The sequence below is a fragment of the Acinetobacter soli genome, assembly GCF_000760595.1.
GTDB classification, from domain to species: domain Bacteria; phylum Pseudomonadota; class Gammaproteobacteria; order Pseudomonadales; family Moraxellaceae; genus Acinetobacter; species Acinetobacter soli.
Window position 1 is genome coordinate 1 of record NZ_BBNM01000018.1, and the last position, 44,795, is coordinate 44,795.

The 44,795-nt window shown below is 42.2% G+C and carries 44 protein-coding genes and 1 rRNA gene; 17 read left to right on the forward strand and 28 right to left on the reverse strand.

Features of this window, described 5'->3' with window-relative positions; genetic code table 11:
* Positions 1-357: 357 nt before the first annotated feature.
* On the forward strand, positions 358-1,182 hold the full coding sequence (pcaU, locus tag Aso01_RS15255; RefSeq protein WP_004937819.1) for an IclR family transcriptional regulator PcaU: 825 nt from the start codon (positions 358-360) through the stop codon (positions 1,180-1,182).
* A gap of 152 nt (positions 1,183-1,334) precedes the next feature.
* Here pcaU and Aso01_RS15260 read toward each other — a convergent pair whose 3' ends face one another.
* Positions 1,335-3,137 (reverse strand): acyl-CoA dehydrogenase C-terminal domain-containing protein, encoded by a 1,803-nt coding sequence (locus Aso01_RS15260; protein WP_004937820.1) that lies wholly within the window; start codon positions 3,135-3,137, stop codon positions 1,335-1,337.
* Between the two features lie 341 nt (positions 3,138-3,478).
* Between Aso01_RS15260 and Aso01_RS15265 the strand changes: the two genes are divergently transcribed.
* On the forward strand, positions 3,479-3,901 hold the full coding sequence (locus Aso01_RS15265; protein WP_004937821.1) for a PaaI family thioesterase: 423 nt from the start codon (positions 3,479-3,481) through the stop codon (positions 3,899-3,901).
* A 23-nt stretch (positions 3,902-3,924) separates the two neighbouring features.
* Here the strand turns inward: Aso01_RS15265 and Aso01_RS15270 are convergent, their stop codons facing one another.
* The 7 genes from Aso01_RS15270 to Aso01_RS15300 all read right to left on the reverse strand — a co-directional run bounded on the left by Aso01_RS15270 (position 3,925) and on the right by Aso01_RS15300 (position 11,747).
* Positions 3,925-5,136 (reverse strand): MFS transporter, encoded by a 1,212-nt coding sequence (locus Aso01_RS15270; protein WP_004937822.1) that lies wholly within the window; start codon positions 5,134-5,136, stop codon positions 3,925-3,927.
* Positions 5,137-5,156: 20 nt separating this feature from the next.
* Positions 5,157-6,464 (reverse strand): outer membrane trimeric porin-like protein DcaP, encoded by a 1,308-nt coding sequence (gene dcaP / locus Aso01_RS15275; protein WP_004937823.1) that lies wholly within the window; start codon positions 6,462-6,464, stop codon positions 5,157-5,159.
* 67 nt (positions 6,465-6,531) lie between these two features.
* Positions 6,532-7,188, reverse strand: coding sequence for a 3-oxoacid CoA-transferase subunit B (locus tag Aso01_RS15280; RefSeq protein WP_004937824.1), 657 nt, complete (start codon positions 7,186-7,188; stop codon positions 6,532-6,534).
* A complete protein-coding gene (locus Aso01_RS15285) occupies positions 7,188-7,856 on the reverse strand; it encodes a 3-oxoacid CoA-transferase subunit A (RefSeq protein WP_004937825.1) in 669 nt (222 codons plus the stop codon). The genes Aso01_RS15280 and Aso01_RS15285 overlap by 1 nt, the downstream gene beginning before the upstream one ends.
* A gap of 41 nt (positions 7,857-7,897) precedes the next feature.
* Entirely contained in the window at positions 7,898-9,169 is a 1,272-nt protein-coding gene (locus Aso01_RS15290; protein ID WP_004937826.1) for an MFS transporter, read from the reverse strand.
* An 89-nt stretch (positions 9,170-9,258) separates the two neighbouring features.
* Positions 9,259-10,536: an MFS transporter gene (locus Aso01_RS15295; protein ID WP_004937829.1), complete on the reverse strand. Its 1,278-nt coding sequence runs from the start codon at positions 10,534-10,536 to the stop codon at positions 9,259-9,261.
* A gap of 56 nt (positions 10,537-10,592) precedes the next feature.
* Entirely contained in the window at positions 10,593-11,747 is a 1,155-nt protein-coding gene (locus Aso01_RS15300; protein WP_004937831.1) for an acyl-CoA dehydrogenase family protein, read from the reverse strand.
* Positions 11,748-12,013: 266 nt separating this feature from the next.
* Between Aso01_RS15300 and Aso01_RS15305 the strand changes: the two genes are divergently transcribed.
* The 4 genes from Aso01_RS15305 to Aso01_RS15320 all read left to right on the forward strand — a co-directional run bounded on the left by Aso01_RS15305 (position 12,014) and on the right by Aso01_RS15320 (position 16,568).
* Complete coding sequence (locus Aso01_RS15305) at positions 12,014-12,802, forward strand: enoyl-CoA hydratase (protein WP_004937834.1); 789 nt, start codon at positions 12,014-12,016, stop codon at positions 12,800-12,802.
* A gap of 55 nt (positions 12,803-12,857) precedes the next feature.
* The gene (locus Aso01_RS15310; protein ID WP_004937835.1) at positions 12,858-14,378 is read left to right on the forward strand and encodes a 3-hydroxyacyl-CoA dehydrogenase; all 1,521 of its coding nucleotides are present in this window, start codon (positions 12,858-12,860) and stop codon (positions 14,376-14,378) included.
* Positions 14,379-14,393: 15 nt separating this feature from the next.
* Positions 14,394-15,602: a 3-oxoadipyl-CoA thiolase gene (locus Aso01_RS15315; protein ID WP_004937837.1), complete on the forward strand. Its 1,209-nt coding sequence runs from the start codon at positions 14,394-14,396 to the stop codon at positions 15,600-15,602.
* Positions 15,603-15,722: 120 nt separating this feature from the next.
* Complete coding sequence (locus tag Aso01_RS15320) at positions 15,723-16,568, forward strand: IclR family transcriptional regulator (protein ID WP_004937840.1); 846 nt, start codon at positions 15,723-15,725, stop codon at positions 16,566-16,568.
* 47 nt (positions 16,569-16,615) lie between these two features.
* Here the strand turns inward: Aso01_RS15320 and Aso01_RS15325 are convergent, their stop codons facing one another.
* A complete protein-coding gene (locus Aso01_RS15325; RefSeq protein WP_004937843.1) occupies positions 16,616-17,839 on the reverse strand; it encodes a CaiB/BaiF CoA transferase family protein in 1,224 nt (407 codons plus the stop codon).
* Between the two features lie 157 nt (positions 17,840-17,996).
* Here Aso01_RS15325 and Aso01_RS15330 point away from each other — a divergent pair, with 157 nt between their 5' ends.
* On the forward strand, positions 17,997-19,181 hold the full coding sequence (locus tag Aso01_RS15330; protein ID WP_039909941.1) for an MFS transporter: 1,185 nt from the start codon (positions 17,997-17,999) through the stop codon (positions 19,179-19,181).
* A gap of 32 nt (positions 19,182-19,213) precedes the next feature.
* Here Aso01_RS15330 and Aso01_RS15335 read toward each other — a convergent pair whose 3' ends face one another.
* Together Aso01_RS15335 and Aso01_RS15340 are read right to left on the reverse strand one after the other, a co-directional pair.
* Positions 19,214-20,059, reverse strand: a complete 846-nt coding sequence (locus tag Aso01_RS15335; protein ID WP_004937849.1) for an IclR family transcriptional regulator — start codon at positions 20,057-20,059, stop codon at positions 19,214-19,216.
* A 121-nt stretch (positions 20,060-20,180) separates the two neighbouring features.
* Positions 20,181-21,398, reverse strand: coding sequence for a CaiB/BaiF CoA transferase family protein (locus Aso01_RS15340; RefSeq protein WP_004937852.1), 1,218 nt, complete (start codon positions 21,396-21,398; stop codon positions 20,181-20,183).
* Between the two features lie 338 nt (positions 21,399-21,736).
* Between Aso01_RS15340 and Aso01_RS15345 the strand changes: the two genes are divergently transcribed.
* Positions 21,737-22,969 carry an MFS transporter gene (locus Aso01_RS15345; RefSeq protein ID WP_039909943.1) on the forward strand — a complete coding sequence of 411 codons (1,233 nt, stop codon included), beginning with the start codon at positions 21,737-21,739 and terminating at the stop codon, positions 22,967-22,969.
* A 130-nt stretch (positions 22,970-23,099) separates the two neighbouring features.
* Here the strand turns inward: Aso01_RS15345 and Aso01_RS15350 are convergent, their stop codons facing one another.
* From Aso01_RS15350 to Aso01_RS15370, 5 genes are all read right to left on the reverse strand, one after another.
* Entirely contained in the window at positions 23,100-23,459 is a 360-nt protein-coding gene (locus Aso01_RS15350; protein ID WP_004937858.1) for a YidH family protein, read from the reverse strand.
* A gap of 3 nt (positions 23,460-23,462) precedes the next feature.
* Positions 23,463-24,341, reverse strand: coding sequence for an MBL fold metallo-hydrolase (locus Aso01_RS15355; protein ID WP_004937859.1), 879 nt, complete (start codon positions 24,339-24,341; stop codon positions 23,463-23,465).
* A gap of 4 nt (positions 24,342-24,345) precedes the next feature.
* Positions 24,346-24,756, reverse strand: a complete 411-nt coding sequence (locus Aso01_RS15360; protein WP_004937861.1) for a DUF6691 family protein — start codon at positions 24,754-24,756, stop codon at positions 24,346-24,348.
* Positions 24,756-25,172 (reverse strand): YeeE/YedE family protein, encoded by a 417-nt coding sequence (locus Aso01_RS15365; RefSeq protein ID WP_004937862.1) that lies wholly within the window; start codon positions 25,170-25,172, stop codon positions 24,756-24,758. The genes Aso01_RS15360 and Aso01_RS15365 overlap by 1 nt, the downstream gene beginning before the upstream one ends.
* Positions 25,173-25,233: 61 nt before the next feature.
* Positions 25,234-26,139, reverse strand: a complete 906-nt coding sequence (locus Aso01_RS15370) for a LysR family transcriptional regulator (protein ID WP_004937867.1) — start codon at positions 26,137-26,139, stop codon at positions 25,234-25,236.
* Between the two features lie 116 nt (positions 26,140-26,255).
* On the opposite strand from Aso01_RS15370, the gene Aso01_RS15375 reads away from it, so the two are divergent.
* Both Aso01_RS15375 and Aso01_RS15380 read left to right on the forward strand, forming a co-directional pair.
* Entirely contained in the window at positions 26,256-26,684 is a 429-nt protein-coding gene (locus Aso01_RS15375) for a CidA/LrgA family protein (RefSeq protein WP_004937870.1), read from the forward strand.
* Positions 26,681-27,373, forward strand: a complete 693-nt coding sequence (locus tag Aso01_RS15380) for an LrgB family protein (protein ID WP_004937873.1) — start codon at positions 26,681-26,683, stop codon at positions 27,371-27,373. The genes Aso01_RS15375 and Aso01_RS15380 overlap by 4 nt, the downstream gene beginning before the upstream one ends.
* A gap of 26 nt (positions 27,374-27,399) precedes the next feature.
* Here the strand turns inward: Aso01_RS15380 and Aso01_RS15385 are convergent, their stop codons facing one another.
* From Aso01_RS15385 to ybaK, 8 genes are all read right to left on the reverse strand, one after another.
* Positions 27,400-28,143, reverse strand: a complete 744-nt coding sequence (locus Aso01_RS15385) for an adenosylcobinamide-GDP ribazoletransferase (protein WP_004937877.1) — start codon at positions 28,141-28,143, stop codon at positions 27,400-27,402.
* Positions 28,140-28,751 (reverse strand): histidine phosphatase family protein, encoded by a 612-nt coding sequence (locus tag Aso01_RS15390; RefSeq protein ID WP_004937882.1) that lies wholly within the window; start codon positions 28,749-28,751, stop codon positions 28,140-28,142. Before Aso01_RS15390 ends, Aso01_RS15385 begins: the two co-directional genes overlap by 4 nt.
* 5 nt (positions 28,752-28,756) lie before the next feature.
* Entirely contained in the window at positions 28,757-29,806 is a 1,050-nt protein-coding gene (gene cobT / locus Aso01_RS15395) for a nicotinate-nucleotide--dimethylbenzimidazole phosphoribosyltransferase (protein ID WP_004937884.1), read from the reverse strand.
* A complete protein-coding gene (cobU, locus tag Aso01_RS15400) occupies positions 29,803-30,324 on the reverse strand; it encodes a bifunctional adenosylcobinamide kinase/adenosylcobinamide-phosphate guanylyltransferase (RefSeq protein WP_004937886.1) in 522 nt (173 codons plus the stop codon). Before cobU ends, cobT begins: the two co-directional genes overlap by 4 nt.
* Positions 30,325-30,327: 3 nt before the next feature.
* The gene (locus Aso01_RS15405; RefSeq protein WP_004937889.1) at positions 30,328-30,966 is read right to left on the reverse strand and encodes a 2'-5' RNA ligase family protein; all 639 of its coding nucleotides are present in this window, start codon (positions 30,964-30,966) and stop codon (positions 30,328-30,330) included.
* 87 nt (positions 30,967-31,053) lie between these two features.
* Positions 31,054-33,195 (reverse strand): bifunctional mannitol-1-phosphate dehydrogenase/phosphatase, encoded by a 2,142-nt coding sequence (mtlD, locus tag Aso01_RS15410; RefSeq protein WP_004937892.1) that lies wholly within the window; start codon positions 33,193-33,195, stop codon positions 31,054-31,056.
* 230 nt (positions 33,196-33,425) lie between these two features.
* Positions 33,426-35,015: a histidine-type phosphatase gene (locus tag Aso01_RS15415; RefSeq protein WP_503089857.1), complete on the reverse strand. Its 1,590-nt coding sequence runs from the start codon at positions 35,013-35,015 to the stop codon at positions 33,426-33,428.
* Between the two features lie 108 nt (positions 35,016-35,123).
* The gene (ybaK, locus tag Aso01_RS15420) at positions 35,124-35,594 is read right to left on the reverse strand and encodes a Cys-tRNA(Pro) deacylase (protein ID WP_004937900.1); all 471 of its coding nucleotides are present in this window, start codon (positions 35,592-35,594) and stop codon (positions 35,124-35,126) included.
* A 157-nt stretch (positions 35,595-35,751) separates the two neighbouring features.
* Here ybaK and Aso01_RS15425 point away from each other — a divergent pair, with 157 nt between their 5' ends.
* Genes Aso01_RS15425 through Aso01_RS15450 form a run of 6 tightly spaced genes read left to right on the forward strand, consistent with a single transcriptional unit; the run spans position 35,752 to position 41,599 of the window.
* On the forward strand, positions 35,752-36,387 hold the full coding sequence (locus tag Aso01_RS15425; protein ID WP_004937903.1) for a CDP-alcohol phosphatidyltransferase family protein: 636 nt from the start codon (positions 35,752-35,754) through the stop codon (positions 36,385-36,387).
* Between the two features lie 18 nt (positions 36,388-36,405).
* Complete coding sequence (locus tag Aso01_RS15430; protein ID WP_004937907.1) at positions 36,406-38,154, forward strand: bifunctional alpha/beta hydrolase/class I SAM-dependent methyltransferase; 1,749 nt, start codon at positions 36,406-36,408, stop codon at positions 38,152-38,154.
* A 19-nt stretch (positions 38,155-38,173) separates the two neighbouring features.
* On the forward strand, positions 38,174-39,526 hold the full coding sequence (locus Aso01_RS15435; RefSeq protein ID WP_004937910.1) for a phosphatase PAP2/dual specificity phosphatase family protein: 1,353 nt from the start codon (positions 38,174-38,176) through the stop codon (positions 39,524-39,526).
* Positions 39,527-39,528: 2 nt separating this feature from the next.
* Complete coding sequence (locus Aso01_RS15440) at positions 39,529-39,966, forward strand: hypothetical protein (protein ID WP_004937913.1); 438 nt, start codon at positions 39,529-39,531, stop codon at positions 39,964-39,966.
* Positions 39,967-39,974: 8 nt separating this feature from the next.
* Positions 39,975-40,658, forward strand: a complete 684-nt coding sequence (locus tag Aso01_RS15445; RefSeq protein ID WP_004937917.1) for a lysophospholipid acyltransferase family protein — start codon at positions 39,975-39,977, stop codon at positions 40,656-40,658.
* Entirely contained in the window at positions 40,655-41,599 is a 945-nt protein-coding gene (locus tag Aso01_RS15450; RefSeq protein WP_004937921.1) for a phosphatidate cytidylyltransferase, read from the forward strand. The genes Aso01_RS15445 and Aso01_RS15450 overlap by 4 nt, the downstream gene beginning before the upstream one ends.
* A 22-nt stretch (positions 41,600-41,621) precedes the next feature.
* On the opposite strand, the gene Aso01_RS15455 is transcribed toward Aso01_RS15450, so the two are convergent.
* Entirely contained in the window at positions 41,622-42,017 is a 396-nt protein-coding gene (locus Aso01_RS15455; protein ID WP_004937923.1) for a putative signal transducing protein, read from the reverse strand.
* A 271-nt stretch (positions 42,018-42,288) separates the two neighbouring features.
* On the opposite strand from Aso01_RS15455, the gene Aso01_RS15460 reads away from it, so the two are divergent.
* Positions 42,289-42,795 (forward strand): lytic transglycosylase domain-containing protein, encoded by a 507-nt coding sequence (locus Aso01_RS15460; protein WP_227265891.1) that lies wholly within the window; start codon positions 42,289-42,291, stop codon positions 42,793-42,795.
* Positions 42,796-42,858: 63 nt separating this feature from the next.
* Here Aso01_RS15460 and cysK read toward each other — a convergent pair whose 3' ends face one another.
* From cysK to rrf, 3 genes are all read right to left on the reverse strand, one after another.
* Positions 42,859-43,857, reverse strand: coding sequence for a cysteine synthase A (gene cysK, locus Aso01_RS15465; RefSeq protein ID WP_004937931.1), 999 nt, complete (start codon positions 43,855-43,857; stop codon positions 42,859-42,861).
* Positions 43,858-43,945: 88 nt separating this feature from the next.
* Positions 43,946-44,482 carry a GNAT family N-acetyltransferase gene (locus Aso01_RS15470; protein WP_004937932.1) on the reverse strand — a complete coding sequence of 179 codons (537 nt, stop codon included), beginning with the start codon at positions 44,480-44,482 and terminating at the stop codon, positions 43,946-43,948.
* 166 nt (positions 44,483-44,648) lie between these two features.
* A 5S ribosomal RNA gene (gene rrf / locus Aso01_RS15475) occupies positions 44,649-44,763 on the reverse strand.
* Positions 44,764-44,795 lie beyond the last annotated feature (32 nt).

A 44,795-nucleotide genomic window follows, 5' to 3' on the forward strand; every position in this document is an offset into this window, starting at 1 on the left:
GGATGGTGGCACCGTCGTGGATCTGGGAGAGCGCTTCCGTTAGGGTCGCTGCACTTTTATCTATCATTAGATAACTCCAATGTGCATCTAGCAAATTTGAAAGGAAGGAAAACAGACATGAAGAAGGAGATGAATGAGAGATATAAATCACTATTCCTTAGTCATTTAGTAGGATTCCCTTGTTTGATCATTTTTTATAATTTTATGGTTGAGCGCTAGAGCAACTCACAAGGTTTTGTTCGATTTGTAAAAATTATGTTCGATGTTCGAACAAAACATCATTTAATTGATCCGTTTTCAGAGTATAGTAAGCATGCAATATGACCTGTATTGTAACGAACATATTTTGAGTGCGTCATGGATAGAAATTCAGTCAGAGAAGAAAATATTCTTCAAAATCCTGCCAATAAAAAAACGATTCGTCATGAAGACTTTGTTGCAGGTATTAGCAAAGGTCTGGCAATACTTGATAGCTTTGGCACAGATCGTCATCGCCTTAATATTACCATGGCAGCCGAACGCACCGGCATGACGCGCGCAGCAGCACGTCGGCATCTACTCACGCTGGAGTATCTTGGTTATCTAGATTCAGATGGTCATTACTTTTATTTAACACCAAAAATTTTAAAATTTTCAGGCTCTTATTTGGGCGGTGCCCAGCTTCCAAAAATTTCGCAACCCCTGCTCAACTTACTGACCACACAAACTTCCTTAATCTACTCCGTGATGGTATTAGATGGATATGAAGCCATTACCATTGCACGTAGCGCAGCGCATCAACAGACAGATCGTGTAAATCCTTACGGATTACATTTGGGCAATCGACTTCCTGCACATGCCACCTCAGCTGGAAAAATTCTGTTGGCCTATCTAGATGATTTCGCACAACAAGAATGGCTAAATCAGTACCCTTTACAGCGTTTAACCAAGTATACCCATACCGATAATGTGATTTTTCTAGATCTGTTATCTGAAATTAAAGAACAGGGTTGGTGTTATTCAAGTGAAGAACATGAACTCGGTGTACATGCACTGGCTGTTCCTATTTATGGGCAGCAATCACGTGTGGTAGCCGCCCTCAATATTGTGTCGCCCACGATGCGAACCACAAAAGAATATCTGATTCAGCATATCTTGCCCCTATTGCAAGAAACAGCACGTGAGTTACGCAATATTTTATAATTCATTTTCCATACATCTTGTTCGATGATCGTATCTGATCATTTTATAAAGAAATACTCAGCCTCATCATGGGCTGAGTATAATAACAGTGAAAATGTCGCGCTTAAAATGTATATCAATAGAATCTGATATCTTCAAGCATCATCTGTTTTTTAAAAAGCAAAGTCCTCTTCACTCAATGCCATTACAGAGGAAGCGCCTGATTTAATTGAAGCGGCATGGCTTTGTGTTCTGGTCAGCAGCTTATCGAAGAAGAAATTCGCAGTCTTAATTTTAGCCGCATAAAAACGAGTATCCTGTGCTGTGTTTTGTTGTTTTTCATGGGCAACTTGTGCCATTTTTGCCCACAGATAAGCAAATACTACATAACCAGAATAATATAAGTAATCAACACTGGCAGCGCCAATTTCTTCAGGATTTTGCTTTGCAACCGTTGTAATCTCTTGAGTAAGATTCAACCACTCTCCTTTTAATGCAATGAGCTTTTCAATATATAGACTCAAGGCTGGATCTGCATGATGCGCTGCAATAAATGTATCGATCAAATTAAGCATATTGTTCAGAAGTTTACCCTTAGACTTTAATACCTTACGCGCAAGTAAGTCGATCGACTGGATTTCAGTGGTTCCCTCATAAAGCGTAGAAATTCTGGCATCGCGTGCAATTTGCTCCATACCATGTTCTACAATAAATCCATGACCACCAAATATTTGAATACCATGTTTGGCCGACTCATTGCCTGTTTCGGTCAAAAATGCCTTGGCAATTGGAGTTAAAAAGGCCAGCAGCTCATCGGAGCGTTGAATTTGGGCAGGATCGTTTGATTTTTCGATAATATCTGCATGCTGTGCTAAAAAATACACAAGTGCACGGCCGCCTTCTGCAAAAGCTTTTTGCGTCATTAGCATATTACGAACAGCGGGATGGACAATAATCGGATCGGCATTTTTTTCGGGAAAATGTGCACCCGTAAGTCCACGCATAGCCATACGATCTTTGGCATAAGCCAAAGCCCCTTGAAAGGCTATTTGTGATGCTGCCAATCCTTGTACAGCCGTTCCAATACGTGCAGTATTCATAAAGGTAAACATACAATTGAGCCCACGATGTGGCGGACCAATTAAGTGGCCTGTTGCTCGATCAAAATGGAGTGCGCAGGTCGCGTTCCCATGAATCCCCATCTTATGCTCGATTGATGTACACAGCACTGCATTTCGATCTGCAATATTTCCCGCCTCATCAAGATTAAATTTTGGCACAATAAAAAGCGAAATGCCTTTGGTCCCAGCAGGTGCATCAGGCAAACGTGCCAGCACAATATGTACAATATTTTCGGTTAAATCGTGCTCTCCAGCAGAAATAAAGATTTTCTCACCAGAAATTGCATAGCTCCCGTCTGCATTGGGTTCTGCTTTTGTACGTATCAAGCCTAAATCTGATCCGGCATGTGACTCGGTGAGGCACATGGTGCCCGTCCATTCGCCTGTAATCAGTTTACTCAGAAATTTTTGTTTTTGTTCAGGTGTACCATGATGCTCAAGCGTACGCATTGCACCATGTGAAAGCCCTTGATACATGGCCCAAGACCAATTCGAGCCACACAACATTTCAGAAATTGCGATTCGAAGCAAGGTTGGCATCCCTTGCCCGCCATATTCGGGATCTGCTGTCAAGGATGGAAAACCCAGCTCGGCATATTTTTGATGCGCCGCTTTAAAGCCTTGTGGCGTGGTCACAACACCTTCATGTAATCGACACCCGTGCTGATCACCAGATTGATTGAGCAGTGCAATTTCATTTTCACAAAAATCTGCGGCTGCCTCTAAATACTGATTGATCACCTCTGTGCTGAGCATATCCTTATAATCATGAAATTGCTGATATGTAGTTTCAACCTCTAGAAGCTCATGTAAAACAAATTGCATATCACGAAGTGGCGCTTGATAAACCGGCATCTCTGTAATCCCTTGCAGTGTTGTAAGTGATGGATAGACACATCCAATCTTGTAACTCTATGAATCAAAAATAACCAATTTAATTTCATAATGCAAAATTAATTTCTGCAAAACAACATGAATTCAATGCTAACTATGCAAATATATAGATTAGAGGAACTTTTATTTTAAAAATAAATGAACAATTACAATATCTTAATAACTTATCAACGTATTAATAAAAATATTAAATAAAAACTGAAAATAAATTTAATTTTTGTTATGCAAAATTATATTTTGAATAATTTGTTTTTATAGTATGTTTAATTCTGTTTTATTCTACCATTTAACAAGGATGTCATATGCAAACGGGTCTTGAGTTTTTAACCGCTTTAAAACAAGGAGAAGTAGATGCCTCCCCAATGGCACACACCTTGCCAATGGAATTGATTGAAGCATCTGAAGGAAAAGTGGTGTATAGAGTGATTCCCAATAAGAGCCACTTAAATGTACAAGGTGGCGTACACGGCGGTTTTTGTGCCACTGCTTTAGATACATCTACGGGTGGCGCAGCACATTCGGTACTCGGCCCAAATACGGGCTACGGCACCATTGATTTAAATGTAAAGATGATCCGTCCTATGCAAATAGATACCGCCTATTATGCGCATGGGGAGCTGATTAATGCGGGACGGAATATCATTACCACCGAGGGTAAAATTGTTGATGATCAAGGTAAGATTTATGCCTTTGCCTCAGCAACCTTTATGATTATCCGACGTTAAGTCAGCGCGATGAAACGCTTTGTTTAGTCGCAATGAGCCGAGCGTTTCATGATATAAAAGTCATAACGATCAATCATAAAACTGAGTATCGCCATACCTAAACCTATACTTGCACAGGCGGTCCAGCCCCAATGTTTCCAAGCATAGACCGCCATGAGTGAGCCCAGTGCAGCACCTGCAAAATACAATGTCATGTAAATCGAGTTAATTCTTGATCTTGCCTGAAGTGAGATCCGATAGACCAGATTTTGATTCAATACGTGTAATGCAGATAATCCAAAATAGGCCAAAATTACACCTGAAGCATAAAGAATCAATGATTTTTGGGCAAAAAATAATGGAAACCATGCTGCTATAAGTAAGATCAAACTGAGCAATGCGGTTAAATTTTCTTGTTTTTTAGCAATTTTTTTACCCGCCCAATGTGTCGCAAATACACCAGCCAGCCCTACCACACCAAATACGCCAATTTGAAAATCATTAAAATAGTAAGGTGCATTGGCCAGTAAAAAAGTCATGGTAGTAAAGATGAGCGCTAAAATTCCAAACCCGATACCGCCTACAATACCACGCCGAATCAAATGTGGCTCATGGGTGGCAAGCGTAAAGAGTGATACATAGATTTGCCAAAGTTTGATCTGCCCGCTTCGATGTGCTTCAGGTAAACGGAACCAAACCACAATTGCAAAAATCAGGATTAATCCACCACTGAGTAAATAGACCGCGTGCCACGACCACAATGTAGAGATCAAGCCTGCAACAGATCGGGCCAATAAAATCCCCATAAACAGGCCACTCATGAGCGTACCCACAATGCGGGGGCTTTGCTGTGTAGAGACCAGCCCAGCAGCAAAAGGAACCAGCACTTGTGTCGATACCGAAAAAAATGTCGACATGAATGTTAAAACATACAATGCACTCAGGTTTGGACTAAATGAAATGCCGATTTGTGAAAATCCAGTGCATAACATTAACAGAACGATATAGCGTCTTTTTTCAAAAAAGTCGCCCAGCGGCACCAGTAAAAACAGCCCCACCGCATATGAGAGCTGCCCAATCACAATCACTAGTGCCGCTTGATCTGGACTGACTCCTAATGCGTGCGCGATAGAATAGATCAACGGCTGATTATAATAGTTTGAGCCTGCACAAATGCCGCATGTCATGGCCAAGATAAATACCAAACCTCGTGACATGTTCAAGGGTTGAGCAGCGGACTGCATGACATTTTGCATTGTATTTAGATCATCCCAAACTAGAATTTGTACATAGAGACAACATTGATTCGTGACACATCGGCGGTACGACCATCAAACACTTTTCGCTGCCCCTGATGATATTCAATACCGAAATCGAGTTGAGTATTCGGACTATAGAATAAGTTTGCTACGTAATCGACAAGCTGCTTATTGGCATCGGGATTTAGTTTTGCATAGGTGGTACGATCGTCATACTTAAATAACGATGCCGACCAGTTGGTGCGCCAATACGGACTAAACTTATAGGTATATCCTAAATTAAAGGCATGCAACTTATTCATGACCAATGCCGTTTTATCCTGATTTAAAGAAAAGTCTCCAGCAGCATTGAGCGTAGATGCATTGGCCAGCCCACTTTGCGCGGTATAAGGCATAAATTTTTGATCGCCCACGATATATTGATAATTGGCTTGAATCGATTGCATAGGTGTAAAGGCATATTTTAAGCCACCACCAGCGCCCCAACTGATTTTTTTAATATTCTCTGTCCCAACATCGACCGATTTTTCATTGATAAAACCTTGTGCCAAAACCAAGAGAGGGCCCTGTTTATAACTATAACGTGTGGTGAAAGACGGCAACGCCGATACACGTGAACCGGTGTATTCCAGTGCCAATTTCAAGTCCTGCTGAGCATCTATTTTCCAGTCATATCGTACTTGTGGCAGGCGGGTGTATGAGGTACCTAAGAACTGCGTATAATCGACAGACTCCGTTCGAGTTTCCATATTCGACATCAAGGACCATGTTTGACCAAAAGTCCAATCTTTATAAGTGAAAAATGCATGTCGGATACGGAATTTACCATCGCCTGTACCCATGGTCGAGCTGTCAAAAAAGTCTGCTTCGACATTACCTAAAATTGTTTTATCGGGATTATTAAAATACACGCCGATTCGACTGGCATTAATACTGGCATCCGAACGTGCGTGATTGGCTCTGGTGCTACTTTCAAAAGGTGTACGATATAGACTACTCGTAGTACGTCCGCCACTGTCTGGTGAAGACTGAAAATCTACAGCGGCATCAAGACGTGCAATTCCATACACCTTCACTTGATCCGTCCAATTGACCCAAGACGGTGGAATTACTTTATCTTTTGGGGCTGTATTTTGAGGTGTACTCACTTGCTGTGCCTGAACACTTTCAACCGATTGATTTTGTTGTTTTTGCTGAGCCAAATCGGCCTTTAAGCGCGCTAACTCCATCTCTAATGTCTGAATTCGTTGTTCTGTAGTACCCGAATTTGCAAAAAGCGCTCCTGAGGCCGTGGTACAAGCCACAGCCAGTAATAGTTTTTTCATCTTTTATCCTTAAAGATTTTATTTTGATTTCAACCTGCGAGATCACCTTGCTGTACTAAGCACATCATCATGCAGCGGCTCTTGCATCAGTTAATTTACATCCGGTCACAGCCTGCAATGCTTCAAATGTTAGTCCGTCGACCATTTCAATGACATGCGCCTGACCTGCTTTTAATTCAATCACACATAGATCGGTGTAAATTCGATCCACACATTGCTGCCCAGTAATCGGATAATGTAGTGTTTCCACAATTTTGGGTTCACCTTTTTTGGTGATGTGTTCCATATATACAAAAATGCTTTTTGCACCAACTGCCAGATCCATTGCGCCGCCCACCGCAGGTAAGTCATCGGCTCGCCCTGTATGCCAATTGGCCAGATCTCCATTGACTGCCACCTGAAACGCTCCAATCACACAAATATCCAGATGGCCGCCCCGCATAATGTCAAACGAATCACCGTGATGCATAAAACATCCACCATCAAGGAGCGTCACCAACTCTTTTCCTGCATTGACCAGATCGGGATCTTCTGCACCTGCCATAGGTGGTGGACCAAATGCCAAGACACCATTTTCCGAGTGCAAGAAAATCTCTTTGTCCTTTGGCAAATATTTCGCCACATGCGTGGGAAGGCCAATTCCTAAATTTACGTAGGCACCATCAGGAATATCCTGTGCAATGAGCGCAGCAATTTCTTCGCGATTTCTTTTTTGAACATGCATTAGATGTCTCCTACTGCAACGACATGTTGAACAAAAATCCCAGGGGTAATGATACATTCAGGATCGAGTGTTCCCAGTTCAACGGTTTGGTTCACTTGTACAATGGTCTGTTTTGCAGCTTTGGCCATAATAGGACCAAAGTTTCGGGCAGCTTTTCGGTAAGTCAGATTTCCCCATCGATCCGCTTTATCTGCATAAATCAGGGCATAGTCCGCTTCTAATGGATATTCAAGTACATAGTTTTTACCATTGATATGACGTGTCTCTTTTCCTTCGGCAATTTTGGTTCCATAGCCGGTTGGGGTAAAAATTGCACCCAAACCAGCGCCAGCAGCTTGAATTCGACAGGCCAAATTACCTTGAGGCACCAGTTCAAGTTCAATTTTCCCTGCACGATATAAATCTGCAAATACTGTCGAGCTGATGGATTTAGGATACGAACTGATTAACTTTTTCACTCGACCGGCCAAAAATAGCTTGGTGAGCCCTCCCGGCCCAGAAGATGCATTATTGTTAATAATGGTCAGATCTTTGGTGCCAATATCAATGAGCGCTTCAATCAAGGCTTCGGGCTGCCCTGTGGTACCAAAGCCACTGGTCATAATGGTTGCACCATCTGGAATCGATTTTAAGACCGACTCTATATTTGTCGTGATTTTATTCACCATAATCATCTATTCCTTGAATGGTTTCGATAAACAAACCGGATTCAATCCGCACGTTGCGGATCGTATAAACGATCCTTAATCAGTAATGTCGGGATGAGGCCACACATAAAATAAGCCACGCCCATGAGTAACAATCCGGCACCGATGGAGTTGTGCATGGCAAGATATCCAATCGCGATCGGTGCAAAAATAGCCCCAATACGTCCGATGTTGAAGGCACCACCCACTGCTGTACCACGAATCGAGGTTGGAAAACTTTCAGTTAAATAGGTCGCATTGATGGCATACGGAATCCCGTAGAGAAAACCAAAGATCAGCATCAGCCAGCCAATGTTCTGAGCAGTATGAAAGTAGACCACAACCGGTATAAACAGGGCTGTTCCAAAGGTGCCAAAAGCAAACACAATGCGTCGACCAATACGATCCGCTACAAAACCGGCCACTACTTTTGCAAACATCATGGTAATAAAGGTACCAATCATGTATACCGCCATCTCTTTAAACTTGATGCCGAGTTCGGCCTCAAGATAAGCAGGCAGCCAGTTACTGACTCCAAAGTAACCAAACAGTAAAAATCCAGAACTAAACGACCAGAGCATCAGCATTCTGCCGTGCTGTTTATCTTTAAAAAGAGCGATATACGGGTTTTTCGATTGAGCATGATTTGTGGGTGCAGCATGCAACTTTAACTCACGTGCACGTTGCCAAGAGGCAGGTTCTGGTACCAGCATCCACATCAAAATAGCCAGTACAATGGGAATGATGGTGATGAAATACAGCATTCGCCAGCCAAACTCTGGAATAATCCAACCCGATAAACCGGTAATAACTAACGAGCCTAGGGTATATCCCGTCATGAGTGTGGCCAGAACTGTGGTGCGATATTTGGTTGGCACCAATTCCGACATTAGGGTATTACAGGCGATATACAGGCACCCCAGCCCCATGCAGGTAATCGTTCTTAAAATTGCGATTTGGGTATAAGACTGCGCAAAACCCGTACATGCAGATAAAATTGCAAATGCGGCAGTGGCAATCACAATAATCCGGACGCGACCAAAACGATCACTGGCCCAACCACCCGCCAATCCACCAATGGCCATGCCTAAAATTGACCAGCTTCCCAGCGCTCCTGCTTGAACACTGGTCAAGCCAAACTCCGCCTTTAAGCTGGTCAATGTAAATGCCAAAATTCCGATGTCGGCACCGTCGCACAATAAAACAAAAAAACAAAAAATAAATGCAGTCATCCAGATGCGCTTAGGCGTTTGAACCACGTCATTTTGTATCGAATCTAAAACTTCCATTTTCATTGATACACCTTTTTTAATTGATCCATTGTTCTCATTATTGTTGCTAAAATCATTTGTAATCTTTTCTACGCATTTAAAATTACGTAGAGTTAATCTGCTTTTTGTGGATTAAACAAACGATCCTTAATAAATAACAAAGGAATGACACCACAAATAAAATACGCAGCAGCCATCACGAGTAGCCCTAAACCAATAGAACCTTGCTGTGATAAATAACCAATGGTAAGTGGAGAAAAAATAGAGAGCACTTTGCCTACGTTATAGGCACCCCCGACGGCAGAGCCACGCATTGAGGTTGGAAAGCTTTCGGTCATGTATGTGGCATTAATTGCATACGGAATGCCATATAAAAACCCAAACATCAACATGAGCCATAAGATATTCATAGGCGTGTTTAAATAAACAATCACCGGAATAAATAGTGCGGTACCAATCGTACCAAAGGCAAAAACAGCGCGTCTGCCCAAACGGTCGGCAATCATACCAGCAATAATTTTGGCAAAGATCATGATCATAAAGGTACCGACCATATACATGGCCATCTCTTTAAATTTAATACCAAGATCAGATTCTAAATAGGCAGGTAACCAGTTACTCACACCATAATAACCAAACTGTAAGGCGCCTGTACTCACCACCCAAAGTAAGAACATGACGCCATGACGACGCTCTTTAAAGATTTCCCGATATGGATTTGTAGATTTTACAGCTGGTTGCTGGGCATGCACACGAGCACGTCGTTCGAATGAGATTTTCCATGATGCTGGCTCAGGCACCATAAAATGCATAAAAAATGATAATACAATAGGTGTAATCGATAACCAGTACAAATAGCGCCAGCCATGATCGGGAATAATATGTCCCGCGAGTAAGGTTGCAAGCAATGAGCCTAAAGTATAGCCGGTCATGAGTGTTGCCAAAACGGTGGTGCGGTGTTTGGTAGGCACCATTTCAGACATCAACACATTACACGCGATATACAGCGCACCAAGCCCCATTGCTCCAAGCACACGTATACATGCAAATTGCATATAAGATTGAGTAAAGCCGAGCGCACAGGTGAGAATCGACGAGTAAGCAACAAAAAAAACAATAATTCTGACTCGTCCAAAACGGTCACATGCCCAACCACCAAACAAGCCGCCTATGGCCGATCCGAGTAAAGTCAAACTGCCTAAAGTGCCGGCCTGTACTCCCGTGAGGTGAAACTCTGCCTTTAAGCTAGTTAAGCTTAGTGCCAGAAATCCAAGATCTGCGCCATCGCACAATAGCGCTAAAAAAGCAAAAACAAACGCGGTAATCCAAATCTTTTTGGGTGTTTCAATCACTGCAACAGGACGATCTTGTGTAATTGTATCCGTTGTCATGTCTATTTCCTCAGACAATTAAATGATGAGGCATCCTCTGCCTCATATACTTTTGTTTAGTGTGTAATATCCTTAATCATGTTTTTGGCAATAATGAGCTGTTGAACCTGAGTTGTGCCTTCGTATAAACGGAATAAACGAACATCTCGATAAAAACGTTCGATTGAATATTCGCTGATATATCCAGCGCCGCCGTGTATCTGTACGCAGCGATCTGCCACACGGCCACACATTTCAGTAGCAAACATCTTGGCACATGAGGCTTCTGTACTGATATTCTGACCATCATCACGACGTCGGGCCGCATCAAGCACCATGCATTTTGCTGCATAAATCTCAGCTTTTGAATCGGCCAGCATGGCTTGAATTAATTGAAAACTGGCAATCGGTTGACCAAATTGTTTGCGTTCTACCGCATAACGCAGTGCATCATCGAGCATGCGCTCGGCAATTCCGACACTATACGCACCAATATGTAAGCGCCCTTTATCGAGTACTTTCATCGCGGTTTTAAAACCAACGCCCTCTACGCCTCCAATTAGTGCTGAAGCCGGAACACGACAATTTTCAAAAATAACATCACAGGTATGTGAGCCTTTCTGGCCCATTTTCTTGTCAATTTTTCCTAACGATATTCCTGGTGTATTGGCCTCAACCAAAAATGCTGAAATTCCTCCTGCCCCCTTGATCTCTGGATTGGTTCGCGCCATCACGGTAAAGGTTGCAGCATGTGGTGCATTTGTGATGTAACGTTTGGTTCCATTGATCACATAAAAGTCACCGTCTTTCACTGCTGTCGTTTTTAAGGATGCTGCATCAGATCCTGCTTCTGGTTCAGTGAGGCAAAACGAACCAATAATCTCACCGCTGGCATATTTGGGCAGGTATTTCTGCTTTTGTTCATCTGTACCATCAATAATTAAGCCACTCGAGCCAATGCCATTATTTGTTCCAATCAGTGAACGAAACGCTGGCGATGTATGTCCCAATTCAAATGCAACATTGACCTCTTCTTCCATGGTAATACCAAGGCCGCCATATTCTTCTGGAATAGTTAATCCGAATAGGCCCATTTCACGCATTTGCTGCACGATATCCTGTGGAATACGGTCATTTTCATCTACTTCGTGCTCTCTGGGAATCAATTCATTGCGGACAAAGTCTCGAATGGTTGAAAGTAACTGCTGCAACATTCCATCATCGCGGATCATGTGTGTTCTCCCTGTCCACCAAATTCACATATCTAAAATAATTTAAACTAATTTCATACTACGAGAACTAAAACCAAATTTACAATACTTTTTAAAAATAAATTTCGTTAAACGAAATTTTTTATCGTAATTTTGAATTTTTGATGCTTTATTTTGTTTATCTTTTAAAAATGATACGCAATTAAGGAAAAAGTGCTTGAAAAAAAATCACAAATACGCATGATATGAGGAACAGTGTTTTGATGTGCGAAATTAAGGATAATAAAATGACAAATCTTCAACAGGAATGTTTCGTAGAAGTCGATTATTCAGTTAAAAACATAGCCGTTGTGAAAATTAATCGACCAGAAGCAAAAAATGCGCTCAATACGCAAATCCGTAAAGATTTGGCTCGAGCATTTAACGATTTAAGCTTTAATGATGATATTCATACGATTGTACTCACTGGTGGAGACTCGGTATTTGCTGCGGGTGCAGATTTAAAAGAAATGGCAAATGCTACCTCTACAGAGATGTTGCTCAGACACACCGAACGTTACTGGAATGCCATTGCGCAGTGTCCAAAACCAATTATTGCAGCAGTGAACGGCTTTGCCTTGGGTGGTGGCTGTGAGCTTGCCATGCATAGTGACATTATCATTGCCGGAAAAAGTGCCAATTTTGGCCAGCCAGAAATTAAAGTGGGACTTATGCCGGGTGCAGGTGGAACGCAGCGCCTGTTTCGTGCGGTCGGTAAATTTCACGCCATGCGCATGATCATGACTGGTGTATTGGTACCTGCCGATGAAGCCTATCGTATTGGGCTGGTATCTCAAGTGACCGAAGATGCAGACACGATTCCAACTGCCATCAAAATGGCGCAAAACCTTGCCGCAATGCCGCCTATCGCGCTACAGCAGATTAAAGAAGTGGCGCTACACAGTGAAGATGTACCTCTCAATGCAGGACTGACATTAGAACGGAAGTCTTTTCAACTGCTTTTTTCAACACAAGATAAATCTGAAGGTATTCAGTCCTTTATGGAAAAACGTAAACCCGTTTATCAAGGCAAATAATTTTTAAACTTGTGCAACGTTTAAGAGAATAATCAAATACCCGAGGAACGACGGTATGACACAGCAAATACAACATATAGGGATTATTGGGGTCGGCATTATGGGCAGTGGAATTGCCCAAATTGCAGCTCAATCAGGACATACCACCTATTTGTATGACACTAAAGATGGCGCAGCCTTACAAGCCAAAAATAAACTGGCTGAAACCCTCAATAAACTGGTCGAAAAAAATAAAATTACGTCTGAACAGGCTCAAAAGGCCATCGACTGCCTGATCGTGACCGAAAGCCTACCTGATCTGAAAGTATGTGATCTGATTATTGAGGCAATTATTGAGCGGCTAGACATCAAACAGGCCTTAATGCAGCAGCTTGAAGAGATTGTGCCAGACAGCACGATTTTAGCTTCTAACACCTCATCCCTGTCTGTGACTGCGATTGCGGCGCAGTGTCGTATTCCAGAACGTGTAATTGGTTATCATTTTTTTAACCCTGTTCCACTTATGAAAGTGGTCGAAGTCATACAAGGTTTAAAAACCGATGCAAAACATGTAGAGACCATGATGCAACTGTCTCATGCATTTGGACATCGGGCAGTCGTGGCAAAAGACACACCGGGCTTTATCGTAAACCATGCCGGCCGTGGCTATGGCACTGAAGCACTGAAAATACTCAATGAATCGGTTACAACGTTCAGCGAAATTGACCGGATATTAAGAGAGGGTGTTGGCTTTAAAATGGGGCCATTTGAGCTACTCGATCTGACCGGATTAGATGTATCGCATCCTGTCATGGAGTCTATTTATCAGCAATATTATCAAGAGCCACGCTATCGTCCAAACCCGCTTACCCAACAACTTCTAGCGGGTAAACAGCTTGGACGTAAGACCGGTCAGGGATTTTATCGTTATGAAGCTGGTAAAAAAACCAATGAAGCCGCCCCCTCACATGTCGCTCGGCTTGAGCAATATCCAGCGGTCTGGGTTGCTGCAGATTACACGGCAGATCATGATGCCCTGATCCATTATTTAAAACAACAGCAGATCACAATGGATAACGGCGCAACACCGCAGCCAGACAGCTTATGTTTATTAGCCTGCTACGGCGAAGATACAACACATACCGCAAAGCGATTAGGACTCGATGCCAAACAATGCGTTGCGATTGATCTACTGTATGGGCTTGAGCGCCATCGAACCTTGATGCCTTCACTAATAACACGACCAGAACTTTGCCAAGCTGCACATTCTATTTTCAACCTTGACGGCGTTGGTGCAAGCACGATTGCAGAAAGTGTTGGCTTTGTTGCGCAGCGCGTACTGGCCATGGTGATTAACTTGGGCTGTGACATGGCTCAGCAAAGTATTGCAACCGTAGATGACATCAATGCAGCAGTACGTTTGGGCTTAGGCTATCCACACGGCCCTATTGAGTGGGGCGAAGTACTAGGCGCCGATAAGATTTTACTGATTCTAACGCGCATCTCGGCACTTACCCTAGACCCACGTTATCGACCTAGTCCATGGCTGCAACGTAGAGTGACATTACAATTACCCCTTACCTATAGCGCATCATAATTCAGGATTTCAGACATGTTAAATGCATATATTTACGACGGATTACGTACACCATTTGGTCGCCATGCAGGTGAATTGGCCTCGATTCGACCAGACGATTTGGCCGCATTGGTCATTCAACGACTCATTGAAAAAACCGGCGTACCGGGTGCAGACATTGAAGATGTTATTTTAGGGGATACCAATCAAGCGGGTGAAGACAGTCGCAATATTGCGCGGCATGCTGCATTACTCGCAGGCTTACCCGTAACGGTACCGGGTCAGACGATCAATCGTCTCTGTGCGAGCGGCCTTGGGGCAGTCATCGATTCGGCACGTGCAATTACCTGTGGTGAAGGCGATTTATACATTGCGGGTGGAGTAGAAAGCATGTCTAGAGCGCCATTTGTGATGGGCAAGGCAGAAAGTGCGTTTAGCCGCGAAGCAAAAATTTATGACACCACCATTGGTACCCGCTTCCCAAATAAAAAAATTACCGCGCAGTTTGGTGGGCACTCTATGCCCGAAACAGGCGACAATGTCGCGGTGGAATACGGTATAGACCGTGCACAGGCCGATCAGTTTGCAGCAGATTCACAGGCAAAATACCAGCAAGCCAAACAAGATGGTTTTTTTACTGACGAAATCACGCCTGTTGAAGTGCCTCAGGGTAAGAAACTGCCACCTAAACTCATCTGCGAAGATGAACACCCTCGCCCAAGCTCAACCGTTGATGCCTTGAGTAAACTTAAGCCTCTTTTTGAAGGTGGTGTAGTGACAGCAGGTAATGCATCAGGGATTAATGATGGTGCAGCGGCACTGCTGATCGGTTCTGAACAGGCGGGTCAAAAATATGGATTAAAGCCTATGGCTAAAATACTTTCTGCGGCAGCAGCAGGTATTGAACCTCGAATTATGGGTGCTGGCCCAATTGAAGCCATCAAAAAAGCAGTACAGCGTGCAGGACTTACGCTAGATGATTTAGATATTATCGAAATTAATGAAGCCTTTGCTTCACAAGTACTCTCATGTTTAAAGGGATTAGGCATTTCGCTTGATGACCCGCGTGTAAACCCAAACGGCGGCGCTATTGCAATTGGGCATCCACTGGGCGCTTCCGGTGCACGTTTAGCTCTTACGGTTGCTAGAGAACTTCAGCGTCGTAATAAACGGTATGCGGTGGTGAGCTTGTGTATTGGTGTAGGACAAGGCTTAGCGATGGTCATTGAAAATGTTTCTGGATAATTGATCTGCCCTACATGTATTCATCAGATCCATTCATTGTATCTTGCGATGAATGGAGATACTTACAATACAAAATGAAATGCTCTATTATCGGTCTTTAGCCTTCTGTTTGAGCATGGAATGTCGCAAAGTACTGAACTTAAAAAAAATGATAAACCACTCAATTTTGATGAAATTCGTTTAGATCCAATTTCCCATATTCATCGAGAAAACAATCCTCAGTTTATTGCGTCTTTGGCACGTGGCCTTGAACTTCTGCGTTGTTTTTCTTTACAGCACCAAGTTCTTGGTAATCTCGAGCTGGCAAAAATGACAGGACTACCCAAACCCACCATTGCCAGAATAACCAATACGCTGGTTTGCTTAGGCTATTTAAAACAAATGCCAGATTCTCCAAAATATATGCTGGATATTGGCGTATTGTCTTTGGGTTATGCCGCGCTCTCGAATTTAACTGTGCGTAGTACTGCACATCGCTATATGGAAGAAATGAGCCAATATGCTCAGGCACCCGTTGCATTGGCAGCGCGTGATCGTCTAAATATGCTCTATCTGGATGTTGTTCAAACCAATAGTAAAATTCGTCGCCCGATTGGTTCCACCTTACCACTTTATAGCAGTTCTATGGGACGAGCTTGCCTTGCTGCGACACCAGAATTTGAACGTAAACGCTTACTTGAGGCGATTCAGAAGAAACATCCTGAAGAGTGGCCACAAATTGAAATGATGCTCAAAAAAGCATTTGATGAGTACGCCCAGTACGGATATTGTTTGTCTCTGGGCGATTGGCAACAAGGCATTAACTCAGTTGCAGTACCCCTCGTCAGTTTAAAGCACGGCATTTATGTATTTAACTGCGGCTCGCCTTCTTATTTGCTCAGCGCAGAAAAATTAGTCGACGAGATCGGACCACGCTTGAAATATATGGTGCACAGTATTCAAGATGCGCTGACGGAAAGCCTGTGATCTTAAACCAAATCGTGATACGCGCTGCCTCACACCTCACTGCGTTATTAACCTTGCTGTACCACACGCTGATCTTTGAGCTGCGCAAGTTCTTGCGGCGAAACAAAACGCTGTAAGATGAGATCAGTGTCTTCACCCAAAAACGGCGGTGCTTTGGTGTATTGCACCGGAGTTTTTGAGAGTTTGATTGGCGAGCCAATCGATACATAGTCTTTCTTAAGCGGATGTTCAATTTGAACAACCATTTCACGAAAACGGACCTGCTCTTCTTCAAGCGTTTGTTGAAGATTATTGATCATGCCAACAGGTACTTGCACAGCATGAATCCGTTCTACCCAGACCTGTGCAGGCTTGCTCATAAAGTGTTGCTGCAAGATCTCCACAAGTACGTCACGATGCGTCACTCTTCCCTTGTTTTGTTTGAATCTTGAATCTACAGCCAGCTCTGGACGCTCAATACTTTCACATAAGGCCTTAAACTGTTGGTCATTGCCACATGCAATAATAAATTCGCCTTGAGAGGCTTTAAATACCTGATACGGTACAATATTTGCGTGCGCATTACCCAAACGGCCCGGTATTTTTTCTGAAGTTAAATAATTCATGGCCAATACAGAAAGTGAAGCCACTTGTGTATCGAGCAAAGCCATATCAATATGCTGCCCCTGACCGGTACTCACACGAGACAATAAAGCAGCCTGAATTGCAATCGCAGCGTATAACCCTGTGGTTAAATCTGCAAAAGCTAAACCTGCTTTTTGAGGGCCGCCACCCGGTAAATCATCGCGCTCCCCCGTCACACTCATCATCCCGCCCAAACCTTGAATAATAAAGTCGTAACCTGGCTCCTGAGCACGTGGGCCTTTTTGACCAAATCCAGTGATTGAGCAGTACACCAGTTTAGGGTTAATTTCTTTTAAACTTTCATAATCCAGCCCGTATTTTTTTAAAGAACCCGCTTTGTAATTTTCGAGTAGAACGTCACTTTCAAGTACCATTTTTTTAATGAGAGCCTGACCTTCAACGCTTGCCATATCAATGGCCACCGAATATTTACCGCGATTTGCAGATAAATAATAGGCTGACTCATTTGAATCTTCACCCTGATCGGTTTTTAAAAACGGTGGTCCCCAGATACGCGTATCGTCGCCTTGAAATGGCTTTTCAATTTTGATGACCTCTGCACCTAAGTCTGCAAGAATCTGGCTACACCAAGGCCCAGCAAGTATACGGCTTAAATCCAGTACCCTAAATCCTGTTAAGGCTCCCATAGCATCCCTCATTCTGTAATATATGCATCTGACACATGATTCATGTTTATATCAAATTAAAGTACCGCATAGCAAAATAATGTTTTATTTAATTGTAAATACAATTTAAATTTATTACTCTTAAATTCTGTAAGCACAGCAATGGCCGTCTGGTTTTATGAGATCTTGTTCATTTTATACGCCTACATTAATACTCATGGCGATTGCAGCGGGAATTTGTTCGGGTAGTAATTATTTTAGCCAACCGCTTATTCATTCCATTGCGCTATCTCTTGCACTTCCAGAAACATCTGTTGCTTGGATTCCCACATGTGCTCAAATCAGCTATGCCATTGGTTTATTGGTGTTGATGCCACTTGGAGATCTGTTAGAAAAGCGTCAATTGGTGGTCATTTTGATGGTGCTTGCCGCCTGTGGACTGCTCATTACCGGAAGCGCAGATCGTTTGGGATGGATGATCGTAGGCACAATTTTAACTGGATTATTTTCAGTTTCTGCTCAGCTACTCCTGCCACTTGCAGCCAGTCTGGTGCCTATTACACAAAGTGGCCGTGTGGTTGGTTTTTTAATTAGCGCACTCATGCTTGGAATTTTATTAGCTCGGTCATTATCTGGTTTGGCCTCTACGCTCTGGCACTGGCAAATCATTTATTTGATCAGCGGAATCGCCTTGCTCATGATTGCATTTATGTTGTATCGCAAGCTCGATGTGTTTCCCGCCACACAGCGACAGGGCTATATGCAAACGCTTGTTTCTATTCCAGTATTATTAAAAAATTCACCCTGCTTGGCCCGACGTGCCGCACTTGGTTTTTTAATTTTTGCGAGTGTGAGTATGGTATTTACAACAATGTCTTTACTACTTGCGCCTGCGCCATATCATTTTTCTGATTTTAGTATCGGACTGTTCGGCTTTGTGGGCATTTTAGGAACTTTGGTTGCAAATCTGGCTGGTCATCATTTAAATGAGCATAATGTCCACTGGATATCCTATATCTCTGCTGGTGGCTTTATTGGGAGCTGGATCCTCTTTTTATTTTTACCTGTCTCTTTTATATTTTATATTTTGGCAACTCTTTTGATTTATGCCTCATTATCGGCGCTTCATGTCACCAATCAAAGTATCGTCTTTCGATTGAATCAGGTGTTGAAATCACGCTTTAACGCAATTTATATGACGGCTTATTTTTTTGGTGGCGCACTCGGCACAGCGGTCGGAAGTTATGCTTGGCGACATTCAGGATGGCATGGCGTATGTTTGATCGGCATTGGTTTTGGAGGTCTGACCTTATGGATTGCCTACCTCGACAGTAAAAGTACTTTACTATCAAAGCAGGCTTAACAGCTTTAGAAATCAGCGTGATAGTAAAAAAATCAGCTAATTTCTGTCTTGATGTTATTGACCATATGCAATAAGCGCGGTGCAATATCTTCTTCGAGTTTCTCTCGCTTCATAATGAAACTTGGCCCACCACAATTAAATACCAGTAATCCATGTTGCTCATGCATGAGTGGCACCGCCACCGAATTAACATCTTTATGCCAGTCGCCTATCGAAAAACAGTAACCAAAATCTTGGTAATCACGAAATGCTTTATCCAGATCACGATTAATTTTAATCCAGTCTTCTTTATGCTTGCTACGAATCGCGTTTAACAGAAAGTCGCGCTCATCTTCAGGCATAGCAGCAAGACAGGCACGCCCCATCGAACTGAGGTGAATGGGTAAATACGTTCCGACCTGACGGCGCATGGTAACATTACCTTTACCTTGCACAACATCCAGATAAATCATGTTGAGTCGATCGCGGGTCGACATGGCCACAGCAGCACCAGCATAATCGGCCAAATCTTTCATATAGGGCTGAGCAATTGAACGGATCGAGACATTGGAAAGCATGGAATAACCAAACGCCAAGACGCCAACAGACAATTGAAATTTGGTCGAATTGGGCACCTGACGAATATACCCCAAACGCGACAAGGTATGTGTCAAGCGAGTAATTGTAGGTTTGGGCAAGCCTGTCATCTGTGACAATTCTTGATTACCTAAATGCGGTTGTTTGGCAGAGAAACAGCGCAATAATTCCAGACCACGCGCCAAAGCCGTGATAAATTGTCGGTCATCTTCATCTTGCATATCTTCGATGGGATGAAGCAATTCATGACGCAGCGGGGCTAATAATTTTTCATTATGTTCAATGTCATTTAAATCTGTCATAAGAATGAGTGCACTCAACTCAATTAATGTTTCGCATTGCGAAAATTATAATCTAATTATTCTGGGAATAGCAAAAGAAGCGACAAATGCCCAGCCTCTTTTATTCAATAATTCAAGCTAACTATTCAATCACGCCTTGCTGCGATAATTTTTGAAGCTCATCTGAAGATAAAAAACGCCCAAGTACTGTTTTAGTATGCTGCCCCAAAGTGGGTGGCGCAAGTTTGTACTCAACTGGTGTTCTCGACATTTTAATAGGTGAACCCACAATGGTGAGCTCATCTCGCTGAGGATGCTCCATCTTGATCAGCATATTTCGCTCTCGTACCTGTGGCTCTTCAAAAGCCTGCTTCAAATCATTAATTAGCCCAACGGGAACATGCGCAGCATGAATTTTTCTCACCCATTCATCGGCCTTTTTGGTTTTAAAATGATGCGCTAACTCTGAAATAATTTGCTCTCGATGTGCGATCCGGTCGGCATTACGTTTAAAACGTGGATCTCGTGCCAGATCTGAACGATCAATCGCGGTGCATAAGTTGATAAACTGTGAATCGTTACCACAGGCTATAATAAAATCCCGATCAGACGCCTGAAAGACTTGATACGGCACAATATTGGCATGCGCATTGCCATAGCGAACTGGAATTTGATCCGATGCCAGATAATTCATGCCTTGATTGGCAAGTGTTGCGATTTGCACATCGAGCAAAGCCATATCGATATATTGGCCAAGTCCGGACGTATATCGATCTATGATCGCGGCTTGAATGGCAATGGCCGCATATAGGCCCGTGGTAATGTCTGAAAATGCAATCCCAAGTTTTTGCGGGCCGCCACCGGGTAAATCGTCTCTCTCACCTGTAACAGACATCAGACCGCCCATACCCTGAATGATAAAATCATAACCCGGCTCTTGTGCACGTGGGCCAGTTTGACCAAAACCGGTGATTGAGCAGTAAATCAGCTGAGGATTTATTTCTGCCAAAGTTTGATAATCTAAACCATATTTTTTCAGTGAACCCGCTTTATAGTTTTCAATCAAAACATCAGATTCTTTTGCAAGTTTGCGAACAAGCTCTTGCCCTTCAGGCGTAGAAATATCAATGGCAACCGAAAGTTTATTGCGGTTGGTCGACTGATAGTAAGCAGCCTCTTGAGTATTTTGGCCTGTGTTGTCTTTCATCCAGGGTGGCCCCCAAGCACGCGTATCATCGCCTTTTTTTGGCCGCTCAACCTTGATGACCTCGGCGCCCAAATCTGCAAGTACTTGGCCACACCACGGGCCAGCCAAAACACGAGTTAAATCTAAAACACGGATTCCTTGAAGTGCACCCATTCTTATTTCCATTATTATGGCGTATTAAAAGTTAAACACTAGCAAAATATTTCGCATAGCGATATGAAAACTCAATAATACAGATATTTAATGAAACATCAAATTGATTTAAAAACTGAATAAAAGATTAAACTTTCCAACACAAAAGATTTGTAAGCAAAAACATTATCTTATATAAGAAAATATTATACCGCATAGCGATATTTAATTTTATTTTAATTGAAAATATAATTTTCTTGTTTTACTATCCAGAAAATTCATCGATTTCATCTCGCACTATCATCAGTGCTAACGAGATATATCGGTTGTTGTGCTTAAGGAACAGAGCAGTGAAAAATATGAAAAATAAGGTCAATCTCAGCCCTCATACATGGAAAATCGCATTCTTTTTTGCTTTTCTTGCCCTTTTAGTCGATGGCGCCGATCTGATGTTGCTGTCATACAGCCTTAATAGCATCAAGGCTGAATTCCAATTAAGTTCTGTTCAAGCAGGTATGCTCGGTAGCTTTACCCTTGCGGGAATGGCAATTGGTGGAATTTTTGGCGGTTGGGCCTGTGATCAATTCGGGCGAGTTCGGATTGTTGTGATTTCGATTTTGCTGTTTTCAGTGCTGACTTGTGGATTAGGACTCACACAAAATTTCATACAATTTAGTATCTTAAGATTTTTTGCATCATTGGGTTTAGGCTCACTTTATATTGCCTGTAATACTCTCATGGCCGAGTATGTGCCAACTCGCTACCGTACAACTGTTCTAGGTACACTTCAAGCGGGCTGGACGGTTGGATATATTGTGGCAACTCTACTTGCAGGCTGGATTATCCCGGATCATGGCTGGAGAATGCTATTTTACGTTGCGATCGTGCCGGTACTTATTGCAGTATTGATGCATTTTTTAGTTCCCGAACCACAAGCTTGGTATCATTCTCGCAACGATCTAAATGGGCAAAATACCAACACGCAAGAAAGTGCGTTAAAACGCATTTTTGCAGACCCACGAAACCGTAAGATGTTTATTTTGTGGGCTTTAACTGCGGGTTTCTTGCAATTTGGCTATTATGGCGTAAATAACTGGATGCCTTCTTACCTTGAAAGTGAGTTAGGCATGAAGTTTAAGCAAATGACTGCCTACATGGTCGGAACATACAGTGCAATGATCTTAGGTAAAATTCTTGCAGGTTTTATGGCAGATAAACTTGGACGGCGTTTTACCTATGCCTTTGGTGCCATTGGAACTGCAATCTTTCTTCCACTCATTGTGTTTTACAACTCCCCAGATAATATTCTTTTCCTTTTGATTGCGTTTGGCTTCTTATATGGCATTCCTTACGGCGTGAATGCCACCTATATGACGGAAAGCTTCCCTACCCATATTCGCGGTAGCGCTACAGGTGGCGCATACAATGTGGGTCGTTTGGGTGCGGCAATTGCACCTGCGACGATTGGCTTTTTAGCCTCGGGCGGCTCCATCGGCTTAGGCTTTTTAGTCATGGGCGCTGCCTATTTGATTTGCGGTGTAATTCCAGCATTATTGATTAAGGAAAAACAATACGATCCGCAGCAATCATAATGTCTAATATTGCCCTTGGGCACATCAGATACAGGCCAGCTTTAGGTGGCCCGTATAATAAGCGTGTTATTAAGCGCTTCAATATTATTTTTTAGGTAACAGTAGTCCTCTCGAGGGCTACTGTTAAAAACTACATCCAAAATGAAATAATCAGCATAATTGCACCTAAAATGGTGAAATAGCTTAATACACTGGCAAGATTGGTTTTGTACCCAGGTATCATTTCGAGCGGTGTAAGAGAACGTAGTGCTATTCGATACTGCTGGATCGAAAGAATACTGACCACAACGCCCATCACGATCACGATCACGCCTAACCAGCGATTGAAAATAATTTTGTCGTGATAACGCACTGGATCAATCAAATGTACCAAAAGTGTCGATTTTTCAATTAAAAAACCAAAAGCAATCAGGGCAAGACTGCTTCGGTTCCATGCCAGTAAAGTACGTTCAAGCGCGAGTAAAACGCGCGGATCTTCAAGATTAGACATAATTTAGACTTTAAAGTAATTCAAAGGAAGTTTGAGGTAACGCTGACCATTGGCTTCCGGTTCTGGAAATTTCCCCGCATTCATATTGATCTGAATCGCCGGTAAAATAAGTTTGGGCATTGCCAATGTTGCATCACGCGCCTGACGCATTTCGACAAAATCAAATTTAGATGTACCTTCATGTATATGCACATTGTGAACCTTTTGCGTACGCACATCAGTTTCGTACACATAGTCTTTTCGGCTCTCTGGCAAATAGTCGTGACACAAAAACATCCGTGTGGATTCAGGCAATTGATATAAGCGTTGTACCGAGTCGAATAACTGGCTTGCACTGCCTTTAGGAAAATCACAGCGCGCGGTGCCGTAGTCTGGCATAAACAGGGTATCTCCTACAAACACAGCATCGCCAATCACATAACTTAAACAAGCGGGCGTATGCCCTGGCGTTGGAATATTGTAAGCCTGTAAATTACCAATTTGAAACTGTTCACCGTCCTTAAACAAATAATCAAAAGTATGCTTTGCTTTGAATGCTTCTGCATTTAGATGATAGATGTGGCTAAAGGTGTCTTGTACCGTACTAATTTTTTCACTCATGGCCACTCGGCCACCCAACTGCTCTTTTAAATATTGCGAAGCCGTTAAATGGTCAGCGTGTACATGTGTCTCAAGAATCCAAGCAATACTAAGGCGATGTTGATTGACATACTCAACAATCTGATCGGCATGTACGGTCGATGTAGTTGCAGATGCAGCATCATAATCCAGCACGCTATCTATGATGGCACTGATTTTGGTGTCTGGATCAGTCACTACATAGCTGAAAGTCTTGGTTGACTCATCAAAAAATGCAGTTACTTGCGGCTTCATAAGAGACATGGGCTTATACTCCAAACCATTTACGATGAATATACATGCCAATCAGCATGGCAACCACAAAATACACAACCTGAAAGTGCCCAAGCCCAATCAATGTCAATGCAGGTGCAGGACATACACCTGCGATCCCCCAGCCCACACCAAACAAGATCGCACCACTAATGAGTTTTTTATCTATTTGCTGATTTGAAGGCAAATCAATTTTTTCACCTAACCAAGTTTTTGGGTGTCTGATGGCGCGCTGAAACGGCAGAAATGCGACCACAATAGCACCCAGCATAACAAAGGCAAGGCTGATATCCCAATTTCCAAATAAGTCTAAAAAAGACAAAACTTTAGCAGGGTTCGACATACCAGAGATTAACAGACCCAAAGCAAATAAAGCACCAAAAGCAAATGCAAGGAGATTTTTCATTAGAATCCTCCAATGATATGACGTAATACATAAACCGTGATAAAACCGGTCAGCATAAAGGTAAACGTTGCCATGATTGAGCGTAATGACAATCGACTTAAGCCACATATGCCATGTCCACTGGTACACCCTGATCCTAAACGTGTACCAAATCCCACCAGTAAACCCGCAATAATCAGTATCAAAGGATGACTATTAAGCTGAATTTCTGGTTGCCAGAATAGCCCGACTACAAATGAGGTGAGAATGAGTCCAGACAAAAACCAAAATGCAGGTGACTTTGTTGGCAAGCCCGAACCGAATTGTTGTGCAATCAGGCCACTAATGCCGGCAATGCGTCCATGAACATATAGATATCCAACAGCAGCAAGCCCCAGAAGCGTACCTCCAAAAAAAGCCAACAGAACTTCGTGCATGTGCTTAGCCTCACTAAACAATATATATTTTTATAATATATTTTTTTATAATTTGTTCAAGTTATTTTTTAAACCCAATCTGCTGCTTATGTTGCTCTACAATCTTTAACCACGCTTGGGTAGCGCTAGTCATGGGTACGGAGGTATTCCATGCCATACTTAAAGTCCAGCGTAGCGGTGTGTTAATCAAAGGGATTATCGTAAATCTGGAGACATCAAGTTGATCACAATAAATTTTTGGCAGCAGTGCAACACCCATCGAAAACTCGACTAGCTTGGCAATAAAATCCCACTGACTACTTTTACATACGATTTTGGGTTGAAAGCCTTCAAGTTGTGCTGCTTGTAAAATTAAATGGTTCAGGGTAAAGCTATCGTCGTACAACAAAAATGATTCTTCACGTAAATCACTCAATACCACAGCTTCATGATGTTTCCAGTATGAATCTTTTGCTGCAAGTAAATACAGAGGAGAATCGATGATGGGTATAGTCGCAAGTACCGGATTGAGATGGCTCAATAAAATTCCAACATCAATTTTTTTCGCTAAAATCGCCTGCTCAATGGTATTGGAACCCACTTCTAAAAAACTTAATTCAATTTTGGGATACTGTTTATGAAACATTGCAATTAGAGGAGTAAGTAGAACAGAGCCTAAAGGAGGTAAACCTAAAGTTAACTTGCCCTTTTTGAGCTGCTTGATATCTTCTAGGGTTTCATAGATTTTCTTTTGTTCGGCTAAAATTTTTAATGCATGCTGATAAACCAGTTCACCGGTATAGGTCAGTTCAATTTCACGCTTACGCCCTGCCTCGCCTTTTTTAAATAGTGCTGTTCCGAGTTCATTCTCTAAAAGAGAAATGGCCTTACTTACGGTCGGTTGAGTTACAAACATATGTTCAGCCGCAAGTGTAAAACTTTGCGATTGAACAATCTGCACAAAAATTTTTAAGGCTTTAATATCCACAATCAAACATTCCAATACAGCATAATTATAATTTTATTATTCATAATTTGATATAAAAAGTCGATTTAAACTAACTACATCACTTTCTCCCGCATAAGTTTAGGATACTTCTGGTGATGAACTCACGTTATTCGGTTTTGGCAAAAATAAGTTTACAGATCGGCCTTTTGATCATGCTGTGGTGGATAGGATCACTGATTCAAAAGCTGTTTCAACTTCCGATTTCGGCAGGTGTGATTGGGTTATTTTTGGTGTTGCTCGGATTACTGAGTGGAACTTTTAAGCTGAACTGGATTAAATCGGGCTCAGATTTTATTTTGAGCGAACTGGTTCTATTTTTTGTTCCCTGTGTGGTCGGGCTAATGAACTATAAAGTGCTTTTTCTTAGCGAAGGCTTGCAACTCATCACGGCGGTCGTACTTGGTACAGTATGCGTCATGCTTGCAACCGTATATACAGTCCATTTGTGCTTTAAGCTTGAACAATGGCTTCAACATACGTTTCGCTTTGGCAAAGGTAACAGTAAAAGTGAGTCATTGTCATGATGCTATCACTTTTGTGTTTAATCGGAACCTTCGCTGGTTACGTGCTGGTCAAAGCCCTACACCAACGCTTTCCCTATTTACTGCTTTCACCCGCCATTTTATTGCCGGCCATCATCATACTTATATTGGTGGCTTTCAATATTTCCTATAACACCTATATGCAAGATAACCAGTGGATTGTGTGGATGCTTGGCCCAGCTACTGTCGCGTTTGCTATTCCAATTTATGAATATCGGGGTATCATCCGTCGTCATGCATTGGCAATCGGACTCGGAATATGTATTGGTATGACAGCGGGTATTGTGAGTGCATTTTATCTGGCAAAATGGTTTCATTTTGATGAGCAAACCACGCTTAGTTTAATGTCGCGCTCAATTTCCACACCATTTGCCATGGCACTCACGGCACACATTGGTGGATCGGTGCAACTGGTAATTGTTTTTACCATGATCACCGGAATTACAGGCATGGTAATCGGTGATGTGGTATTGGCGATTTTGCGCTTACGCTCTACGCTGGCACAAGGTGCCTCTTTAGGCAATGCAGCGCATGGTTTTGGCACCAGTAAAGCCTATGCCCGGCATAAAGATGAAGGCGTGATTGCCAGCCTCACGATGGTACTTTCTGGTATTTTTATGGTGGTGGCTGGTCCGAGCCTGATTCATCTGGTTATCAAGTTACTAGGTTAATTGAAACACTCATCACCAAAGTCGGGTTACATCAAATAATAGCCAAGCAAAACAAAGCTTAAGATGAGCATGGCTTCAACAATTTCAATACTCGCCCCGATGGTATCTCCTGTGATGCCATCGATACGTTTGATAAAACATCTACGCAAAAAAATAATGGTCGTTATCGAAACCAAGACAGTCAACATACCTCGTAAGCCCCAGTTGATGCCTCCCAGTGCAATCAAGATTGAAATCAAGTATGCATATAATCTAGGAATTCTTGCCGCAATATCACGCCCTAAGCCTTTTTTGCGTACATAAGGTGTGCTCAAAAACAATAATATAGGGACTGTGCGGCTCAGTGCCAGCACAAAAATTAAAAATAGTGTCTGACTTTGCATCAAAAGCAAATATACACAGCACACTTTAACAACAACCAGCGCAATTAAGCTTAATACACCTATAGGCCCGCATGCAGGGTCTTTCATAATGTCAAGCGTTCGGGTTTTGTCTCCAAAGCCCCCCACCCATGCATCGGCCGTGTCTGCCAAACCATCAAGATGCAATCCGCCTGTCAGGCCTATCCAGAAAACCGTTATGAGCACTGCTGTTAAAATGGTTGGCACTGGTACAAGAAGCAGCGCCAGAGCGTATAAAAGCCCACCTAAAAGTAGCCCAACCACAGGATAAAACAATACAGCTCGCGCATTTTCTTCTGCTGTCGGCATGCGATCAAGCTGTACAGGTAAAATCGTCAAAAACTGTAAGGCAATCCAAAACGGCATCATTGATACATCTCTTGAATCATTAACTGATCATCCTGAGTGCTTAATTGCAGTGTAACCAGCTCACCTAAAGGTGCTTGCATGGTCAAGAGCTCGTCTAACGGGCGCTGCTGCGCAAGACAGCGTAATAGTTTGATTACCCCGCCATGAGTTACCACCAAAGCATGCGACTGATGCTGCATCGACATCAGTTCGATGAGTTTTTTCAAGGCATTTAAAACCCGTGTTTGAAAATCGATTAGCCGTTCACCTTGTGGAGCACTGCACTGTGTAGGGCACTGCCAGAAGTTTGCCAATTCTTCGGGTGATTGCTCATATATGGATTGGGTGGTTTTACCTTCCCACTCACCAAAATACATTTCTTTGAGTGCCTCAACTTCTATATATGGACACGCCAAGCGCTGTGCCAAAGGCGCTGCAAAGTGAGCACAGCGTAATAAAGGCGAACTTACAATCACATGCCAGTTTTGGTTGCGATGTGTATCGATTGATGCCTGCATCTGCGCTAATCCTTCTGCTGTCAGTGCATCATCGATATGACCACGTAGAGTATGCCCTTGCTCGGTGGCTCCGTGACGCAATAGATCGAGTTGAATGATTGGCAGATTCATTTCGGTTAGCCTGTATGATCCGACACAGCCGCTTGAGCAAATGTGGCCATTTGATTGTGCAAGCTGCATGCAAGCTTAATCAAACCAAGCGCTGCACCCGCACCACTGCCTTCACCTAAACGTAAATTAAGCTGGAGCAGTGGAGTTGCATTTAATGCTTCAAGCACTCGGCGGTGCCCGTATTCGGCAGAGGCATGGCCAAAAATCATCCACCGACGAACATCTGGATTTAAATGCACAGCGCACAGTGCGGCTACCGAACTGATAAAACCATCCACCACCATCGCGATTCCTAATTGAGCTGCGTGTATATAGGCGCCTGTCATGGCAGCAATTTCAAGCCCGCCTACTGCACATAGTGATTGAAAGGCATTACCTTTTGCTTCTCGATGTAGATTCAGCGTAGTTTGAATCACCGCCTTTTTGTGTTTGAGTTTATCTGCATCGATACCCGTTCCTACGCCTGTGAGCTGATCTGGATCTTCATTTAAAAGTAAACAGGCCAACGCAGCAGCCGCACAGGTATTTCCAATACCCATCTCACCTGCAATGTATATATCTGCTTGGGCGGTCTGGGCTTTTTCAACACTTTCACGCCCTAAATTTAATGCCTGTTGACACTCGAATGCCGTCATGGCTTGGGTTTGAATAAAATTTGCTGTTCCTGCACGAATACAATGGGTTTCAACGCCATCGATGTGATAAGCCTCACCCACCGTTCCGCAATCAATCACCTGTAAGTAAGCAGCGTGTTCACGTGCGATCACACTGATACATGCGCCACCTGTTGCAAAGTTTTGTAGCATCTGGCGCGTGACCGCTTGCGGAAAGGCCGAAATCTGCTCTTGCATAATGCCGTGATCGCCTGCAAAAATGCTGATCCACGGCTTGCTCAGCTGCGGATGAGGTGTACCTTGTAATCCAGCAAGCTGAATCACGACCTGCTCAAGCATTCCAAGTGAGCCTGCCGGCTTTGTCAATTGAAGCTGTCGCTGCTCGGCCATTTGCTGTGCGATTTGATTTACAGGTGTAATCTGTGCCATCCACCAATTCACGATGCCTCTCCTTTTAAACACATTGCAAAACCCGCAACACAAAACTCTACTTTATCGACCACCTCGCCTAAACGCTGGTGTAATCGGCCTGACTCATCGACAAAACGGCGGCTCAGTTCTCCCATCGGAACCACACCAAGGCCTGTTTCATTACTGACCATAATCACATCCGATTTTAAAGTCGGTAAGATTTGAACCAATCGATCGCATTGCTGTGACTGAAAATGCACATCTTCTGTGATTAAAAGATTACTCAGCCACAACGTTAAGCAATCAATCAGTATCACTTGATTGTCATGATCAAGTGCCAGCAACTGATCGACTAAATCGAGTGGTGCTTCCACTAGGTTCCACTCGGCGGGCCGTTGTGATTGATGGTGGCGAATTCGCTCCTGCATTTCAGCATCTCGCGCTTCTGCGGTCGCAATATAAATCACAGGACACGCAAAGAATTTAGCAGTTTTCTCTGCATGTCGACTTTTTCCAGAGCGTGCGCCGCCCAAGATCAGCTGTAGCATAGATCATTCCAGATTAAAACAATAAAGTGAATGTAACGGGCCTTGCAGTGTTTGCGCACTGTAATAACCAAAATGGATTTGATCAAATTCCAGTTCTACATCAAGTGCTGCACATGCATCCAAACGCTGCAAAACATCTTGTCCCATCACTTTTTGAGCGTAAAGCCCCAATGTAATATGCGCACAGTATGTTTGCGTAGCCACTTCAGTATGATGCGCTAATCTTAAAGCGGAGCGGATCGATGTGAGTTGATGCAGTGAGTCACTCACCTGCACAAAAAGCGCACTTTCGAAGCTATTTACAGCGGTCAACTTTAGTGTGATCGAATGAGATAAATTTAAAGATTCAAGCTGTTGCTGTTGTTTGACAAACAATGACTGTGGAAAATCATCGTTATAAATAGACTCATCACATGTCAAAAAACCGCCAATATACAATGTAATATGGTATTGGCGGTTTGAAGATTTTATTAAACAGTCCGAAAACTGATGACGGATCTGATCAAGCTGTTTGATTATCTTTGCATGTTTAACCTGATCAAGCAACAAATACCATAGTGCATAACGTGTGCGTCCACGGTGCCATTCGCTATAATCACGTTGCTCGGTTGGTATAACAAACTGATTTGGCTTGATAAACACATCATGGCACCGAAAACTTTAAGACCAATATTAAAACATGCTTTTAGATTCTGTAGTGCGCTTAAATTTAGAAATCAATTGTCTAGATCAAGCGCTTACAGCATGATGTTCTAATGCATCTTGCAAAAAACTCGTTGACAGCAGCTGTTCAGGGTTTTCATTCCATTCGGTTAAATAGTTTAGGATTTGCTGCTTGATCAAATGTTTGTGCTTGGCAGCGATATTCATAGCATCTAGCGTTTGCTGTAAATGTGTCTGAATAGTTGTTAAAGGCTGCTTTTGCGCATGTTGTGCGTAGTAATAACCCAACGCTGCGCCAACAATTAGGACATCGATAGATTGGTCATGCTGAAGATTTATGGCAATCGAACCAAAAACACGTTCGGGATAACTGAGTTTACGTAAGGGATCGCGTGCCACACGTTCACATGGGTCTTTATAGGCGTATTGGCACGATTCGATGAAGCTTTTGGCCAAACGCTGTAAATCTTTTTCACGATGAGGCAACTGCCGACTCAATCCCGCCTGCACATTACCGATCAATGCATCAGCAAAATCCTTTACACGTGAATCTCCCATCGCAATTCCAATGGTGTCGTGTTCGAGCGTCGCTGCATACCAAGCGATCATGGCGTGTACACCGTTCCATAAACGATTCTTGATCAATTGAATATCTGCAATGTTATCTACTCGGATGACTTGCCTTAATTTAGCTAAAAGCGGACTGCAATTTTCTACATAAATTGGCATATCTACTTCGCTATTGAACAAAATCAGATCCATCGTTTGCAAAATATGGCTTGGCTGAAAATTTCGACGCATATCATCGATATACATCGCAGCTTGATGCTCTTGCTCACTCGATAACTTAGACGTATCTTCAATCTCGACATTATCGCATTCTACATCCGACTGATATTGCTTAAAAAAGTTGTATTTAATCTTAAGTTGTCGATATAGATTTTGCTCTGACAATTTTGAAACCATGCGGTTGACCACCGTGTCGCAAAAATAATGCTGTTGCATGATTTGTTCTGCAATCTCAACGGTTGAAAGCTGAGCCAAAGCGTCACGGATATGATCGATCACCATCTTTTTAGCGCCGACTTTATTTAAAATAATTAAAAATGTCAGTGGATGATGATTTTGCATTGTTTGGGAGGCATAACGTGCATAGAGGCCTTTTGCAATGATTTTGGCTTCATCTTGAATCGCTTGTTCGGGTAAGCATAACGCGATCAAAGACGATTCGAGGTACATATCCAGCATTTGTTGTTCATTATCGGCATCGATCACCGACATGTATTCTATACGCTCATCATAAGAACGCTGCCCATAACGGATACAGTAGGTACCAAATGCATTGACGGCTTCACGATATAAGGAATTTCTGGTGGAAGCCAAGATGCGCTGCGGTCGTGTATAACCATCCCAATGCGAAAGAATCTGAGCCAGATATCCGCCGCCGATTGCCCCAAAACCATGAATGCCAACAGTGAGCTGATTTAATGACTGCGGAAATGACGCATCGAGTTCAGGCATGTCCATCGTTGCGACAAATTGATCCAGATCATGCAAACAGTCATACATGGTTTCGTAGTAAAAATTTGCTTTTGAAAGCATGTTGTCATTTGGCGTTTTAATGTCTTTGAGCAAAATAGTCACACCACCCGCTGCATGTGCAGATGAAATGCCATTTTCAGAATCTTCGAACATTAAACATTGTGTCGGCTTGAGGTTGAGCTGTTCTGCCGCTTTTTCAAAAATTTCAGGATGCGGTTTACCGCAAGTCACCTCATCGCCACAAACCAGCACATCAAAAAACTTATATACATTGGCATTAATCAGATATTCTTCTGCAATCGCACGGCGGCTCGATGTGGCAACTGCCATACGTAATCCCGATTTGCGTAAACGCTCCAAAACTTGCACCAAGCCTTTTTTAATCGGTACACCTTCGTTACGGACACGTTCGAGTTCGAGCACATCGGCGCGCTGGCGAATCTTCTGATAAGGAACGTGCTCGCCGTAGCGCTCTTTGGCCAACTGCTCTGCTGTGGTGGCACTTAAACCCAAACACTGCATTAAGTAGTCATCTGAAAAGCTCTGCCCAAGGAGTTCTTGAGATGCCTGTTTCAATGTTTGAAACCGAAGTCGTTCAGTATCAAACATTGTACCATCCATATCAAAAAGCGCGCCCTGAACAGAAAACGAGTGAAATATCAGCATATTTTTCCCCTTTGTTTATAATTTGTTGTTTTTTAGAGTAACCAATAAATCAGCCTTTGCGGGCCAATCTTAATAAATGAAACATTTTTGATTGTTTTTTAAACAAAATATAGTCTATTATTCAACATTTTTAATCAAATCAATCAGAAAATATTGTTTTTATAAGAAATCTATGAAACTAAATGTAAGAATTGGACAGCAGTCAAACACTGCTGCCCACGCAAAATCTGTTAAAAATTTGAAATGTTGTAGCACTGTTTCAATTTCAGATAATCATAAAAATAGCTATTCGGTGCGTAGCGAGCATAGTCACAATTCGATTTAAATAAGGTCTCTTTCTCGTTGTAAAGCATTTTGACTAAGGTATAACCTTGCGCATTTTGATAAATATCCCACTGCATATTGGCTGCCATTGGGGAAATATCTTCACCACGCCATGCGCTGTTGCTGTATGAATAAGTTTGGACAAGCTGTAACGGCGTCATCATACCTTTGAGTTCAAACGCAGTCGCCAATGGGATGATGATTTCGGCATGTGCAAAACGTAAAACCGCTTTATGTGACTGCTGCTGATTCATCAGAGCATCGACTTGGTTAAAAAAGTCTTGCTTTAAACCTTGAGCCATCATACTCGTAACCTGATTAGATTCGCTAAAACTTGGTCCTTTTTCATAAAAATCGTTGGCATCATTATATTCTGCATAAAATTTAGCTGCTTCTCGTGGCATATATTGAGCAAAATCTGTATTGACCAATTCTTTTTTCATGCCTGGTGCAATCGAATATAACTCATATAAATATGCCGCAGCATCAACTGCACTACTAATGGTATTCTTGCCTTTGCCTTTTTCCGTAACCACAGTGCCGTCTGGTGCTGTGGCTGAAAAAGAGCCCGTGTTGCTAAAGGTATAACCTGGCGTTCCCAACTTCTGAATAAATGCATCTTTAAAAAGTGGAGCTAGCACTGTCAGTGCAACTTGCTGTGCTTGCGTTTGACTAGAAAGTTGTTTGAGCTTTTGCTGTAACTGAAGATCATTGCTTTCAAAGTTTTGATAATTCATGCTGGCGTCAAAAATGCGTTGTTTGAAGCTTGAATTGATTTCGCTTGCATCAGTGTCTTTATTTAAACTATGAAAATACAGTAAGAAGCGATCGACGCCCTGATCTTGAACAGTTGGACTGAGACTTGTATTTAAAATCGTATAGCTTGCAGGACGAATTTTGCTCGATAAAGCGGCATTTTGGCGTATAAGTTCATTACTAAAAAATTTGGCACTGTCTACGGCTCGGTCTACCCCCGAACTTTGCACCAGAATATCCTGATTTCCCATCGCAGAGACATTAAAAAGCTGTGGTAAGCGTTGCAGCAGACGATCTGCAATCCCGCGATGCTCGTCTATCCCCAGTGCAGTTTCATTGCCATAACCCGGTTGGCGAATTCCCTCGACGCCGTAACCAAGGACGATATTGGCTTTCATCATCGCTTCAAGATCTGAGCCGAGCTTTTCTCCTAATGGTGTTAATGCATTGTCTGTCTTGGCCTGTTTCCAGAGATTGTACAATGCCAAGTCGTATTTCATACTCGATACACCGCGTGAACCATGACGCGCAACCAGTTCTGTAAATACGGGCTCAAATCCAGCCGGTGCTGCCTGATAGCTAGCAATGCTCTGCTGCGCCTGATACGGTGTTTTGGTCTGAAAATAACCAGATGTGTTGGTTGTAACTGAAGTTGTGGTAGTCGAATCATCATTCGAACTGTCATTACAGCCTGTCAGTCCGATCAACCCACTCCCCGTCAAGATCATCAAAAGCAGCATTCTAGTTTTCATTTTGTTTAGGCATTAAAAAAAGTTGACTGATTTTGCGCAGTCAAGATGTCATTTTAATGAAGCTTTCACGACCATTTAAAGACATTCATTTAAATATCATGAGATATCGAGTAAATCGGCAAATGCTGCGCCAAGAAGTTTGGACAAATCTTGTGGTGAAACGCCAATGTCTAAACCACGCTTTCCACCACTGACATAAATTTTGGGTTTATTGATCGCAGTTGCATCAATGACTGTTTTAAGTCGTTTCTTTTGTCCAAGCGGACTAATCCCCCCCACTAAATATCCAGTCAGCCGTTCCGCTTCTTTAGGATCCGACATATGTAATTTTTTACAGCCCAAAGCCGACGCAATTTTTTTTAGATTAAGCTGATGATTAACAGGTAATATCGCAACGAAATAGTTTTTGTCGTCGGTGACTAAGAGTGTTTTAAACACATCTTCGACATTCAGATTCAATTTTTCGGCGGCTTCCAGACCAAAACTTTTAGCCTGCGGATCGTGTTCGTATTCATGCAGACTAAATTCAATCTTTTGATTTTTAAGAAGCTTACAGGCAGGTGTCATGTTGTTTTAGTCCAGTTATTGAAAGCAAATTGAGTATAAATTCTTTTATATAGATTTTAAAATTACTTAGGCTATTTTAGTTAAATTCGGCATCAGCTTGTAAGTTATAAGTCAAAATGATAAGAATAAGTTTTAGATTGAACTAAAAAAACCAAAAATGCCTTCAATTTATCAATTAAAACCAGCGTTTCAGAATCTTTTACGACCTTTGGTAAAACAGCTCTATCACAAGGGAGTAACCGCCAACCAAGTTACAGTACTCGCATTGCTGATTTCTGTCGCTCTGGCAGCCTATTTGCTGTTACATGAAAATATAGCGCCTTATTTGATTTGGTTATTCATTCCGCTCTGGATGTTGGTGCGTATGGGTTTCAATGCTATAGATGGCATGTTGGCACGAGAATTCAACCAGCAAACCATGCTAGGTGCTTACCTAAACGAGCTGTGTGATGTGATTTCCGATACGGCGCTCTACGGCTGCTTTATCGCGTTTGGTTTTATCGAGCCGATACTTTTAGTGGCGGTCATTTTTATGGCTATTTTAAGTGAATATGCGGGTGTAATGGCACCACTTATTGGTCAAGCACGACGCTATGATGGCCCCATGGGTAAAAGTGATCGAGCATTTTGTTTTAGTCTTCTTGCCCTCTGGATTGTTTTGGCAAGTAAGTTGAATTCCATCATTTCAGAGCAGATCCTTCATTCTGTAGCAAACGGCCTCTTAGGTATTATGGCTTTACTTTTAATGCTCACGATATCCAATCGAGTTCGACACGCAATTCATTTAAAATAATAAACAGGACAAAATACTATGCATCACAACAGTCATCATCAATTTATCACACATGATGGAACTACCCTGTTTTATCAGCGCTGGGCGGCGGCACATCAACCTGCAAAAAAAGCCATCTTATTATTTCATCGGGGTCATGAGCACTCTGAACGTATGGCACACTTGGTTGAAGAGCTGAATCTTCCAGATTTTGATTTTTTTGCATGGGATGCCCGAGGACATGGTCAATCACCCGGCGAACGTGGAGATGCACCAAGTTTTTCGGCTTGTGTCAAAGATATTCAATACTTTATGCGACATATCGAAGCTGAGTATCAGATCAAAACATCCGATATCGCCATTGTGGCACAGAGTGTAGGCGCTGTTTTAGCTGCCACATGGGTACATGATTATGCCCCGCCACTTCGGGCACTGTGTCTTGCCTCACCTGCTTTTGATATTAAGCTCTATGTTCCGTTTGCAAAACCAGGCTTGTCATTACTCAGCAAGATAAAAGGTAACTTTTTTATTACCAGTTATGTGAAAGCCAACATGCTCACGCATGACCGCGAACGTGCAACGGACTATGCTCAAGATCCACAGATTGCCAAAGCAATTTCAGTGCGCATGTTACTTGGGTTGTATGCAGCTGCTCAACGTATCGTTGACGATGCTCAACACATTTTTGTGCCTACCCAAGTGTTATGTTCGGGTGCAGATTTTGTCGTACATCGCAAACCACAACAGCTTTTCTATCAGCGGCTGGCACATCCCAATAAAGAATTCCATATTCTTGAAGGCTTTTATCACGATACTTTGGGAGAGCAGCACCGCAATATTGCAGTACAGAAAATCCGCCGCTATATTCTCCAATGCTTCGCACACGCTTATACCGCGCCAGATATATTAGATGCCGATAAAGTCGGGCCAAGCTGTGCGACCGCTGAACAGTTAAGTACACCTTTTCCTCGTAATTCGCTGAAACACTGGTTTTGGTCGATCACAAAGCAAAATTTAAAAATAGGCAGCCGATTTTCTAAAGGGCTTCAATTGGGTGAAGATACAGGATATGACTCAGGAAGTACCCTTGATTTTGTGTATCGCAACCAGCCAGAAAGCACCTCTATATTGGGTAAGCTGATTGATCGGCAATATTTAAATGCCATAGGCTGGCGAGGAATTCGTATACGCAAGCAACATATCGAGCAGTTACTTATTCAATATGCAGAACAACTGAATCAATTAGGAAAACCGCTTAGGCTATTAGATATCGCCGCAGGTCATGGCCGATATATTCTCGATGCTATACAAAATCTCTCTGTGCGCCCAGCCCATGTGCTTTTAAGAGATTACAGCCCACTGAACGTAAATGCAGGTAATACACTAATTCGCTCTCGTGGTTTGGACGATATTGCAGTATTTAAACAAGGTGATGCCTTTGATGAAGCCTCACTGGCGAGTATTGAGCCTAAAATCACTTTGGCGGTGGTCTCTGGATTGTACGAGCTTTTTAGTAATAATGATCTACTCAGACAGTCACTTCGTAGTCTTTCTCAAGCCATTGAAAAAGAAGGCTACCTTATTTACACCGGTCAGATCTGGCATCCTCAACAAGAATTTATTGCTCGTGCACTCACCTCACACCGTCAGGGAGATGCTTGGGTGATGCGTTTACGTTCTCAAGCCGAAATTGATGCGTTGGTAGAAGAAGCCGGATTTAAAAAAATTGATCAATGTATTGATGAATTTGGAATATTTAGTGTATCGGTTGCCCAAAAAATCAAATAGAGATCAGAGAAAGACACGTATGCAGCAAGATTTTGAACCACAGGCTGGCACATGGAAATGGGGACTTCTCTGTTTAGTTTTTTTAGCACCCTTTTTTTTCTTAAGTTATGGCTTTGCCAATCAATATGCCGACAATCTCCCTTACGTTGGAAGTATTGTATTTGACTGGGAGCATAAAATTCCGCTGTGGCCTTGGACCATTGTTCCATATTGGTCGATTGATCTGTTTTATGGTTTATCGTTGCTATTGTGCTGGAATCGCTTAGAACTTAAACAACATGCGCTAAGATTATTCACCGCACAGCTGATTGCTGTAAGTTGCTTCTTACTTTTCCCACTTAAATTTAGCTTTGATCGGCCCGCACTTGATGGTTTTTTTGGTGTTTGGTTTGATGTGCTGATGGGGTTTGACAAGCCATTTAATCAGGCGCCCTCTTTGCATATTGTGCTTCTGGTTATTTTGTGGGATTTCTACCGTCGGCATGTAGTTGCTCCATATAAATGGATCGTAGATCTGTGGTCCTTTTTGATTGGTCTTTCAGTGCTGACGACATGGCAACATCATTTTATCGACATTCCAACAGGTGTGTTGGCGGGCGCCTTATGTATTTGGCTGTTCCCTTTTCATGTCAAAGCACCTTATCAAGCGGATTCACTTCAGTACCGTACATCACGGCACATTCGTCTGGCCAGTTATTATCTTGTTGGCGCTTTAGGGCTTAGCTTTATTGCATTTTATTATGCCAGCTGGACACTCTGGTTGCTCTATCCTGCCGTCAGTTTAACCATTGTCGGATTGGCATATCTGTTGGTCAGACCGCATTTTTTTCAGAAGCAAGCCAACGGTCGCTTAACGCATGCAGCGACTTTATTGTTGGGGCCTTATTTGGTCATGGCTTGGCTAAATAGTCGACTTTGGACCAAAAAACATCCAGAAGATTCCAAAATTTTGACTTATCAATCTGGAAATCTTTATCTGGGTAGAATACCAACGTCATCTGTGGCAAAGAACTATACTGCATTATTTGATTGCTGCGCGGAATTGCCTGTTCACACAGAAAAACATTATCAAGCATATTTCAGTCTAGATCTTATTCCGCTTCAGCCCAAACAGTTAAAATATGCAGTACGTATTTTTGATGATCTCGTACAAAAATCTAAAGCAGCAGAAAGACCTTATGAATTACTTGTTTTCTGTGCACTCGGTTATTCACGCAGTACCGCTATTTTGTGTGCCTGGCTGATTGATCAAAACTTTGCACGTGATCCAGAAGATGCACTACGTATCGTTCAAACGGAGCGACCATGGGTACGTTTGAACATTGAGCAAATGCAATGTCTACATGACTATGCTCAAAAGTTGGAGTTTTAATCATGCATATGCAGTTTGTTGTACTGGCAAAAGTATTACAAAGCACCCATTCATTGTTAATGGCAGGCTATGTGGCTTTTGTGTTATGCATTTTATGTTTCTTTTATGCGCTCTGGCCAACAATCTGGATATGGGGTTATTTTGCTGTAATTTTTATTCTGATATTTAGTCATCTTTATGTCTCTATCCGTGTCAAACTCGATGCAGAACTCTTGCTTTACTTGGCTGAGCATGACCCCAAAATGCTAAATGAACGAACTCATGATCTGGACTTGGCTTTAATCGCGTTAAAATTAATGCCAAACAGTAAAGCAGGTCGAACTTGGACAGAGCGATTAAATGGATGCAAGCGATTATTTAAACTACAAATTGTTCTTCTTGTGCTGCAATACGCTATGTTAATGATGAGTTTGATTCAAATGCTATCTGGCTATTCATAGAGATAAAAATGACAATACCTGCTCAATCTGATCCTACTACCCGCACAAACTCAACAATCAGTCGACTTTTTGCGCGTTTAATTTCGCTCATTATTCGTCGCAGTGCACGGTTATTGACGGGTGCGCGGAGTGTCTGGTTAGGCTGTGCACCAGAAATGAAACAACGAATTTACTATGCCAATCACACCAGCCATATCGATTTTATTTTGCTCTGGTCATCACTACCCAAAGCGATTCGAAGACAAACCCGACCCATTGCAGCATCAGATTACTGGTTAAAAGATGGTTTCAGACGCTTTTTAATTCAAGATACATTCTCTGGTGTGACTATTAAACGCCAACGAGAACATCATGAAGATCCCTTACAGCCCGTCAAAGATGTGTTACAAGAAGGCTATTCGATCATCTTTTTTCCTGAAGGCACACGTAATTTAAACGATGATATTGAACTACTCGAATTTAAAAGTGGTTTATATCATTTAAGTCAGGCATTTCCCGAGGTGGAAGTTGTACCCGTATGGATTTCAAACCTGAAACGAGTCATGCCAAAAGGTGCATTTATTCCTTTACCGTTACTCTCTAGCGTCATTTTTGGATGTCCGTTGCAAGTATCTTCTGCATTAGACAAAGCCCATTTTTTAAGTCTTGCTCAAGATGAACTGCTTAAACTTAAACAGGCGGAATATCAATGATGGCGAATAATTTATATCAAACCTACCTTCTTTTTGCTATTTTTGCAGGCGTTTTGCTTATTGCATCGAGTATCGGTTTTGTTTTAAAGCAACGCGCTGGCACTCAAGCCTCCCCTGTGATTGACAATTTAAATGCACGCATTAATGCATGGTGGATCATGCTGATTGTACTTGCAACCGCTATTTTGCTTGGAAAAATTGCATTTATTGTGCTGTTTGGGCTCATTTCGTTATTTGCTTTACGTGAATTTATTAGTCTACTGCCGACCCGACGTGGTGATTATTTCCCTCTACTCATTTCATTTTATTTTATGATTCCATATCAGTATTACTTGGTTTATACCGATTGGTATGGGTTATATTCTATTTTTATACCACTTTACGCCTTTTTACTTATTCCAATTGCAAGTTTAAAACAAGAAGATACTAAACATTTTTTAGAGCGAAGTGCAAAAATTCAATGGGGTCTGATGATCTGTGTCTTTTGTGTTTCTTATGTGCCCGCACTTCTCAATTTGAATTTAATTCACTTTCATGGAGATAAAATCTGGCTGGCAATGTGGTTAATTATGGTGGTGCAAGCTTCAGATGTACTGCAATACGTCTGCGGCAAACTCTTTGGCAAACATAAAGTTGCGCCTATTTTATCTCCGTCTAAAACGATTGAAGGTTTAATTGGTGGGGTTATACTGGCGAGCGCATTAGGTGTGGCCATGAAATGGTTAACGCCTTTTAATCTTTGGCAGGCAGCAGCAATTGGTTTAGTAGTGTGTATTTTTGGCTTTTTTGGCGGACTGGTGATGTCTGCAATCAAACGCGATCGCGGTGTTAAAGACTGGGGACAACTGATTCAAGGTCATGGCGGGATGCTGGATCGTATCGACTCCGTTTGTTTTTCAGCGCCGATTTTCTTTCATATTTTGAGATATTGGTGGACTTAAAGCATCAATAGCAAACAAAATATTAATTAAAAAAGTGCTGGCATGCTTTACAGCGCATGCCGTGCTTGTATATAAATAATGGAACATTGATCACAAAAAACGCAATGAAAGCTGCTTTTTTGCCTTGAGTAAATGGCTCAATTTGCGTACTGTTGCATTTTGGGCATCGTACCGAAGTCAAATTCAGTTCATCATCTAGATCTTGACTAAAATCTTGAGAAATTAAATAACGTGCCGTGTCTACCTGCTCATCAGGCACTAAAACACGTACCCCGCCTAAAGCATTTGAATACAGCCAATACATATTAATAGTATGTTCATTTTCAATATATGCTGGAATACCAACCGATTCCAGTCGAGCCTTTGCAATGTGTGCTTCATAGGGAAATGAATACTGCGCAATAACCATCCACTTCATTTTTGATGTCCTACATTATTTACTTGAGTGCAATTTCTTTTATAGTTTAGCGTGCGTTAAAACACTTATTTTGCTTATAAGCATCATTTTACTGTTGCGAGCAACATGTTGTTATGAAAAGTTATCATATATTGACCTCAAATGTGCTTATCACTACTATCCAGAACAATAGTATTTCTGATAGATCGTCACCTTGGCTTTATTTACGCAGTTATCTTATAAACATAAATTTCTTATTAATCCGATTCATTCTTTAAAAACCTTAAGTGTGATGACAATCGGTCTAATTTTTACAGGATGTACGACACTAGGACCACACAGTGGAACCGTAGTCGAACGCTCAAATAAACTTGCTCACGGACTACAGCGTGCCTATTCAGTTTCCCCGAATGCAGCGAACCGTATTTCACCTATGATTATTCAAAGTGCAGATCGCTATAATGTACCACCACTATTAATTGCAGCCACGATTCGTCAAGAGTCGAATTATAATTCCTACGCTCGTTCTTCAGGTGGAGCCGTCGGTCTGGCACAAATTATTCCAAGTTACTGGCAACAGAGCTGTCCGGGCGACTTGTTGGACGAATATACCAATATTCAATGTAGTGCTTATATTTTAGAACGCTATAACAGCATGGCTGGAAGTTGGTTTAAAGCCAGCGCTTACTATAATGTAGGACCAACAGGATATAAATCGAGCTTTTGGACAAGACACAAAGCTAAGAAATATGCGCGATCTGTCAAGCGTTTTGAAAAAACTTTAAAAAAGGAACTTTAGTATCATCTATTGAGCGATACCCAAATCAGAAGAAGCCCGACATAGGCTTCTTCCTTCTTGATATTACTCGTCAAACATGCCTTCAAAAAGTACAGAAGACAAATAACGCTCACCCGCATCAGGTAAAATTACGACTATTGTTTTTCCAGCATTTTCTGATCTTTCAGCAATTTTTGCTGCTGCAGCCAATGCTGCACCACATGATATCCCCACCAGAATCCCTTCTTGAGTTGCGCACTTGCGTGCCCACTCAATCGCTTCTGCACTCTCGACCGTGATCACTTCATCGACTATGTCTAAATCTAGATTTTTTGGAATGAAGTTCGCTCCAATTCCCTGAATTTTATGAGGAGCTGGAGTGATGGCTTCACCACGTTTGGTTTGAGAGATAATTGGAGATTCTGCCGGCTCAACTGCAACCGAATAGATCGGTTTGTTTTGTATTTTTTCAAAATAATGCGAAATACCTGAAATCGTACCACCAGTTCCTACACCAGCTACCAGAATATCCACTTGACCTTGCGTGGCTTCCCAAATTTCAGGCCCGGTCGTTTCTTCATGAATTTTCGGATTTGCAGGATTTTCAAATTGCTGAGGTAAAAAATAGAGCTCAGGTTGCTCGGTTGCCAGTCTGACAGCTTCATCGACAGCACCTTTCATACCTTTCGCTGGCTCTGTCAAAACCAGATTCGCACCAAAGGCTTTCAGCACTTTACGACGCTCAAGACTCATACTTGCAGGCATTGTGAGTGTAATTGGATAACCTTTTGCAGCGGCCACAAATGCCAATGCGATACCAGTATTTCCACTTGTTGGCTCCACAATGTGCATGCCCGGCTTAAGCACACCACGCTTTTCAGCATCGGCAATCAGTGCAGCACCGATACGACATTTCACAGAAAATGCAGGATTACGGCTTTCTACCTTTGCCAACACGGTTGCACCCGTTTGAATAATACGGTTAATTCGTACTAAGGGCGTATTACCAATGGCATCAGCATTATTCGCATAAACTGCAACACCACGATTTTCAGGCGTTTTGAAGTGTGGATCGGTAGACATAACTATCCTTATTAGCGTTGGAATGATTCTCATGCATTATTCAGAATCAAAATAAGCCTGTCAAATCTCATCATAAAATCTGATTCATTTACCAAAGTTCACCTTCTCTCCAGTCTGTACACAGAAGCTGATGTTGTGACTTGAGATATGCCTCAATCTCATTATTCAATGGATAAAGTAAAATCTCGACGTCTTCAGTTTGGTACAACGACTGCCCATTTTGAACGTATAGATTACCTTTCCATGGTAACCAACCTAGTTTTTTATAAAACTCATCGTCTTCAGGCTGTAAAGCTACAAGAGGATACTGATTCAGAGTTAAATAATGGATTAAATACTTAAGTAACTGCGATGCATAGCCTTTACCCCGCATACTCAAATCGGTAGTGACATACTCAACATATGCCGTTTCAATATTCTGAAGCGTATTTACAGTGAAGTTTCTTTTTGTCCATAAAGCATGTGACACAATCACATTATCTACTGATCCAATAACATGCACAGCATTTTGCATAAATGCATATTGGCTCCAAGGATCTTCATCAAAAGCCTCAAAACATAATTTTGCGATTTGCTCTCTTTGATTATGCGTTAAATCGCTCGCGCTTATTACCTTAAACTGCACACAAAATCCCTCCGTTTTCATTCATCATAACGTAAAGTGACCGATGGGCTGGGCAGATTTTGTATTTTCTAATTTGATATGCACTTTTTATTTATTTTCTATTTCTATTTCATTTAGGCATAAAAAAGCCCCCTTAACATTTGTTAAGGGGGCTTTCGTATTTAAAAGCTGGCGATGACTTACTCTCACATGGCTAACGCCACACTACCATCAGCGCGAAGAGGTTTCACTTCTGAGTTCGGGAAGGGATCAGGTGGTTCACTCTTGCTATTGTCGCCAGCAAACTGTTTATGGACATTTTCGGGTCTTATTC

Coding starts and splice junctions, on each gene's coding strand:
- pcaU (WP_004937819.1), top strand. CDS start 358: ATGGATAGAAATTCAGTCAGAGAAGAAAATATTCTTCAAAATCCTGCC.
- Aso01_RS15260 (WP_004937820.1), bottom strand. CDS start 3,137: ATGCCGGTTTATCAAGCGCCACTTCGTGATATGCAATTTGTTTTACAT.
- Aso01_RS15265 (WP_004937821.1), top strand. CDS start 3,479: ATGCAAACGGGTCTTGAGTTTTTAACCGCTTTAAAACAAGGAGAAGTA.
- Aso01_RS15270 (WP_004937822.1), bottom strand. CDS start 5,136: ATGCAAAATGTCATGCAGTCCGCTGCTCAACCCTTGAACATGTCACGA.
- dcaP (WP_004937823.1), bottom strand. CDS start 6,464: ATGAAAAAACTATTACTGGCTGTGGCTTGTACCACGGCCTCAGGAGCG.
- Aso01_RS15280 (WP_004937824.1), bottom strand. CDS start 7,188: ATGCATGTTCAAAAAAGAAATCGCGAAGAAATTGCTGCGCTCATTGCA.
- Aso01_RS15285 (WP_004937825.1), bottom strand. CDS start 7,856: ATGGTGAATAAAATCACGACAAATATAGAGTCGGTCTTAAAATCGATT.
- Aso01_RS15290 (WP_004937826.1), bottom strand. CDS start 9,169: ATGAAAATGGAAGTTTTAGATTCGATACAAAATGACGTGGTTCAAACG.
- Aso01_RS15295 (WP_004937829.1), bottom strand. CDS start 10,536: ATGACAACGGATACAATTACACAAGATCGTCCTGTTGCAGTGATTGAA.
- Aso01_RS15300 (WP_004937831.1), bottom strand. CDS start 11,747: ATGATCCGCGATGATGGAATGTTGCAGCAGTTACTTTCAACCATTCGA.
- Aso01_RS15305 (WP_004937834.1), top strand. CDS start 12,014: ATGACAAATCTTCAACAGGAATGTTTCGTAGAAGTCGATTATTCAGTT.
- Aso01_RS15310 (WP_004937835.1), top strand. CDS start 12,858: ATGACACAGCAAATACAACATATAGGGATTATTGGGGTCGGCATTATG.
- Aso01_RS15315 (WP_004937837.1), top strand. CDS start 14,394: ATGTTAAATGCATATATTTACGACGGATTACGTACACCATTTGGTCGC.
- Aso01_RS15320 (WP_004937840.1), top strand. CDS start 15,723: ATGTCGCAAAGTACTGAACTTAAAAAAAATGATAAACCACTCAATTTT.
- Aso01_RS15325 (WP_004937843.1), bottom strand. CDS start 17,839: ATGGGAGCCTTAACAGGATTTAGGGTACTGGATTTAAGCCGTATACTT.
- Aso01_RS15330 (WP_039909941.1), top strand. CDS start 17,997: ATGAGATCTTGTTCATTTTATACGCCTACATTAATACTCATGGCGATT.
- Aso01_RS15335 (WP_004937849.1), bottom strand. CDS start 20,059: ATGACAGATTTAAATGACATTGAACATAATGAAAAATTATTAGCCCCG.
- Aso01_RS15340 (WP_004937852.1), bottom strand. CDS start 21,398: ATGGGTGCACTTCAAGGAATCCGTGTTTTAGATTTAACTCGTGTTTTG.
- Aso01_RS15345 (WP_039909943.1), top strand. CDS start 21,737: ATGAAAAATAAGGTCAATCTCAGCCCTCATACATGGAAAATCGCATTC.
- Aso01_RS15350 (WP_004937858.1), bottom strand. CDS start 23,459: ATGTCTAATCTTGAAGATCCGCGCGTTTTACTCGCGCTTGAACGTACT.
- Aso01_RS15355 (WP_004937859.1), bottom strand. CDS start 24,341: ATGTCTCTTATGAAGCCGCAAGTAACTGCATTTTTTGATGAGTCAACC.
- Aso01_RS15360 (WP_004937861.1), bottom strand. CDS start 24,756: ATGAAAAATCTCCTTGCATTTGCTTTTGGTGCTTTATTTGCTTTGGGT.
- Aso01_RS15365 (WP_004937862.1), bottom strand. CDS start 25,172: ATGCACGAAGTTCTGTTGGCTTTTTTTGGAGGTACGCTTCTGGGGCTT.
- Aso01_RS15375 (WP_004937870.1), top strand. CDS start 26,256: ATGAACTCACGTTATTCGGTTTTGGCAAAAATAAGTTTACAGATCGGC.
- Aso01_RS15380 (WP_004937873.1), top strand. CDS start 26,681: ATGATGCTATCACTTTTGTGTTTAATCGGAACCTTCGCTGGTTACGTG.
- Aso01_RS15385 (WP_004937877.1), bottom strand. CDS start 28,143: ATGATGCCGTTTTGGATTGCCTTACAGTTTTTGACGATTTTACCTGTA.
- Aso01_RS15390 (WP_004937882.1), bottom strand. CDS start 28,751: ATGAATCTGCCAATCATTCAACTCGATCTATTGCGTCACGGAGCCACC.
- cobU (WP_004937886.1), bottom strand. CDS start 30,324: ATGCTACAGCTGATCTTGGGCGGCGCACGCTCTGGAAAAAGTCGACAT.
- mtlD (WP_004937892.1), bottom strand. CDS start 33,195: ATGCTGATATTTCACTCGTTTTCTGTTCAGGGCGCGCTTTTTGATATG.
- Aso01_RS15415 (WP_503089857.1), bottom strand. CDS start 35,015: ATGCTGCTTTTGATGATCTTGACGGGGAGTGGGTTGATCGGACTGACA.
- ybaK (WP_004937900.1), bottom strand. CDS start 35,594: ATGACACCTGCCTGTAAGCTTCTTAAAAATCAAAAGATTGAATTTAGT.
- Aso01_RS15425 (WP_004937903.1), top strand. CDS start 35,752: ATGCCTTCAATTTATCAATTAAAACCAGCGTTTCAGAATCTTTTACGA.
- Aso01_RS15430 (WP_004937907.1), top strand. CDS start 36,406: ATGCATCACAACAGTCATCATCAATTTATCACACATGATGGAACTACC.
- Aso01_RS15435 (WP_004937910.1), top strand. CDS start 38,174: ATGCAGCAAGATTTTGAACCACAGGCTGGCACATGGAAATGGGGACTT.
- Aso01_RS15440 (WP_004937913.1), top strand. CDS start 39,529: ATGCATATGCAGTTTGTTGTACTGGCAAAAGTATTACAAAGCACCCAT.
- Aso01_RS15445 (WP_004937917.1), top strand. CDS start 39,975: ATGACAATACCTGCTCAATCTGATCCTACTACCCGCACAAACTCAACA.
- Aso01_RS15450 (WP_004937921.1), top strand. CDS start 40,655: ATGATGGCGAATAATTTATATCAAACCTACCTTCTTTTTGCTATTTTT.
- Aso01_RS15455 (WP_004937923.1), bottom strand. CDS start 42,017: ATGAAGTGGATGGTTATTGCGCAGTATTCATTTCCCTATGAAGCACAC.
- Aso01_RS15460 (WP_227265891.1), top strand. CDS start 42,289: ATGACAATCGGTCTAATTTTTACAGGATGTACGACACTAGGACCACAC.
- cysK (WP_004937931.1), bottom strand. CDS start 43,857: ATGTCTACCGATCCACACTTCAAAACGCCTGAAAATCGTGGTGTTGCA.